Genomic DNA, 53,910 nt, shown 5'->3' on the forward strand with positions numbered 1-53,910 from the left:
AAACTATCGAGGCAGCCGAATGCAGCAACTACTTCGCAAACTCCGGATACGCATCCGTCAAAACGTGAAAGACTCTAATGAATCCGGCAGGCTGATGAAACGCGGGAAGACCTCTCATGCTTATCGCCGTGCTCGCATCCACCATGACCGTTGCCACATTGATAGCGACCGCTTTCGGACTCTACGAGGAAGCGCGGATGAGCCGTGCTCGCGCTGAAACTGATCGTTTGCGCCCGTTTGGAACGGCGCGTCGGTTCTCCGTCAAGTTGCGTGACCAATAGGGCCGACGCCGCCAGGCATGCTCACTCCGCTTCAGCTGGCTATGTGCATTTTTCGGGCCGGAATCCTGCTTTCTCCGGCGGTATTCGCGGTGCTGGTGCTCTTGTGGCTTTACTATCGATAGGCGGGCTTGTGGAACGCCGGTCCGCTCTATTCCACCAGCACATGCGCCTCGCGCGCGGCGACAACAAAGGCCTCCCTGGCATTGTCTGCCGCGACGTCGCCGCGGATCGCCCGGCGGCACGCGCGCAGCGCCGCGCCATGCGGGGCGCTACCGGCATCGCGCCATTGGCCCGTCAGCAGTTCGACAGCTTGCTCGGCGTTGGATATGTGGCGGATCGAGCCGGAAACGCCCACGGCGACTTCGACCGGCCTCGAAAACCATCCTTGGATCATCGCTAACCTCCCGGAATATGTCGGGGAACGATACCGTAGAGGAGAACGATATATTTTACCGTAGAGTTGCCCCGCGAACCGTCAACTTAATGTGAAGCCGTCTCACCAATGCGGCACGCGCGGCTCATCGTCCAAGCGGCCTTCGCGAAAGCTCCATCAGTTCCGCCTCGTCGGTGATGCCTGCCATGTAATTGGCGAGGATGCGCGAGGCGCGCGCCTCCTTCTGCTCGGCGGTCTCGCCCTCGACATTGCCGTTTTCGTAGACACGGCCAAGCATGGCCGTCTCGTCGGGGGTGAACGTGTTGCGTACGACGGACATGGCTTCCTCCTACAGCCCGGTCTCCTTTGCCCGGCTAATATTAGCACGCTTCGAGATCGGGAGTGAGTCGCGGCAACATCGTGGCCGAGGTCTCTCGACCGGTCACGCCGGCTGTGATGCTTGCATGCCCGCGGTTGGACATTGCTTTGCCGGCCTCGTTATATTCTTGCCGAATGAGCGCTTCGCTGATACGCATTAGCAGCGTGGAATTTTTCCGAGTCTGCATTGACTTGCGCCCAGAAAAGCACCGCGCGTTCTGTCCGAGACCAACAACCCCGACGTGGTGGCAACCGGGTTACGAAGGGGTTCTGGTTGAAAAGAAGCAGGGCAGGTCCCGTGTCCAAATCGGGGCATGCCCACCAACGCTCTGGAACTCTGAAGCCATTGCCCCCATGGCCTTCGGAAGAGCATGAACCATGGGGAAATCGATGGTCACCAAGAAACTTACCGCCAACGCAGAAAGCGCGGCAGCCTTTCTCGCGGTGATGGGCAACGAGAAGCGTCTGCTCATCATGAACTACTTGGCCGAGGGCGAACTCTCTGTCGGCGTGCTCGCTGACAAGGTCGAACTCAGCCAATCGGCGCTGTCGCAACACCTGGCCAAACTGCGCAGGTTTGGCCTGGTCGAAACCCGCCGCGATCGTCAGATGGTCTATTATTCCTGCAAGTCTTCGGCAGCGCGCGAACTCCTGGCGCTGCTCGATGGCCTGCTGGCCATGGACAAGCCGCTTGCCGGACCGGCAAGGCAGGCGTTTGTCGAGAGGATGCGGCGGCCGCAAGCCGCCTGAACTGACTGCTACGCACGGACGAGGCCGGGGGGCCTTCGTCTGGCGCGGCGCCTCGATGGCGTGGACGAGAATAGACGGCAATGCGACACGCAAATCGCTGGTTTGCGTTTTGCCGGGTGTCGAAGTCTTACGAATTCTTAATTTAGCGGCCACAAGTCTGCCGGGAAAGCGTCCGAAACGGGAAGACCTGTCAAACGGAGCCCTTCGGAATGGCCCTCGCCATGACCTACACGTCCACCCAGAAGTTCCTTCACTGGACACTATTCGCGCTCGTCGTCCTGCTCTATGCCCTGACCTATGGCGACGCATTCTATCCCCGCGGGGATCCCGCGGTCGCATTCTTCTGGCGGTTGCACATTTCATTTGGCCTTCTCCTGGCCGCGCTCGTGTTCTGGCGGGTGGTGCTGCGCGGCCTCAGGGGCGCGCCTGGCCTTCCGTCGGAAATGCCCGCTGTCGAGCAGGCAGCGGCGAAGATCGGGCATTTCATTCTCTATGCCCTGCTCATCGCCATCCCCGTCCTCGGGATCCTGTTGACCTGGTTCCGGGGCGACACGTTGAGCTTCTTCGGCCTGCTTACGATTCCCGCACCCTTCGCCCCGGACAGGGTGACCTCACGCACTATTCGCGAGCTTCATTCGCTCTGCGCGAACGGCATATTGATCATGGCCGGCTTGCACGCCATGGCTGCGCTTTATCACCACTTCATTCGCCGGGACACGGTGCTGACCAGAATGTTGCCGCGGAATCGGTAGTCAGCCGGTTTCCGCTCCATCACTTTTGATTGAAGGCGCCGTGACGGCGCGATCGCGGACGCTCGCAAGACTATGATAACGTGCCTCTTTTTGTTGGTGTCGCCTGATCCTGCCGGGCCGAAGATTACAGATTTGTAAGTCGCCGGGGCGGGCGCTGTTGGCTAAATTTCGAGTCGATCCACACCCCCGGATCATGACGGTGCCGAGCTTCCACTTCGGCTCCGTAAGAGGCTCGCCGCTCCCGGCGGGCCTCTTTCGTTCTGCGGTCACGGCATGCCTTGTGCCGTCGCGGTACTCCATCGCCTTGCCGATCTGGACTCTCGATTCCCGGTCACCTATCGTCTCGATCCGTTCACATTGCGCAATGTCCATGCCGGGCTCCCGATCTACGGGCAGCGCGGCATTTTTTGATTTTTCGGTGCTGACGATGTTCGATCCAGAAAAGGCCAGGGCCGCTTCACACCTGCTGGTGAACCACTGGGACAACGGCACCCGCTTCGATGCGATACCCGAGCTCCTGCGGCCACGCACCCGCTCCGAAGGCTATGCCGTCCAGTCGCATGTGATGGATCGCTCCGCGGCTCCGCTTTTCGGTTGGAAGATCGCCGCAACCAGCCTTGCCGGGCAAAGGCACATCAATGTCGACGGTCCGATGGCCGGGCGCCTGCTGGCGGAGAAGGCGGTCGACGTCGGCGGAACCGTTTCGCTGGCGACCAGCAGGATGCGCGTGGCCGAAATCGAATTCGCCTTTCGTTTCGGCCGCGAGCTGCAGCCGCGCGCCGAGCCCTATGAGATCGCCGAGGTGATGGATGCGGTGGCGGCATTGCATCCGGCGATCGAAATACCGGACTCGCGATACGACGATTTCTGCGCGGTCGGCGCGGCGCAGCTCATCGCGGACAACGCCTGCGCCAATCTGTTTGTCATTGGCGAGGCCGTGGAAGACGGTTGGCGCGATGTGGATCTGGCGAAGCACCCGGTGGTCGCCTTCGTCGCCGGGAAGTCGCGCCATGACGGATCGGGGGCGGCCGTGCTGGGTGACCCCCGGATTGCCCTTCAATGGATCGTCAACGAATTGTCGGGCCTCGGCATCGCGCTACAGCCGGAGCAGGTGGTGATAACCGGCACCTGCGTTAAGCCGATAGAAGTCGAGCCCGGCGATGAAGTCACCGGCGATTTGGGCAGGTTCGGCCGCGTCTCGGTCAGGTTTGACTGATCAGGCCGTTTAGCGTGCGGTTCGCTGCCTTGCGACGACGCTGCGCACGGCGAGCACCAGCACGGTGATGATGATCAGAATCACCGAAAGTGCCGCGATCGCCGGATCGATGTTGTCGCGCAGGCCCATCCACATCAGCCGCGGCAAGGTGATGGCGTTCACCGAGGTGATGAACAGCGTCACGCCGATCTCCTCCCAGGAGAGCACGAAGGACAGCAGTGCCGCGGTGACGATGCCGAACTTGATGTTGGGCATGATGACGCGCGTCGCGCGTTCCCAAACGCTCGCGCCAAGGCCGCGCGCGGCAAGGTCGATACGGCGGTCGAGCTGGCTGAGCGACACCAGGATCAGCACCGTGGCGAAAGGCACCGTCATCACCGAATGCGCCATCGCCACACCCAGCCAGGTGTCGTAGCCGAAGAAGGAGGTGAGGCCGGAGACCGAGGTGAGCAGGAAATAGAGCGTGACGGCCGAGACCACCGGCGGCACCACCATCGGCAACAGCACGAAGCCGACGAGCGCGGCGGTGAAGCGCGGCTGGAACATCCACACGCCGAGGCTGAAGGTGAGGGCAAGCGCGGTGGAAAGGATGCTGCTGACGACGCCGATCCTGAGCGAGAGTAGGATCGATTCCAGCCAGCGCGGATCCTCGATCAGCGAGCGGTAATGGCGCAGCGACAATTCACCCGTCGGCATGGTCAGCATGCGGCTCGGCGTCAGCGACACTGGGATGACGGCAAGCAGCGGCATCAGCAGGAACAGCGCCACCAGCACGGCGAGGATGAGCGAGACGGGGCCGGGGCGATAAGTCGGCATCGCGCTACACCAGTTGCTTCGGTTTGACGTAGCGGAACAGGAGCGCCATCAGCGCGCCGACGAACACCACCAGAACGACGCTGATCGCCGCGCCAAGCCCCCAGTCCGGACTCTGGAAGATGCGCAGATAGATCAGCTCCGCGATCATCACGCTGCGGCCCCCGCCAAGGATCGCCGGCGTGACAAAGAAGCCGAGCGAGAAAACGAAGGTGATCAGCGCCGAGCCGATGATGCCGGAGCGCGTCATCGGCACGAACACCGTCCAGAACGTGCGCATGCGGCTGGAGCCCAGGCCGCGCGCCGCGAGCAACACCCGCTCGTCAAGGCTGCGCATGGCGGACGCCAGCGGGAACACCGCGAAGGGTATCAGGAAATGCGACATGCCGACGATGACGCCGAACTCGTTGCGCACCAGGGTCAGCGGCTCCGAGATGAAGCCGATCGATTGCAACCAGGTGTTGATCAGGCCGCGGTTGGAGAGCAGCGCCACCCAGCCGAAGGCGCGCGTCAGCACCGAGATCCAGAACGGCACCAGGATGCAGAATTCGGCAAGCACGCGCTGCGTCGGGCTGCCGCGCACCCAGACGACGGTGATCGCATAGGCGGCGGTGACCGAGACGACGGTGACGATCGCCGCGATGCGCAGCGTGCGGATGAACACCGACTGCACGAGATCATCGGTAAGCAGGGCGTGATATTGCTCCAGCCCTGGCGTTGGAAGCGTAAAACTCCACTTCACCACACCGAGGAACGGCCAGGCATAGGCAAGGATAAGGAACAGGAGCAGCGGCGCCATCAGCAGCGCCGCGCCCATCCTGTCGGAGAGGATGCCTCTCATCGGGGTTGAGGATCTCGGCCGGTCAAGCCGAGATGATCTTGGTGTATTCGTCGAGTGCGGCGCCGTAATTCCTGGCGTACCACTCCATGTCGAGCGGGATCTGCTTCTTCATGTTTTCCGGATCGACGGGGTTGATGCGCTTCTTGTCGGCCGAGATCAGCGCGTCGGCCGCAGGGTTCGCCGGGCCTTGGCCGAGCTTGTCGAACATGACGAGCTGCTTCTGTGGATCCTGCGCGCTGGCGATGAACTTCATCGCCGCGTCCTTGCCGCCGGGGTTGTTCTTCAGCACCGCGAGCGCGCCGGGCGAAATCAGGCCCTGGTCCCAGATGAACTTGATCTGGCCGCCCGAATCCTGCTCGATCAGCGAGGCGCGGGTCGACCACACGATCGCCATCGAGGCCTCGCCGTTGAGCAGAACGCTCTGGCTTTCGGCGCCGCCGCCCCAATAGGAGACGACGTTTTCCTTGAAGGCGGCGATCTTGTCATGCGCGCGCTTCAGGTCGAGCGGATAGAGCGAGGCCGGCGCCACGCCGTCGGCCAGAAGTGCCGCTTCCCAGCTCGACACGCCCCATTTGTAGAGCGAGCGCTTGCCGGGGAACTTCTTGACGTCGAAGAAGTCGGCCATTCCGGTCGGCGCATTGGAGCCGAACTTCTGCGAGTCGTAGGCGATCACATAGGAGAAGAAGTAGGTCGAAGCGGCATATTCCCAGCCGAAGCCCGGCCGCATCTTGCTCTTGTCGACGACCTTGTAGTCGATCGGCTCAAGCATGCCCTGGCCGCCGAGCGTGATCGCCGAGAACGGATCGACGTCGACCAGGTCCCAGGTCGGCGCGCCGCTCTTGTACTGCGCCGCGATCGCGCCCTCGGTCGGGCCCGAGCCGTCCATCTTGACCGGGATGCCGGTGTCCTTGGTGAAGGCCTGGCCATAGGCTGCGTCGTAAGCCGTGATCGCATCGCCGCCCCAGTTCACCAGCACCAGCCCCTTGGTCTCGGCGAAAGCGCCGGTCGAGCGCAGAAGCATCGGAGTGCCGGCAAGCACGAGGCCCGCGAGCTGCGCGAATTGCCGGCGCGAGATCTCGCCGCGCTTCGCCCGCTCCGCGAGGTTTTCCATGGCTTGTTTCTTCGTATCGGTCGTCATGTCAGTTCCCCTTGTTGTCGTTGATTTGAACCGGAAGCCGGCGCGGCGATTTAGGCCGCGGCGGCGCTCTCTATTGTCCTCCGTCCGGAAGGAGGAAACCTTTTTCCGCCGGCCAGGTCAGCCAGACGGAATTGCCTTTGCTCAAGGCCGCGGCGGCGACCTCGTTCGGCACCGAGACGGTGACCTTGGCGCCCTGGCGCGTGGTGAGGTCTAGCTTGGTCGCGGCACCGAGATAGGTCGAGGCGACGGCGGTCGCCGCGATGCCGTTCTCGTTGACCGATGCTTCCGGCGCGATCGACATGTCCTCGGGTCGGATGGCGAGGATGGCGTCGCCCTTTATCGTCTCGGCCTTGCAGCGCATGTTGACGGCGCGGTCCTCGCAGAGCCCGGTCGCGCCATTGTCGGCGGGGCGCACGCCCTTCACCGGCAGCATGTTGATCTCGCCCAGGAACTCGGCGACGAAGCGGTTGGCCGGGCGGTCATAGACCTCGTCCGGCCTGCCGACCTGCAAGAGCTTGCCGTGGTTGAAGATGGCGACGCGCGACGACAGCGCCAGCGCCTCGCTCTGGTCGTGGGTGACGAAGACGAAGGTGGTGCCGGTCTCCTGGTGCAGCCGCTTCATCTCGGCCTGCATCTGGCCGCGCAGGCTCTTGTCGAGCGCAGAGAACGGCTCGTCGAGGAGCAGCACGCCCGGCTCGAACACCAGCGCGCGGGCCAGCGCCACGCGCTGCTGCTGGCCGCCGGAAAGCTGCGCCGGCAGTTTCTTCTCATGGCCCTTGAGGCCGACGCGCTCGACCATCTCGCCGACACGTTGCTTGATTTCCGAGGCGGATTTCTTGCGCACCTTGAGCGGGAAGGCGATGTTCTGCTCCACGCTCATATGCGGGAACAGGGCATAGCCCTGGAAGACCATGCCGGCGGCGCGCTGTTCGGCCGGCCGGTTGGTTATGTCGACGCCGTCGCTGAAAAGCTTGCCTTCGCTCGGCTGCACGAAGCCGGCCAGGATCATCAGGAAGGTGGTCTTGCCGGAACCGGAGGGCCCGAGAAGCGTCAGGAACTCGCCGCGGCCGATATCGAGCGTAAGATTGTCCAGCGCCCGGAAGGAGCCGAAGCTCTTGCCGATCCCGTTCGCCTTGATTTCTGCGGCCCGGCCGGGTTGCTGCATCCTGGCTCTTCCTCAGTTCCCAATGAAATCGTAGGCATGGCTGCGGCTCACCGCAACCGAATAGTTTTCGCCTGATCGGCAAATTTGATTCACGTCCGAGAGAGGGAACGGCGCTGGAACTGCCAATCTCCTCCACGAGAGGGGAGATCAGCTAACCTCAATTCGCCTAAAGCCTGTTCTCCGACAACTTCGCCCTTAGCCAGTCGCTGAACGCATTCAGCACCGGATGCCCGGCCTTCGCATGCTCGTACACCAGATAATACGAACGAGGCGAGGGGACCGACGCCTCGAACGGCTTGACCAGCCGGCCTTCGCTCAGCGCCTGGCGGCCGGTCAGCTCGTCGCCGAGCGCAATCCCTTGGCCGGCGATCGCCGCCGAGAAGACGAGGTTCATGTCGGAAAAGAAGATGCCGCCTTCGGTATCGGGATTTTCCACCTTGGACAGCGCCAGCCAGCGCGCCCAGTCCTCGGTGTCGCTGAGATGGAGCAGGCTGGCGCGCAGCACGTCGGCGGGTTTGGAAAAGCCGCCGACCTTGTTGAGCAGTCTCGGGCTGCAGAGTGGCGTGAAGGAGACTTCGCAAAGCAGTTCCACCGCCCGGTTCGGCCAGTTGCCGACACCGAAAGTGATGAAGGCGTCGGCCTCGGGATTTGAGACGTCATCGAGTCGCCGCGGCGTCAGCACGGAGAGCGCCACGTCCGGATACATCTGCTGGAATTCGCCGATATGCGTGCACAGGAACATCGAGGCGAAGCCCGGCGGGCACGAGATGCCGAAGGAGCCGCCGACGCCGGCGCCGCTGTTTTGCGTTCCCGCGTCGCCGAGCACGGTCAGCGCCTTCCGGACATCGGCAGCGTAACGCTGGCCGCGTGGGGTGAGGGCCACACCCTTGCCGATGCGCTGCAAGAGATCGAAACCGAGATCGCGCTCGAGCAGTCGCAGCTGATGCGAGACAGCACTTCGGGTAAGGTGAAGCTCGTCGGCGGCGCGCCAAACGCTGCCGTGACGAGCAAAACTGTCGAGGGCGCGCAGCGCCTGCGTGGAAGGTATTCGCAAGAGGCCTCAGGTGAACCGAATTTGCACGAACCGGGAAAACATATCACTTTTTGATGGACCGCTTCACTGCTTTCTTTGAGCCATGGACAAACCGGTGACGACCTCGGCGCAAGAAACCGCGCTCGCCTGCATCGACAGTATCCAGCCGCTGCTGTCGGCCTGGACGCGCACAATCTTCGATTTCGGCGAGACCGCTTGGCGCGAGTACCAGTCGGCCGCCTGGTATGTGGATCGGCTGAAGCGCGAAGGCTTTTCCGTCGAGGAAGGTTCCGGTGGCATGCCGACGGCCTTCTGCGCCCATTGGACGAATGGCGACGGGCCCGTGATCGGCATGTATGGCGAGTATGACGCCGTGCCCGGCAACTGCCAGGATGCCGCGACGGTCAAACGCGCGCGGCCGGGCCTCGGCGTCGAGGCCGGCGGCCACACCGATCCGCATTCGGGCCTCGGCATCGGCAGCCTTGGTGGGCTTCTGGCCACCAAGGCGGCGATGCTGGAGCATGGCATCAAGGGCACGCTGCGTTTCACCGGCGAGCCGGCCGAGAAGGTGAGGGGCTCCAAGCCGATCCACGCCGCAAAAGGCTATTATGACGGCCTCGCCGGCATGATCTCCTTCCATCCCTTCTACATGCTGCCGCTCTGCAACACCGCGCGCTGGGACACGCATTGCGGCGCCGCCTATTCGATGATCTATCGCTTCGTCTGCGACCAACCGGAAAATTGGGTTCGCGCCAGCGACGGCGCGCCGATCCCGCAGGCGCATTCGGCGGTCCGGGCGCCCGGCGCCAACGATGCGCTGATGATGATGTACATGGCCTCCAAGGCGCTGCGCGATTCCATGCTGACGCATCAGGGCGGCTGGTCGATCAGCGAGGCGATCCTGACGGCGGGGCAGGCGACCGCCGACAACCTCCCGGCGGGGCTGGCCGAGATCCAATACATGATCCGCGTGCCGACCATTGCCATGGCCGAGCAGGTGACCGCCGTGCTCGACCGCAACGCGGAAGCGGCGGCCAAGATGAGCGGCTGCCGCTACGAGCGCCACTGGGTGTCGAAGTCGCGGCCGGGACTCGCCAACCACGCCATGGCCGACATCACCTATCAGTCACTCTCGACCGTCGGCGCGCCGCGCTGGGACGAGGCGGCGAGGGCCATCGCCCGCGAGGTCCAGGTCAACGCGGGCGGCGAGGCGACCGAGAATCCGTTCATCGACGAGCTGGAGCGGCTGATCGCGCCGCAGGAGGCCGAGGCGATCCTGCGCCGCGATCTGCCGCCGTCGCAAGTGAACTCGACCTCGGACGACTACACCGACATGAGCTGGCACGCGCCGACCTCGCGCTTCTATGTCGCCCGTCCGGCGCTGCGCTCGGCAAACGGCCACGCCTATCCTGCGTGGGTGATGAACGCGCTGGGCGGCATTCCGGCCACCATCGACCCGATGGTGACCTGCGCCGCCAAGACGGTCGCGCTGACGGCGCTGCGTCTGCTGGAAGACAAGGCCGCGCGCGATGCCGCGATGGACGAGTTCGTCAAACGAACCGGCGGCGGTATCGGCGGCTCGAACTGGATCGCGCCGCTTTGCGACTACGAACCGCCGATCAACTTCCGCTGGCCGGAATATGTCACCACGCCGCGCGGGCGCGACTGGTGGATCCCGGCCGCTTCCACCGCATGACTGATCAACAACAACACCAGCTCGAGGAGAACTCCATGACCGTCCATGACCGCATCGTCGCCGAGCCTTTCTCGCTGCAGCGCCGCAACCCCAATGGCGGCACCAAGCCGCTGACCGTCTGGGGTTTCGCCAACGAGACCGATGTGCTGACCGACGTGCTGCTCGGCTCGCCCAATTTCCTGCGCCACCTCTCGACCAGTTCGCTGTCGAGGAAGCATCTGCGCGAGGCGCCCTGCAACGTCCAGATCGCGCAGGCGCAGCACAAGGACCTCGTCGCGGCCTATGAGCATTTCGGCGTCAACATCCACTGGCACGAGCCGACGCCGGAACTGCCGATGCAGGTCTATTCGCGCGACTCCAGCGTCATGACGCCTTACGGCGCCTTCATCACCGCCATGGCCAACTGGTGGCGGCGCGGCGAGAACTACGCCGCCATCCGCACCTATGAAAAGCTCGGCATCCCGATCTACGACATGGTGACGGCCGGCACCTTCGAGGGTGGCGACTTCAACGTGATCGAGGAGGGCGTGGTGCTGATCGGCTGCGGCGGCGCCCGCACGCAGGAAGAGGGCGCGCGCCAGGTGCAGGACTGGTTCGAGAAGGAAGGGTGGGAGACGCGTCTTGCCTTCATCGATGAATATTACGTCCATATCGACCTGATGGTGGTGCCGATCGCCGAAAAGCTCACCGCGGTCTGCCTCGCCTGCACCGAGCCCGGCATCGTCGACTGGTTGAAGGGCAAGGGCCACGAGATCATCGACGTGCCCTTCCAGGACACGATGGCGCTCGGCTGCAACTTCATGTCGCTCGGCAAGGACAGGGTGATCGCGCCGACTTCCAGCAGGACGCTGATCGAGAAGCTGAAGGCACAGGGCTTCGAGGTCGCGGCCGTCGACATGAGCGAGATTTCCAAGACCGGGGGCGGCATTCACTGCATGGCGCAGGCGCTGAAGCGCGTGCCGGCCTAAGGGGTTTTCGAAGTTCGGCAATCGCCCGCGATGAATGTCTATCCCTCTGGTCGCAGGCCGGGGGGATATTGGTCGCGCGGCCTGTCAGGAGATTGCATCGTTCCGGTTCCGGCCGCTCCGATCCTGGGCTAGGCTTCAGCCAACCGAAACAGGATTGCCGCAACGATGATCGTCCAGGCCTGCATCAACGGCGCCCGTCCCGCCGATTTCCACCCGGCATTGCCGCTCGACCCCGAGGCCATGGCGCGTGACGCCGCCGCGTCGATCGCTGCGGGCGCCGCCGAGCTGCACGTCCATGCACGTGGCGCCGACGGGCGAGAGAGCCTGGCGCCGGAGGCGATGGACAGGACGATCGCGGGGCTCCGCCGCGCCTGCCCGGGCACGCTGATCGGCGTCTCCACCGGCGCCTGGATCGAGAAGGACGACCTGCGCACGCTTGTCGCCATCTCCGGCTGGCGCGAACTGCCCGACTATGCCTCGGTCAATCTCAGCGAGACAGCGGCGCCTGTGGTCATGGAAAGCCTGCGCCAGCGCGGCATCGGCATCGAGGCCGGCCTGGCGTCGATCGGCGACGCCGAACGACTGGTCGGCCTCGATCATGGCGGCCGGGTGCTGCGCGTGCTGATCGAGATTTCGGAGCAGACGCCGGGCGAGGCCTTTGCGGTGGCGGACGGCATCGAGACGGTGCTGGAACGCGCCGGCATCCGCCGCTCCATCCTGCTGCACGGCGAGAATGCCACGGTTTGGCCCTTCGTCGAGCGTGCGGCGGCGCGCAAGTTTTCAACCCGAGTGGGATTGGAGGACGGCAAGGAATTGCCGGACGGCAGCGTGGCGGACGGCAATGCGGCGCTGGTGGCGGCTGCGGTCGCGATTTATCGTTCTTAGGGACAATGGTAAGGCTGGCAGGACAGAGGGGGGCCACCGTAGAGTGCGACGCCTCCCTGCACCCCGCGAAACCTCACTGCGTATCCGCGTTGGCCCTCAACTCCGCGCGTTTTTCATCCGACACCACGGCAAGGTCCAGCACCTTCTGCAGCCCCGCCGCGTGGCGGAAGGTTGGCTCGGTCTGCGCGCCGCTCTTCACCGCCTCGACGAAGCGCTGGTAGTTGGTCGGCACCGTGCCGGCATCGAGCTCCTCCCATTTGGCGTTCTCGACATTGCTGCCGACACACGCCTTCAGAGCCGAGCCCTCGAGATTGTGCACCACTTCGATGGCGCCTTTGTCGCCATGGATGCGCAGGCGCAGTTCGTTGATATGGCCGGTGGCCCAGCGGCTGGCATGCACCACGCCGAAGGCGCCGTTGGAGAAATCGAGCGTCATGGCGAAACTGTCGTTGGCGTCGAGTTGGTACTCGCCGATGCGGTTGCCCGGTGCCTTGTCGAAGGCGCGCAGCCGGCAGAACACATGGTCGATATCGAGCGCCGCGCCATAGCTGGCGAAATCGAGGATGTGGACGCCGACATCGCCGAGCACGCCGTTCGAGCCGTGGCCGCGCGACAGCCGCCACAGCCACTTCGGATCGGTGCGCCAGTCGCCCCAGAATTTCGACACCAGCCAACTCTGCAGGTAGGACGCCTCGACATGGCGCACCGTGCCGATCTCGCCGGCCTGCACCATCCGGCGCGCCTTCTGCAGCGCGGCCACGTTGCGATAGGTGAGGTTGACCATGTTGACGATGCCGGCGGCTTCCGCGGCATCGGCCATTTCGCTCGCCTTGCCGAAATCTTCCGCCAGCGGCTTTTCGCACAGAACCGGCTTGCCGGCGGCGACCAGCGCCAGGGTGGTCGGGTGGTGGATGCGGTCCGGCGTGACATTGGCGACCGCATCGAAATCGCCCCAGTCGAGCGCCGCCTCCAGCGAGGTGAAGCGCTTCGGAATCTTGAAGCCGTCTGCGTACTCGCCGACGCGCTTTTCATCGACATCGACGGCCGCCGCCAGTTCCACGCCCTCGATGGCGCCGAAGCGGCGGGCATGTTCCTGCGCCATCCAGCCGGTACCGAGTATCAAAAGCCGCATGTTCTGCTCCTTTGAGCGATTTGGTTCGATTCAATCATGCAGGGCGAATGTGACCCAGGCACTGTATCCGCGCAACCCAAGCGGAGCAGGGAAGCGCTTTTTTAGCGGAAGCCGGCCTCGCCATGCGCGTGCAGCTTGGGCCCGCGCTCCTCGATCGGCTCCAGCGCCTTCTCCACCGGCACGTTCGGCGCATCGAGGATGGCGGGGTTCGACCCCTGCGGGTTGTGTGCCCACTTCACCGCGTTGCGCAGTACTTTCTGGACCGTCGCATCGTGATAGGTTGGGTAGGTTTCGTGTCCGGGGCGGAAATAGAAGACATTCCCGGCACCGCGCCGGTAAGTCAGACCCGAGCGGAACACCTCGCCGCCCTGGAACCAGGAGATGAAGACTGTTTCCAGCGGCTCCGGCACGGCGAACTGCTCGCCATACATTTCCTCGTTTTCGAGCTCGAAGAATTCGCCGACGCCGTCGGCGATGGGATGACTGGGGCTCGTCACCCAAAGCCGCTCGCGCTCGCCGGCCTCGCGCCATTTCAGCGTGCATGGCGTGCCCATCAGCCGCTTGAATATCTTCGAGAAATGGCCGGAATGGAGCACGATCAGCCCCATGCCCTCCCAGACGCGGCGAGCGACGCGCTCGACCACCTCGTCGGCCACCGCGCCATGGTCCTTGTGGCCCCACCAGACGAGCACATCGGTTTCGGCGAGGCGGGATTCCGGCAGGCCGTGCTCGGGCTGCTCCAGCGTGGCAGTCGAGGCGGAGATCGCCTTGTCCGCATTCAGCGCCGTGGCGATGGTCGCGTGCATGCCTTCCGGATAGATGCCGGCGACCACCTCATTGGTCCGCTCATGGATGTTCTCGCCCCAGACGACAGCGCGAATTGTCATGGATAGCCTCGTGATTGGTAGGGAGCCGCCCCGCGCCATAGATAGCGCCTTCGCCCGGTATTGAAAGCGGTTTTCGATCTTTCGCTTCGCTGTGCATGCAGCCCGGCATGAAAGTCGCCTTACCGGCCAACGATATACGTCCTTATGCTTCGACGTTGATTCAACCCCCGCACGGCCAATTGGCAAGCGCCGCGCCTCGGCTACAATGTCAGCCATGGGCGAAGTGCTTGTAGGGACAGCGATCTTTGCTTGCCTGGCCGGGGCCTCGCTGGTCAGCTTGATGGTGCATAAGCGCTTCCCCGCTCACCACCTTCAGGACGACACCAGCGCGGTGGTGCGGCTTGCCGCGAACCTGTTCGTGGTGATGTCGTCGCTGATGCTCGGCCTGATGATCAACTCGGCCAAGAACACGTTTGAGTCCATCAACGGCAACGTACACACCTTCGCCACCGAGATTATTCTGCTCGACCGAACACTCCGGCATTACGGGCCGGAGGCGGACGGCGCCCGGCAGTCGCTCGCTGCCTATGTCCAGCGCGTCGTCGACACCTCCACCGCCGACAGCGACACAACCGTCGTCCCGAACAAGCTGTCGGAACTGCTGCTCTATCAGGTCGGAGACATCCTGGCGGGATTGACGCCCGCGGATGCCAGGCAGACCGCCGCTCAACAGGCCGCGACGCAGCAACTCCAGAAACTGATCGAGCAGCGCTGGATACTGGCCGAGCAATCCGAGGGCGCCATCCCTGCGCCGCTGATCGTGCTGCTCGTGGCATGGCTGACGCTTATTTTCGCCAGCTTCGGCTTCCGGGCCCCGCACAATGGCACCGTCGTCTTCACATGCCTCGTCTCCGCAGCGCTGGCGGCGGCGGCGGTCTATTTGATCATCGACATCGACAGTCCCTTCTCAGGCCCGATCCAGGTCTCGCCGACGCCCCTGCAAAGGGCGCTGGCGGAACTAACAACGCAATGAGTTCACCGGCTGGGTTGCCCCGCCAATTCAATCAGCAGCCTTGCCGCCACCTCGGCGCCGTCGGCGCGGATCTTGCCGGCCACTGCCGCAGCACGAGCGCTAGTTTCGGGCGCCAGCGCCACATCCAACGCGGCCGACAACGACTCCGCGCTCGGCACCGGACCGTCATGCGCGGCGCCTATCCCCAGTTCGGCCGCCCGCCGCGCCCAATAGGGCTGGTCGCCGATCTGCGGCACGATCGCCTGCGGCGCTCCCGCCCGCGCCGCGGCAACGGTCGTGCCGGCGCCGCCATGGTGGATGACGGCGGCGACGCGGCCGAACAGCGCCTGCTGGTTGACCTCGCCAGCAGCGAAGCAATCGTCGCGATCGTCGACGGGGCCGAGTTCCGCCCAGCCATGCGCGATGACCGTGCGAAGGCCCTTGGCGCGGATCGCCGCGATGGCGGCGGCGCCGGCTTCCCTGGCCACCGATATCGAGCCGAAGCCGAGATAGACAGGTGGCGGACCCGCATCGAGAAAGGCCTCCAGGCCATCGGGGAGGGGCCGCTCGTCCCGCAGGAGGAAGGCGCCGGTCTGCACCGCATCGATCAGGTCCGAGCCCGGCCATGGCCCGAGCGTCGGGTCGCAGGCGAGCAGGACCCTGTTGCCGTAGACATAGTCCCGGACATTTTCCACCGAGGGCAGCCCGAGCGATGCGCGCTGGCCGTTGATCGCCTCGCCGAAGAGGGCGTTCTTGGTTCGGATATCCATCTCCCACAGCGGCCGGTTGTCGGTCACGCCGGGCGGCAGCGGATGGCTCGGATATTCATGCGGCCGGTTGTGTGGCGACGGCAGCCAGATTGGGCAGAACGTGCCGAGCATGTAGCGCATGCCGTGTTGCTCCGCGACCATTCGCGCGGCGGCACAGGACGGGAAGAGCCCGAACGCCAGCACGGCGTCGCAGCCTTCGGCGGCTGCGCTAATCGCCTCATATTGCCTGGCTACGATCTCGGTCGCCTGGCCGGCAATGAGCTTGGCCCGCTCTTCGGGCGACGCCGATCGCGACCGATCGATCATTTCCTTCGCCCATTGGCGCACCGGCGCGAAGGCCGGCGCCATCGGCACGCCGGCGCGGGCCAGGAGGGCGGCAAATTCCGCGTCGCCAGGCGCGCTCACTTTGGCCTCGACGCTGTGCGCCTGCAACGCCGCGCCCAGCGCCGCCAGCGGTTCGACGTCGCCGCGCGAGCCGTAAGTCGATAACAAAATACGCATTCCGTGCTCCGCTATGGTTTTTCGGAGCCGGGTTGATACGCCATGGCCGGGGGCTTGCCGCAAGGCGGGGCTGCGCCATATCTACCTTCTGGGAAGGGTCGTTATTGCTTCCTCCGACGAGGTTGCGATCGTCATGGGTTTAAGCGAGGGCAAGCACCCGCGCGCGTCTGGCGCCAGGCCCTTCGGATCGGCAAGTGGGGATCGATAACAGCCGGCGACCAGCACGCCGGCCGGGCAGGGCCTAACCCTGGCGGCCTTCCTGGGCGACCTGGGTGGGGGAGCTTGTGAGGCGCGGGACGACGACGAGACGCTTAATCTTGCCCTTTTTATAGGCGGCAAGGAAGCGGTGATAGTCCTTGAAGACGACGCAGCCATTGGATTCCGCGCGGCCGCCGCGTAGCATGTAGGTGTGGGCAAGTAAGCCGTTGCGGCCGTATTTGTTGTTGCCGCTGGTCGGCGTGAGCCTGATTGCCTCGACCCCGTGAAAGCGCGATTCCCGTATCGAAAGATTGTAGGTGTCGGGCGGCGTCGGGCCGACATTCTTGCGGTTGACGAAGCGCGGCTGATCGACCATCGAGCCCAGTCCCGAATGCGCCTCCAGCTTCGAGCCGTCGGGCATGTAGACGGTCCTCGCCGAAATGTCGTAGACGGCGACGCCATTGCCCGTCGAGGGCCCGTTGAAGAGGTTGCGGAACGCGCTGCCGAGTCCACCACGCTCCGGCGTATCCGGCTTGGCATAGGCGAGCATCTCTGACGCCTGCGCCTTGCGCTTGCCCTGCTTCGAGCCGGCCGCAAGCGGCTTCGAGCCCATTACGCCCGGTAGGGCTTGGTCGCCGTTTCTCGGCGAGGCCACCGTCGGTGCGCCTTGCGCGGTTTCGGGAGCGGCCGGCTGCGGCTTGGCCTTGGCCGCCTGCGGTTTCGCGGCCTCGGGCTTCTGCGGCTTGGCCGCGCTCTGTTCGGTCGCCTCGGTGGCGCGCTCGAGCGTGGTGCGCGGGCGAAGGCCTGGCACGGCAATGGTGTCGGGCAGATCGTCCTGGGGCGGCAGCGAGGCGACCTGATATTCGCCGCCCTGGCCATTATCCGAGTTGTCGGCGGCATCAGGCGCGTCGCTGTTTTCGAGCGCGACGGCGGTTGGAACGTCGGCCGTGTCCTCCGGCGCCATGTTGGCAAGCGCCAGCGCCAAGTCGGAAGCGCCGGCGATTTCAGCCGGCTGCGAACCGAAGCGGGCTTCCGCCGGGGCGCCCGGCAGCGCGCCGCCGAAGCGGCTTGCCGAAGGCAGGCTGGCAAGCAGGAACGGCGCGTTCTCGGCGCGGGCAAAGGCTTCGGCAAGCTTCTGCGGCGAAAGCGCGGCCTTCTTCACCACGCCGTCGAAACGGTCGGCGGCTCCGGCGGCCGAAGCCACCACCACGACCTTCTCCTGCGCGACGCTGTCGGGCGACGGCAGCCTGAGGCGCGCCGTCTTGCCGTCGTGGCCTGCATTCTTCGGCTTTTCAGCAGCTTGGCCGTCATGTCTGAAGCTTGTCGCGAGGCTGAAATAGCCGGCGTCGCAGCCGCCGATGAGTGAGGCCGCCTGGTAGCCGCCATTGGCGGAAAGACGCGGCGCCCAGGCGTTGGCGATCAGCCGGCGCTGGTCGCCAAGCGCGATGTTGCGTGGCGAAAGCAAACCTTGCGGCAATCCGTTGGAAGCGGCGGTCAGCGAGGTGCTCACCGAATAGAGCCCCGCCAAGGTGGCGATGGACCATAGGGCGAGGGCGGCGCCGACAGCAGGCACCACGACCCAACGATGACCAGACTTTTTCGAAGTTACCTCCCCGTGAGGAGCGTCACCCCGGTTTTTCAAACGCAAAAACGCCATACGACCACTCTCAATCGGCATGCCGGTTTGCGGACCTGGCACCCGTCACGATCACAGTTCGCTGGTGCCCCCTGCACCTTCACGCGTCTGTTGCCGATTGATTCAAAAGATGGACAAAGATGGTTAACCAATCCCTCCACCAATCGCCGATTTGGCGACGGTCCATACGAAAAAAGAGCCCTCCATGGTCTGCGCCACGGTAGAAATGCTCTCCCTCACCCGACTTGCTGCCCGTTTTTCCGGCCTCTGTCAAGAAACCGTGAAGACCGGAACCGCAGCACTTCAGCCGGCTAGAGGCCGATTTGGGTCAAAATGCGACAACTTTAAGAATACCGAACAAGCCAGCTGCAAAACTTGTGGGCCAGTGCGGCGAGAGTCGGCGGCGATCGGCTTGGCGCCGGTAGTCGCGACGATCTCCCCAAAAAAGTCACCCCGCCGAGCGGGCGGGGTGACTTGGTGCGATTGCACCCGACTGCGCAACCACAAAATCCGCCGCTATGGAAGCGCGCAGCGCCAGCCGGAAGAATTGAGTTGAAGTCACTTTCGGCAGATGGACCCCCGTTGCTAACTTCAAGGCAACGTGGCGCTGGAGGATTATTCCTCCTTCAGGGCCAGCAAAGATGAATTGAAGGCTCTTGAAAGCAGAAATAAGACTTTGTGCTGGAAAGATTGCAGACCAAGTTCCAGGCATTTGGGTTCGCTGCCGCTATGATTGCCGTTGGCCGGGCGCCTCGTCAGGCGGACCCATGGTGGCGCACCATCTTCCACTCCCGCCAGATCAGCCACATGACGGCTGCATCGAAGACGGTCAGCACGAGCAGGCCGGGCGAGTGCGTGTAGGAGTAGCGATAGACCTGGTAGGCCATGAAGAGACCGAGCGCCACCAACGAGGCGGGGTAGGACCACAACTTGCCTCGCAGCAGGCCTATGACCAGAAGCAGCTTAATGAGGCCGTGACTGAGCAGGTAGAAGGCATAGAATTCCTTGCTGTCCAGCGAAAACTGGCTGGCCATCCGCGACAGATAGCCAGCTATGAAATCGTTCGGATCTTCGATCAGCTCTTCCTGGGTGAACATGTTGACCCAGGAAGCGATGGTTTCGGTGGTGACGAGGTAAAGCAGGACGCCGCCGGCGCACTCGATCAAGGCATGGGCACCTTTCAGCCATACGCTGACCTCAAAGAGCTGGTGAATGCGATGCTCGCCGGCGGGCTTCAACGGTCGACCTCACGACAGGCCAGGAAATCAGGATAGAAATCAAGATAGAATGGACGCTTCTCTCACGCATTGGATCAACGCCGCTGCCGGCGTCAGCCCGCTCCTTGATAGAACAATGATCGCCATCTCACAAATCGGCGTGCCGCTGATGGTGATTGCCGTCGCCCTGCAATGGTGGTCCAGGACCGACCGCGCCCATGTGCGCCATGCCTGCCTGTCCGCCGGCCTTTCCTTCCTCCTCGGGTTGGCGATCAACCAGGTGATCCTGCTGTTCGTCCACCGGATCAGGCCATATGATGCGGGCGTCACGCATCTCCTCATCGCGCCCAGCGCCGACTGGACGTTCCCGTCCGACCACGCGACCGCCAGCATGGCCATCGTCGCTGCGTTCGCCATGCAGGCGCTGCCGCGCCGCACGCTGGCCCTGCTCGTCATGGCCGTGCTGATCTGCTGGTCGCGGCTGCATATCGGCATCCACTATGCCGGTGACGTCGCCGGCGGCGCGGCTAGCGGGATTGCCGCCGCCCTGGCCGTGCGGCTTTGCTATCGCGAGAATTCGCGGCTGGACGCGTTCGCCACGAAAATTCTTTAGGGACGCCGGCTCCCATCGGCGGGCATCACAAAAGTGACGCGCTCGCCTCGCAATATGCTAGGCTGAATGCCGCCAAAACAGGGTTCATCGTTATGGATGCCAGCGAATTGCAGGCCATGGGCGATACGCTGATGCGCGTTGTCACCCCCGATATGAAACCGAAAGACCTGCTCAAGGCGGTGCGAAAACTGCATCCGGCTGCCAGGAAGAAGGATATTGCCCGCGCGGCCTTCCACGCCATCATCGCCAACGCCGACCAGGATCCCGGCAAGTCGCGCAATCTTCAGGCCTTCGCGCTTGCCGAGCGTACCCAGCAATCGGAATAAATTGCCGCGAATTGTAGCGTTGGGCTTGCCGGAAACTTAATAAGCGATTTCTAATTTAACGGCTCAGCCGGCAGTTAGCCAACCGGTAACGAGTTCATGACCAAGAACCTCGGCAATGCCAAACCCAGTGCTCCGGCCAAGGAGATGAACCCCTCGCTGCTCGGCAAGGCCGCGCCGGCGCTGTTTCCGCTGGTCGTCGCGGCGATCGGCTATCTGGTCGGCCGGCATTTCTTCGGCTTTTGACGCGGTCGGCTTGCGGCGCGTTATTTCGGGTCAATCCGATCGCAATTGGCCAATGACAATTCGGCCGTCTTGACTATGCCCTTTGGTCCTAGGGCCTAGGTCGTTCTTGTCCTTGGCCGGGCCCAGGCGCATGCTCACAACAGCCGGCGGCCTCGCAAACTCCGGTCAGGCCCGGCCGCCGAACCCAGTATCACCCCCCAAGGCTGCCGGGCCGCGCCGCCGTCATGTGGCCGCTGTCCCCCTTCACCGAATGCTCAGTCCTGCCAAGCGTCCTCCGCCACAAGGCGGGTAGGACTGGCAACGAGGCTGACGCCGTACATCAGGCGCTCACCGAAACTCCGCCGCTGGCGATGGACGACCCTGCCGAGGCCGGGCGCATCGATGCGCTCAACCGCTTGGACGTGATCGACACGCCGCGCGACGAGGCCTTCGACCGCATCACCATGCTGATCAGGAACATCTTCGACCTGCCTGTCGCCATCGTCTCGATGACCGACGGCCACAGGCAGTGATACAAGGCTTATGACGGGCTGGAGAACCGTGAGGTCAGCCGCGACCAGACCTTCTGCAAATACACGCTTCAGGACATGACGCCGCTCGTGGTGCCCGACGTGCGCGAGGAACCCTCGACGTGACCAGCTCGATCGGCGTACCGGAGACATTCGTTTTGCAGGTTCACTCGGACGCTTTCGAAGCCCGCTGCCGTATCGTCCTGCAGACGGAACGGCACATTGAAGTCGAGTTCCGTTGAGGCCGAGCGTGAAAAGGGCCTGCTCCACCACAAATCGTTTTATTCATCGGCCTCCGTAAATATATCGAATGCCGGCGAGTTATTTTGCACTAAAGACCAATAAGAACCGCTTTTCGGTAAATTCAGCCGCGCTAGATCGTATTGGGTCGGAAACAGGCGGTTCTTCGAGCGAAGAGCAGGGGACGTATATGGTGACAAGCGAGCCAGACAGTGTCCGCGTAAAAGCCGTCAATAACCAATGGATCGTGCGCGTCGTCGACGGCGGCAGGCTGACGCAGCAATTGTTCGACATTCACGCGCAGGCCGAGATCTTTGCCGAAGAGGAGCGGCTGCGATTGGGGCTGCCCGGGGAGCCTCCGGCGGAGGAGCCGGTCAGGCCGCTGGGAAGCGGGCGTGCTCGCTGACGGACCGCGGGGAATTGTTGTCCAATGAGGATCGAACGGCTCGTGGACAGCAGACGCCGGCGGTTGGCCCAACCGCGGCATTGAGAGGCCAGCGCGCAGACAGCAGGTCGCGCCGCCTATCCCAGATGCTCGACTCTCAGTTTCTGCTTCATCCGCTCAAGCGCCGGCTGGCCGCCGGCCGCCAGCTCATCCGCTAGCTGCGCGAGCTTGTCATCCGCCTTGCGATATTTGCTGCCCCAGGCGCCCAGCGTCGCCAGCACCGGCAAAAGGTCAATGCCGGCATCGGTCAGCCGATAGATCGCCTTCAAGCCGTGGCTCGGGTCGTCGCTGCGGGTGAGGACGCCTTCGTCGACCAGTGTCTGCAGCCGCTCGGCCAGCGTGCGGGACGAGATGCCTTCGTCGGATTGCAGGAACTCGCGAAAATGCCTTTTCCCGGCGAAGACCAGGTCGCGGATGATGAGCAACGTCCAGCGGTCGCCGAGCAGTTCGAGCGAGAGGTTGATCGGGCAGCCGGATCGGTCCTTGGTCGACATCAATATGGTTCCATTTTTAAATCACTTTACTATTGACATCGTTTCCGCTTTGCGTCAAATGGTTCCAAAAGTAAATCATTTGACAAGGAGATCGACATGAACCGGCAAGCCAACCGTACGATCGTAGTCGTCGGCGCAACCAGCGAAGTGGGCGCCGAGGTCTCGGCCAGGCTGACCGAGGCAGGGCACATGGTGCGCGGCGTCGCCCGCAGCCTCGGCGTTGCGCTTGACGACCAGGCGGCGCTGGACGCCGTTTTCTCGGGCGCCGACAGCGCTTACGTGACGATCCCCTTCGATGTCACCGCGCCCGATCTGCATACGTTCGAAGATGAGGTCGGCGCTAGGCTGGCATCGTCCATCGCCAAGGCGGGCCTGCACCGTGTCGTGCTGCTCGGCGGCCTCAATGCCCATCTCAGAATGGGTACCTCGCTTGGCGCCGCTCTGATGGAGGAGCGGCTTGCCGCACTAGGCCTGGAGGAACTCGTCTATCTGCGCGCCGCCTTCTTCATGGAGAATTTCGTCAAGGGCATGGGGTTCGTCGAGCAGGCGGCGGCCGGCGTCTTCGCCTCGCCCTTCCGCGGCGACCTGCCGATGCCGCTGATCGCCGCCAAGGACGTTGGCGAGCGCGCCGCCGCCCTGTTGAACGCCGAACATTTCCCGGCCCGGCGCGTTGTCGAATTGCACGGCGGCGGCGACTACACGCTCGAACAGGCCACCACGATTCTGGGCCGGGCGATGGGCAAGGATGTCACCTATCATGAGGCCTCGTTCGCCGATGCGCGGGCCGGCATGGTGGCCAATGGCATATCGGCAAGTTTTGCCGACGCGCTTGGCGCGACGGCGGCAAGCTTCAACAGAGGCGAGCGCTGGGCGCTGGAGGCACCGTCGGCCGAAAACGCCACGCCGACCAGCTTCGAAGCCTGGGCGCAGGCTTTCGCCCGTTCGCGCTGAGCAGCCTGAACCTTCACTGCAGAAATTCCTAGCGAGGAGACCCAAAATGAAAAAGCTCATCCTTCAGATGCAGATGTCGGTCGACGGCTTTGTCGGCGCCGACGAGGGGCATCGCTGGCAGCTCTGGGAATGGGGCGATGACAATGCCTGGGACGAAGAACTCAAGCAGGATTTCAACGCTGTCTTCCAAACAATCGACACCATCCTGTTGAGCCGCAAGATGGCTGAGGAGGGGTATCTGACCCATTGGGGCAATGCGGCGAAGAAATATCCGAGGGACCCTTTCTATGCCTTCGCGCAGCGCATCGTCGAGGCTGAGAAGGTTGTGGCGAGCGACAAGCTCGAAACATCGCGCTGGGAACGCACGCGCGTCGTCAGTGGCGACCTGCCGCGCGAGGTCGATGCGCTGAAGCAAGGCAAGGGCGGCGACATCGCCGTGTTCGGCGGCGCGGGCTTTGCCGCCGCGCTGATCGCCGCCGGCCTGGTCGACGAGTACCATCTCTTCATCAATCCGGCGGTTCTGGGCAGCGGCCGCCGCATCTTCGAGAAGGGCGGTTTTGGCAGGCTGAAGCTCCTCGGCTCGAAGCCCTATGCCAGCGGCATGGTGGTGAGCCGCTACGCGCCGGCACAATGAGGAGCGACACCGAGGTCGCGCCGGCTTGAATCAATCCGTCAGTGCGTCTTCTCAACCCCCTGTTTGGCCGTGCCTTTCCCGCATCGGCTGCGAGCCGCCTGCGCTGACCAACCGCAGGTGCGCGCCTGGCCGGCCGCTCCGTGGCCAGGCCGCCTGGTCGTTGCCCGCGGCGACGAACCAGCGCGCCTCGCGCGATGTCAGGCCGATAAGCACCCGGCCGGCATATTCGGCCGGCGCGCCATTGCCCGCATCGAACACCGCCCAACTGCCGCCGGGCGGCTCCTGCACCGCGACGAACCTCATCGGAGCCTCCATCTGTGAAGATGGTGTGCAATATAGCAGGCGCGACTTGGCGTTCCTATGATGTGGCTCACATTGGCACACTTTTGCGGTGGATAGCACGGCTCCGGCTGCAAGCAGGCCGTGTGCCCCACCAGTCTCCTTGGCTGCCGGTCGCCCTATTGCCCAGCCTGGTCGGCGTCGGTCAGCGTTCCGAGGAAGGCGACGATGTCGTCGATCTCGGCGTCGCTCAGCGCCGCCTTGTCGCCCGGCTTTTTGCCGTTGAAGGGTGGGTCGGTGTTAAGGTTCGGCCAGTAAGCCTTTGGCAGGTCGTCGAATTTGTCGACCGTGCCGTCCGCCTTCTTCGGATACCAGCGTCCGGGATCCGTATCGCGGCTGGCGTAGAAGGCGACCGCCTCGCGCAGCGAGTGGAAATAGCCGTTGTGGAAGAAGCTCTTTCGCAAGGCCACGTTGCGCAGGGTCGGCGTCTTGAACAGGCCGCAATATTCGCCATGGCTCCTGAAATCGGTGCGCAGCGGTCCGCACAGGCCGAGGTCGACATAATTGGGATCGGCATTGGCGGGGATCGCCGGATTGCGCGGCACGGCGATCGCGATCAGGCCGTAGTCGGTGAACTGCGGCGGCTCGCCGTCATTGGCGGGCTCACTGAGATGGCAGCTCGCGCAATTGCCCTTCGCTTCGTCCTCGAACAGCATGCGGCCGCGCAATTCCTGCGCCGAGAGCTGCGCCTTGCCGGCGAGGAAAGCATCGTAGCGGCTGGAATAGGGATAGAAATCGGCGCTGCTCTGCTCGAATGTGCCGAGCGCTTCGACCGCGGCGTCGAAGGCATCCCGCGGGTGCTCGAACACATCGGCGCCGAACGCCGCCTCGAAGGCGTCGGCATAGGGCGCCTTGCGCAGCGCAGCGACTACCTCAGCCTCGTCCTTGTTGCCCATCTCGAAGGGCGACAGCAGCGGGATCCTCGCCTGGTCCTTACCGTGGTCGGCGCGGCCGTCCCAGGTCAGGCCGCCGGTCGGGCCATTGTCAACGCTCTCGTCGCCTTCGTCCTCGGAGTCGTGGAAATGCTCTGTGAAGGCAGGTGCCGCCTGCAGGTAGCGCAGCGACGGCACGGCGCGAACGCCGGGTCGGTCGAGCTTGGCTCCGCCCATCTCGACGGGTGCCGCCGAGGCCGGTCCGAAGGCGTGGTTGGGATCGTGGCAGGACGAGCAGGCCTGCTTGCCCGAGGCCGACAGCGCAGGGTCAAGGAACATCTGCCGTCCAAGCGCCGTCAGCGCGTCGGCGCGGGCGAAGGCTTCCTGACGCGACATCGGCCCGGGGTGGACACCGGACGGTCCCGCGGTGCTCGCAGGCGCGGTCAAGCCGACGATCGAGGCCGCCAGAAGGGCGATCGCGTGATTTTTCCGTCCCATCGTCTGCGGCGACATCCCCGGTTTTCTTCGCCCGATTTCGTTCGCGACGTAAGGATCGAGTGCAACGGATTGATGACTGGCTTTCTTGCTCACGAAACCGTGTTCGGACGCTGCGGAACTGTCACATGGGTGACAAGGCGCCGAAGTAGCTCGGCATTGATGCAGTTGCGTTCCTGCATTGCCGTCCTCCAGCCACTCCCAAGCCACGAGGCATTTCCCGATGACCCGATCCTTTCTCTCCCCCCGGTCCTTTCTCTCGCTTTGCCTCGCCTCCACGGCGCTGGCATCGCTCTCCGCTGCTGCCCACGCGGCTCCTCCCGGCTACGACAAGATCGACACCGTCGTCGTCATCTACGCCGAGAACCGCAGCTTCGATAACCTCTATGGCGGCTTCCCCGGCGCCAATGGCCTGGCCAACGTGTCGCCCGATCAGGCGCGTCAGCTCGACCGCGACGGCAAGCCGCTTTCCGAACTGCCGCCGGCCTGGGGCGGACTGACCGGCAAGGGCGTGACGCCCGCGGTAACCGAAGCCCAGACCGCGCATCTCCCCAATGCCGTCTTCGCCATCGACGATCCCAAGGGCTTCAACGAGAACACCGGCGTCGTCACCCATGATCTCTGGCACCGTTTCTACCAGGAGCAGATGCAGATCGACGGGGGCCGGAACGACAAGTTCGTCGCCTGGGCCGATTCCGGCTCGTTGGTGATGGGTCATTATGACGGCTCCATCCTGCCGATGTGGAATATCGCCAAGAAATACGTGCTGGCGGACAATTTCTTCCAGGGCGCCTTTGGCGGCTCTTTCCTCAACCACTTCATGCTCGCCTGCGCCTGCGCGCCCTTCTATCCGAATGCCGACACCAGCCCGGCAAAGGGCCAGATCGCCGTCGTCGAGCCGGACGGCGTGACGCTGAAGGCAGCGGACAACGCGCCGCTCTCGGCGCTGGGCGGCGTGCCGAAATTCGTCAATGACGGCGCCATTACCCCCGACTTCTATGCCGTCAACACCATGCAGCCGCCCTACCAGCCGAGCAACAACAAGCCGGCCGAAGGCGGTGACGCAGCGCTCGCCGACCCGGCGCAGCCGAACACGCTGCCGCCACAGCACGAGATCACCATCGGCGACCTCCTGACGCTCAAGGGCATTTCCTGGGCCTGGTATGCAGGTGCCTGGCAGGCGGCGCTCGACGGCAAGAACGCGACGCCCGTGCCCAACTTCCAGTTTCATCACCAGCCCTTCAACTATTTCGCCGCTTATGCGCCGGGCACGCCCGCTCGGGCCGAGCACCTCAAGGACGGCGGCCTCGGCGGCACCGAATTCATCAAGGCGATCGACGACGGCAAGCTGCCGGCGGTTTCCTTCTACAAGCCGCAGGGCAACCTCAACGAACATGCCGGCTATGCCGACGTGACCTCGGGCGACCAGCATCTGGCCGACCTCGTCGCGCATCTGGAGAAGAGCCCACAATGGGCCCATATGCTGGTCGTCATCACCTATGATGAGAATGGTGGCTTCTGGGATCACGTCACGCCGCCCAAGGCCGACCGCTGGGGCCCGGGCAACCGCATCCCGGCCTTCATCATCTCGCCCTATGCGAAGATGGGCATGGTCGACCACGCGCAGTACGACACCACCTCGATCCTGCGCTTCATCACCGCCCGCTACGACCTGCCGGTGCTGCCCGGCATCGTCGCCCGCGACAAGGCGCTGCGCAACAACGACCAACCGCCGATGGGGGATCTGACGGCGGCGCTCGATCTGACGAAGTAGCGTTTCAGAACTGGGTTCCTCTCTCCGCCAGATGCGGTGAGAGGTGTCCGCGAAGCGGACGGAGAGGGGGCCTTCGTAGGGCGCTCCCCCTCTTCGTCTCGGCTTCACCGAGCCACCTCTCCCCCATTTTATGAGGGCGAGGAAACGCCAATCGCCCACGGCCTGCCTCGGCGATTGCCTCAGTGAATTCCCGTCCGCTATCAATGTCTCCGAATTGGAGACCACGCGATGGCAGACCTGAAAGTCAGAACCCGAAACGCCGGCGCGCTCGCCGTCCTGCCGCCGGGCGGCCTGCCGGTGGTCACGACACCGACCGGCGGCACGGTCGATGTGGTCACGCAGGTCAGCGCGCCCGGCTTCAGTCCGCTCGATCTGCTCTATGCCTCCTTAGCCGCCTGCATGGTGCTCAGCGCCCGCATCGCCGCCACCCGTCTCGGCGTCGCCGACCGGCTCGGCGAGGTGAGGGCGGATGTGAACGGCGACAAGGCGAAGGACGAGCCGTCGCGGCTGGAAACCTTCAATATTCGCCTGACGATCGCCGGCGACCTCGATGCCGCGACGAAAGAGCGGATCCTGGCGGACGCCGAGGATATCTGCACCGTCTCAAACACGCTGCGCGGCGCGCCGGCACTTCACGCGACGCTCGAGTGAGGCCGATGGCGCATCTTTCGCCGATCGACTACGCGACCGCTTCCGCCGACATCCGCGCCGAGCACGACCGCGAGCTCGCGCTGCGCGGCCGTATGACCAACATGAAGCGCATCCTGCTTCACTCGCCGGCCGCCCACCGCATCTACGCCGAATGGTTCACGCTGCGCGATCTGCTGAAGCCAACGCTCGACGACCGCGCCATCTGGCTGTTCTCGAAGACGATCGCGGAGGCGATGCGGGCAGAAATCCCGGTTACTTTCTTCCGCCGCGCGCTGATCGACAACGGCCTCGATCCCGAGGCGATCGGGCCTACTGGCGACGAGGCGTTGCTGACAAAGTTCGGCAAGGCGGTCGCCGCCGATGCCAATGCCGTTCCCGATGAAGTCTGGGCAGCGCTCAAGGCGCGCTATGACGAGGCCCTCCTGGTCAATCTCGTTGCCTTCGCCGGCATCATGGTGGCGACATGTGTGTTTACCAATGCGGTGAAGGTGGACCTCGATCCGGAGCTGGAGGCGTATCGCCAGCAGTGAAGCTGCTGATCTCCCCCGCAAGGACGGAGATTGGCAGCTCGAGCGCCTCGCCACTTTGCCATGAATCGGGTGGTTTGGCCCCGTCGCTCGCCCCATCTTCGGCAAGCAAGCGATGGAGCCAACCCATGACCATCCATTCCGTGAACACCAAACGCGCCAGCCGCTCAACCGAAGCCCGCGTCGTCGCGCAGGATTGGCGCGTCCTGGTCACCGAGCTCAACGTCAATGGCTGCGCCGTCATGCCGGACCTGCTCGCGCCCGAGGAATGCGCCGACCTAGCTGCGCTCTATCCGCATGAAGAACATTTCCGCAGCCATGTGGTGATGGCCCGCCACGGCTTCGGCAAGGGCGAGTATCGCTATTTCCGCTATCCGCTGCCTGACCTGATCGAGGGCCTGCGCTCGGCCCTTTATCCGCGACTTGCCACGGTCGCCAATGACTGGAACGAGAAGATGGGCGTGGCGCAGCGTTATCCGGCCGAACACGCCGCCTTCCTGAAGCGCTGCCACGACGAAGGCCAGGTGAGGCCGACGCCGCTCCTGCTGCAATACAGCCCCGGCGACTTCAACTGCCTGCATCAGGACCTCTACGGCGCGCTCGCCTTTCCGCTGCAGGTGGCGGTCCTGTTGTCCGAGCCGGGTGAGGATTTCACCGGCGGCGAATTCGTGCTCACCGAGCAGCGCCCGCGCATGCAAAGCCGCGCCGAGGTGGTGCCGCTGAAGCGCGGCGATGCGGTGATCTTTGCGGTTCACAACCGGCCGGTGCAAGGCACGAAGGGGTACTATCGCGTCAACCTGCGCCATGGCGTGAGCCGCTTGCGGTCAGGGCGGCGGCATACGGTCGGGATCATCTTCCATGACGCGAGGTGAGTAGGCAGTAGGCAGTAGGTTACGTCGAGGCCGAGAAGCGATAAGGGGTTCCTTTATCCCGCGCATTCGCTTATTGGCCCTACTCCCTACTCCCTACTCCCTACTCCCTACTCCCTACGAGCCCATGATCCGTCTCGAAAGTATCGGCAAGCAGAACGGCCGACAGATCGTCTTCATCGAAGCCTCGGCCGCCTTGCAGAAGGGCGAGAAGGTCGGACTGGTCGGCCCGAACGGCGCCGGCAAGACGACCTTGTTCCGGATGATCATCGGCCAGGAGCAGCCGGACGAGGGCCAGGTCTCGGTGGATCGCGGCGTCACCATCGGCTATTTCAGCCAAGATGTCGGCGACATGGGCGGTTTGAGCGCTGTCGCCGAGGTCATGGAAGGCGCAGGGCCGGTCAGCGCGGTGGCCGCCGAGATGCGCGAGCTCGAACACGCCATGGGCGATCCCGACCGCGCCGACGAGATGGATGAGATCATCGAGCGCTACGGTGAACTGCAGCACCGCTTCGAGGAACTCGACGGCTATGCGCTGGACGGCCGCGCCCGCGAGGTGCTCGACGGCCTCGGCTTCAGCCAGGAGATGATGGACGGCGACGTTTCGAAACTCTCCGGCGGCTGGAAGATGCGCGTCGCGCTCGCCCGTATCCTCCTGATGCGGCCCGACGTCATGCTGCTCGACGAGCCGTCGAACCATCTCGACCTCGAAAGCCTGATCTGGCTGGAGAAATTCCTCAAGGACTATGACGGCGCGCTGCTCATGACCTCGCACGACCGCGAGTTCATGAACCGCATCGTCAACAAGATCATCGAGATCGACGCCGGCGCGCTGACCTCCTATTCAGGCAATTACGAATTCTACCAGGAGCAGCGCGCGCTGGCCGACAAGCAGTTGCAGGCGCAGTTCGAGCGCCAGCAGGCGATGCTGGCCAAGGAGATCGCCTTCATCGAGCGTTTCAAGGCGCGCGCTTCCCATGCCGCCCAGGTGCAGAGCAGGGTGAAGAAGCTCGACAAGATCGACCGCGTCGAACCGCCGAAGCGCCGCCAGACGGTTGCCTTCGAATTCCAGCCGGCGCCGCGATGCGGCGAGGACGTGGCGACGCTGAAGGGCATCCACAAGGCTTATGGCAGCCGCAATATCTATTCGGGCCTCGACTTTCAGATCCGCCGCCGCGAGCGCTGGTGCGTGATGGGCGTCAACGGCGCCGGCAAGTCGACGCTTCTGAAGCTGGTCGCCGGCGCCTCCGAGCCGGACGAGGGCTCCGTCGCGCGCGGCCCGAGCGTCAAGATGGGCTATTTCGCCCAGCATGCCATGGAGCTGCTCGATGGCGAGCGCACCGTCTTCCAGACGCTGGAGGACTCGTTTCCGCAGGCCGGCCAGGCGCCGCTGCGCGCGCTTGCCGGCTGCTTCGGCTTTTCCGGCGACGAGATCGAGAAGAAGTGCCGCGTGCTCTCGGGCGGCGAGAAGGCGCGGCTGGTGATGGCGCTGATGCTGTTCGACCCGCCCAACCTGCTAGTGCTCGACGAGCCGACCAACCATCTCGACATCACCACCAAGCAAATGCTGATCGAGGCGCTGTCGCAATATGAAGGCACCATGCTCTTCGTCTCGCACGACCGCCATTTCCTGGCGGCACTCTCCAACCGTGTGCTGGAACTGACGCCAGACGGCATCCACACCTATGGCGGCGGCTATACCGAATATGTCGCGCGCACCGGCCAGGAAGCGCCGGGGCTGAGAGGGTAGGCGGCAGGGCCGGCCCTCGGCCGACAGCGCTTCATCTGGCGTCAGAGCGCGTCGTAGACGGCGTCGATCAGGGCTTTGCGGCGCAGGTCCACATCGTCGAAACCCACCATGCGGTTGGTGACATAGCCGAACCCAACGCCGGCGCCTGGGTCGGCAAAGCCGATGGCGCCGCCCCAGCCGGTATGGCCGAATGTCTGCGGCGATGCGCGGTCGGCATAGACAGGATCCTCGATCTGATAGCCGGCGGCGAAGGCAGCCGGCAGCGCGAAGCTGTCGTCCATGCCGCGAAAGCGCGGCCTCGTGGCTTCTTCGATCGTCGCGCGGCCGATCAGGGGCTTGCCCTCGAAGCTCCCGCCCGCCGCCATCATGCCGTAGATACGCGCCAGCGCGTGCGCGGTGGACTGGCCGTTGCCGCCCGGCACCTCGGCGGCGCGCCAGGCGCGGTCGTTGGGCGCCAATGCGCGGGGCGTTGGGTTGTCGCATGCGTGGGGAAAGGGAGAGGCGCGCACGAAGTCGACCCAATCGGACGTCTTCGGACCCTCTATCATCTCGGCTGCGCGGGAATCCTCGAGCTCCGGCAGGCCCACATGGAAATCGGCACCAAGCGGGACTCCGATCTCTTCCGCGATGAAGCCGCCGATGCTGCGTCCGTCGACGCGCCGCAGCACCTCGCCGGCAAGATGGCCGTAGGTGAGGGCGTGATAGACGCAGCGGCTGCCGGGCTCCCATAGCGGCGACATGGCGGCAAGCGCGTCGGCATAGGGCGCCCAGGCGAGCAGGCCGGCCTCATCCATCGGCACGGCGAGACCGTTCAGCCCGGACTGGTGCGACATCACCTGGTCGAGCGTGATGCGTTCCTTGCCGCCGGCCGCGAATTCCGGCCAATAGCGCGCCACCGGTGCGGCATAATCCAGCTTGCCGCGCTCCACCAGCATCGCGATCGCCAGCGCCACGACGCCCTTGGTCGAAGACCAGACGTTGACCAGCGTGTCACGCCGCCACGGGCAGGTGCGCGCGGCATCCGCATGGCCGCCCCAGAGGTCGACGACGGTCCTGCCGCGGATCACGACCGAGACGCCGCCGCCATGCTCGAGGCCTTGAGCGAAACACCAGGCGAACGCATCGCGCACTCCGGCAAAACGCGGATCGCAGACGCCGTCTATGGTCATGCGCGAACTCCCACCAAAAGCGCCTCAGCCGAACAGCTTGGTCACGAAGCCGCTGAACCAGGCAAGCTGGGCTGCGTGGTGGGCCGCCATCAACCTGTCCTGTTCGTCCCGGCCCTGCGCGCCGAGCGTTCCGTAGGGCGCGCCTTGCCGTTCCTGCCAGCGGCGAAAGCCGGCCGGACCCTGCTCGGCATGGAATTGCAAAGCGTAGGTCTTCTCGCCGATCCGGAACGCCTGATTGGGGAACGTGTCGCTCGAGGCGAGATGCACGGCGCCGGCCGGAACGGCGAAAGTATGAAAGTGGTTTTGCGGCAGGTAGAGCGGCCGATCGAGGAAGTCGCCGGCCTCGGCCGTCGGCGTGATCTCGAAATAGCCGAACTCCCTGATGCCGCTTTCCACCGGCCCGACATCGGCGCCGAGATGCCAGGCGATCTGCTGCGCGCCTTGGCAGATGCCGAGCAGCGGCAGGTCGTTGTCCAGGCAGTGCTCGATCAGCGCGGCTTCGTCGTTTAGGAACGGGTGTATGTCGGTGTCGAAGACGTTGAACGGACCGCCATAGATCACCGCCCCATCGACGGACCCGAGGTCGATCGGATCGCCCTTGAACGGCATCGCGGTCGTGATCGCATGGCCGTACGCCTCAAGCGTCGTCTGGACATGATCGTCCCCCGGTTCTTCCGAGTGCCTGACCAGAACGATGCGCTTCATAGGAGCTCCTGCCGTTCGTTTCGCGAGCCTACGGTAACGCTTGGTACATCATCGGCAATGTGCCAACTTCCGGTGGTGTTTGGCGCCGACGCCTTTCCGTTCGTCATTCTCGGGCTTGACCCGAGAATCCATGCCGCGACACCTGTCGTAGAGCTCAGCGGTGCAGAATTCTGTAACCGCTGCAACGCCTTAGCGTCATGGCATGGATCCTAGGGTCTGCGCTCGTCGCTGCGCTCCTTGCTTCGCCCCAGGATGACGAGGCACGGGCGGCGCATCTCGGTAGGGGCCTCATCACCCCTTCGCGAGCCCGCGATCGATCAGCCGCGCCAGGCGCGCCGAGAAGGCCTTGGCGTCGGCCGGCTTGTCGCCGTCGAGCACGCGCGCTTCGTCGTAGAGCAGATGCGCGGCGTCTTCCTTGAACGCCTTCTCGTCGTCGCCGAGCTTTGCCAGCGCCGCCACGCGCTCGTGGCGCGGGTTGATCTCGAGGATCGGTTTGGCGGCCTTCTCGAGCCGGCCGGCGGCGTTGAGCAGACGTTCGAACTGGCGGTCCGGGCCATGCTCCGGCGCGACCAGGCAGACGGCGCTTTCGGTCAGCCGGTCGGAGGCCTTCACGTCCGACACCTCCTCGCCAAGCGTGGTCTTCACGAAGGCAAGGAACGTCGCGATGTCGGATGACGTCTCGGTGTCCGGTTTTGCTGCGTCCTCGGGCAGCGCGACATCGGCAAGCTCGGCCGCGCCCTGCGTCACCGACTTGAACGGCTTGCCGTCGAACTCCGGCGCCATCGTTACCCAGAAACTGTCGACCGGGTCGGTGAGCAATAGCACCTCGATACCGCGTGCGCGAAACCCTTCCAACTGCGGCGAGGCCTCCAGCCGGGCGCGGTCGTCGCCGGCCATGAAGAAGATCGCCTTCTGGCCTTCCTTCATCGCTCCAACATAGTCGGCAAGGCTGCGCCAGCCTTCGCCAGACGCGGTCGAGCGGAAGCGGGCAAGCTTCAGCAATTGCTCGCGCCGTTCGTAATCCTCATAAAGACCTTCCTTGAGGACGACTCCGAAATTCTCCCAGATTTTCGCGTAGGCTTCGGCATCGTTGTCGGCGAGCTTTAGGAGGTCGCCGACAACGCGGTTGGTCACGCCCTTGCGGATCGAGGCGAGCAGGGGGCTTTCCTGGATCATCTCGCGCGAAACATTGAGCGGCAGGTCGGCGGAATCGACGAGGCCGCGCACGAAGCGCAGGTAGCGCGGCAGCACATCGGTATCGTCGGTGATGAAGACGCGCCGTACATAGAGCTTCATGCCGCCCTTGCGGTCCTGGTCGAACAGGTCGAACGGCCGCGATCCGGGCACGAAGGCGAGCACGCTGTATTCCTGCCGGCCCTCGGCGCGGAAATGGATGGTCGAGGCGGGCTCGTCATACTGTCCGGCGATGCTGCGGTAAAAGTCGGTGTATTCCTCCGGCTTGATCTCGCTTTTCTGCCGAACCCAGAGCGCCGTGCCGTCTGCGATGTCGCGCGGCTCGGCGCCGGGCTTCTCGACAAGCGTGATCGGCACCGGCACATGGCCCGACTGCGACTTCGCCAGGCCCTCGAGCCGGTAGGGCGTGGTGTAGGAAGAGGCGTCCTCCATCAGATGCAGCACCACGCGGGTGCCGCGCCTGGGCGCCGCCTCGAGCGGCACCGGCGCGATTTCATAGGTGCCCTTGCCGTCGGACGACCAGCGGAAGGCCTCGTCGCTGCCGGCCTGGCGGCTGATGACGCCGACCCGGTCGGCGACCATGAAGGCGGAATAGAAGCCGACGCCGAACTGGCCGATGAGCTGCGTGTCTTCCGCCGCCTTGCCGGCCTCTACGCGCTCCAGGAAGGCGCGTGTGCCGGAGCGCGCGATGGTGCCCAGCGCCTCCGCCATCTCGTCGCGGCTCATGCCGATGCCGTTGTCCTCGACGACAAGCTCTCTGTTGTCCGGATCGGCGGCGATGGTGATGCGCGGCTTGGCATCGTCGCCCAGAAGCTCGGGCCGGCTTACCGCCTCGAAGCGCAGCTTCTCGCAGGCGTCGGCCGCGTTGGAGATCAGCTCGCGCAGGAAGACGTCACGGTCCGAATAGACCGAATGCACCATCATGTGCAGCAGCCGCGAGACGTCCGCCTCGAATGTCCTGGTTTCCGTATTCTGATCCGTCATCTCGACTTTCCCAAATCTCCACTCTGCCTGACGCGCCAGAAGCGTTCAGGATTTCATCCCACGATTGTTCAATTGTGCCGCGGCCCGGGCGGGGCCGGCTTCGGCAAGACAATATCGGGATGCGAGGGGAAGGCAACAAGAGGCGGCGAGAGGTATGTGGAAAGCCAACTCCATCGAACGCTTTGCGATCGCGAGGCAGGGGAATTCGGTTTTTAGTGCTCGTTTGTGGCTTTGAAAGTCTTCCTATCAGTCATGTGAATGATGACAAGCAGCTCGCTGTCTTTCCCTTTTGCTGCGCATGCTTCCAGCGCCTGCCCAGAGAGAAAACTAACATATGTTAGGAGCGGAAGAGGGATCACCTAGGGCGGAACCGCATAAGGTTGGGACCGGCGATAACCTTAATTCTGGTTTCCTTTGCACAGGCTTCCCGAACGGAAGGTAAAGGGATAGATTAGCAATTCGTTAAGTACGCCAGGGGCGAGCGTAAAGGTGTGTCGTCGTAAGGGATGTGCAGTGATGAATTTCAAGTCTCTGATCAAGCGGGCCGAGGACGTCGATAAGGAATTTCAGGAACTCCAATCGGATCTGGCGGAAGCATTCGAGGACGTTCTTAAGGATGATGAACAGCCCCCGTCAGAGGACGGTGCCGTTGCCGGCCACGAACTGGTGGCGAGCGACGAGAATCCGCCGCCCGAAGAGCAACCCGACGCAACTCCGTCGCGGCTGACGCCGCATACCCAGACGCGGCTCGCTGCGTTGGAGGCGGTCGCAGGGCTTTTCCGGGATGGCCAGGGCCATCTGCAGGAGATCGAGGCGAAACTCGCCGAGATCGCCACCGCGCATCATATGACGCGCGAAGTCCTCAACGTCTTCCATCGCGATGTGCTGCGCTCGAACGAGCTGGAGCTGGCAAATCTCGCTCTCACCGCGGAACACAAAACGCTTTCAGAACAATTGCTTGACGCCGCCCGCAGGCAGCGCGAACGCGACGGCGCGGCCGAGGTGTGGCAGCAGCGCGAGGCGAGCCTCGTCCAGGACCGGGAGCAACTGCGCTCAGCGCTTGCGGCCGTGCGCCTGGAGCTGGTGGAGATGGGCAATGAGAGCACCAGGCGCGAGGCGGAGTTCGGCGAGATCGCCAAGGCTCTGGCGGCCAAAACGGTAGAACTCGACAGACGCGGCGCCGAGAACAAGCTGCTGCGCGAAAAGCAGGTCGGCCTCTCGGTCGATCTGGAGCAGGCGCAAAAGCGCGAGGCGGAGGCCCGGCACAAGTTCGACGAGTTCGCGGCAACCCACGCCAGCCAAACCGCCCATATTGCCGAGCTGATGGCTCAACTCGGCAATCACGAAAAGGAAGAAACCCGGCTGCAGAAGACGCTGGAGGCAACGCAGGCCAAGCTTGCCGAAACAGCCGAGATGGCGCGGATCGCCGAAAGCGACAGTGCCGCCGAATTGACGCGCGGCCAGGCGGAAATCCGCGGTTTGCGTTCCGAGATACAGGAACTGCAGTCGCGTCTGGATCAGGTCTCGATCGACAATGGCGAAGCCACGGCCGAGATCGCCAGGCTCAAGGCGCAGTTGAGCGATGCCGTCACCGAACGCCAGATCGCAGAGGAAAGGCTCGCCGTTCTCAAGGACGAGAGCGAAGCCGACAAGAAGAACCTGTCCGCGGTCAGCACCAATCTCTCACAGCTTTCGCTGCAGCAGGCGTCCGAGCAGATCCAACTCGATATCCAGAAGCAGGAATGCGAGGATCTGCACGCGGAGGTCGAAGCGCTCAATGCCCGCATCCGGGAATTGCTGCCTTACGAGCGGCTGCATCGGGTGACCGACGCAAGGTCGCGCAAGGATGCCCCGCCCCAGGCCAATGGGATTATCGCGGAAACGGCGCGCCCCGCCGCGCGGCGTGTTCCCCGACGCAACATGCGGGCGAACGGAGGCTGAGGCTTCGAGCGGTTCGGCTTCGATAGCGCCGACCCGCTCTATCTCCTTGGTTTGACGCAATTCCACATGGAAAGCCGCTGTGCTTTCCTGGAATTGCCCTGGCGGACTATTTCCCGGCCATGCCGTCGGCTAGGTCCTGCGCCTGCTTGAGCAGGGCCGGGAAGGACGGATCGCCGGGCAGGCGCTGGGCCATGCAGGCGCGGTAATCGGCGTCGCCCTTTTCCCAGGCGGCGTTGGCGGGATCGGAAGCCTGCGGGTCGTCCTGGTCCGAGCCCTGGTCGGCTTGCTGGGCTTTCTGCGCGGCGGCGTCGGCGGCTGCCCACAGCGAATCGCAGGCCGCGATCTTCGGCACGGCGGGCGAGGCGGGCGCTTCCGCAATCAGCACGCGATCGCCCTTCACGACCGCCACGACGACATGCTGGTCGTAGATCGGTCCGACATCCTGGGTCCAGCCACCGAGCCGGGCGACCACCGCATCGGCGCCGTCGGGCTTCTTCAGCGAAAAGTCGAGCGTGCCGGAGAATGCCGCGTCGCTGCCGATGGCCTGGGTGTAGAAACTGTCGAGCTTCAATGCCGCGCCAATGTCGGCGGGCAGCTTGAAATCCGCTTCCGCTTCGGCCGATTTGGACTTGAGCCAGCGATCGGTCAGCCCGCGCGTCGAGGCCACGATGCTTGGGCCGTCGTCGCTCTGCGCATATCGCAGCCCGTCCAGCATGCCGTAGCCGATATCGGAGGCGTTGAGGCTTTGAACGTTAATAGTGCCGGCCGCCGGAAAATCCTTGACCGAAAGCGGGCCGAGAATGGCGGCGAGACGCTGCTGCAGATCGGCCAGCGCCTTCTCGTTCTGGGCATCGATGGTTTCGATTGCGGTGTTCGCGCTTTCCTGCGCGGTGATGTCGGCAATCGCCTTGTCGCGCGCCGCGACGTAATCGTCTTCCGGCGAGGCGGCGAGCGCCGTGCTGCCCGCCAGTGCAAAGAGAAGCGTTAAGACCAACCGCATGCTGCACCCCAAGGTAAGCGATCAAGAGCCCTTGCGAGCCATCGCCCGACTTGGCGGCTTTTGCGTGGCGGAAATCGTGGCAGCGGCAAATCTTTATTCCGCTTTGCGCTTCTCCACCTCGGCCTTCCGCAGCAGGAACCGCTGGATCTTGCCGCTTGGCGTCTTCGGCAGTTCGCTGACGAACTCGACTTCGCGCGGATAGGAATGCGCCGACAGCCGCTTCTTCACATGCTGGGCAAGTTCTTCGGCGAGCGCCTCGCTACCCTTGAAGGCGGGCGCCAGCACCACGAAGGCCTTGACGATCTCGGTGCGTTGCGGATCGGGCACGCCGACCACCGCCGCCTCGTTCACCGCCGGATGTTCTATCAGCGCGCTTTCGACATCGAACGGCCCGATGCGGTAGCCGGACGAGGTGATGACGTCGTCGGCCCGGCCGATGAAGGAGACTGAGCCGTCCGGCTCATATTCCACCGTGTCGCCGGTGCGGTAATAGCCGCCAATGATCGCCGGCGTCTCTGCCTCGTGGTAGCCGCCGAACCAGCGCAGCGGCGATCTGGCGATATCGACCGCGAGCACGCCGGGCTGGTTAGGGCCGAGCTCGTTGCCTTCGTCATCCAGCACCACCATGCGGTAGCCCGGCATGGCGAAACCGGCCGAGCCCGCGCGAACAAGATGCTTAAGCCCGTGATGGTTGTTGACCATCATGCCGTTCTCGGTCTGGCCGTAATGGTCGTGGATCGGCGCCGCGAGGTTGGCGTCGAACCAGCGGATCACTTCCGGGTTGAGCGGTTCGCCGGCGCTGCTCACCACGCGCAGCCTGCCCTTGACGCGGGAGGCGGCTTCGGGGCCTTCCGCCATCAGCAGGCGATAAGCCGTCGGCGAGCCGGTAAGGCTGGTGATACCCAGGCGCTCGATGATGTCGTAAGTCGATTTGGCGTTGAAGGCGCCTTCGTAGAAGGTGGTGGCGATGCCGAGTTGCAACGGCCCCGTGATGGCGTAGTAGAGCCCATAGGCCCAGCCGGGATCGGCGATGTTCCAGAAGATGTCGTCGGGCGTGAGCCCGATCGCGTCGCGCATATAGGCGCTGAAGGCAGTGAGCGCGCTAAGCGGCACCGGCACGCCCTTCGGGTGCCCGGTGGTGCCGGAGGTCGACATCATCATGAACAGGTCCGGGCCCTTACGCATCACGGGCTCGCAGTCGGAGGAGGCGGTCGCGAGCGCCGCACGGAAATCGATGTCGTCGGCGGGCAGCGTGTCGCCGCGGCCAAGGATGGTGGCGACGCGCGGACGGTTCTCCACTTCGTCGAGCTTGGCGCGGTTGGCGGGATTGGTCACCACCAGCTTCGCCTTGCTGTAATTCAGGCGATGCTCGACCGCCTTCGGCCCGAAAGCAGTGAACAAGGGCTGGTAGACTGCGCCCACGCGCCATGCGCCGAGGATCAACGCCACCAGCTCGGGTATGCGCGGCAGCATGCCCGCGACGACATCGCCGGGCCGTACGCCAAGCTCCTTCAGCATTGTGCCGACGCGGCCGGACATGTCGGCGAGGTCGTCGAAGGAATATTCGCGCAATTCCCCGCCGACCGAGATCGCGCGGAGCGCCAGCCGGCTCTCGCCCGTGTAGCGACCGCAGCATTCGACATAGGCGTTGATGCCGGTGGCCGGGTCGCCATGAAGGCGCGCGATCTCGTCCTCGATGCGGAATTGCGCAACGGCATCCTCATAGCGCGGCAGCGCTTGCGTCTTGGTCATGGCAATCCTCCCTCGGCGGCGGATCATCTCCCCATTATCGCCGCTGGGCGAGATTGCATGAAAAGGGGGCGCGGGTCGATTGCGGCGAAAGTCGAGAGTGAGGCAGGCGACGACGGTTGCGCGGAGGAACGCCAGCTTTCGCCGCTCAAGCCCTTGCGACCAGCAAGTTAGTGGCCAGCTAGCCTTGCGGCAGTTGAATTCCCTGCGCTTCCATGTGCCGCTTCCAGCGGCCGCGCAGCTCAGCCGGCCGGCAGCCGATGCGCTCGTCGAGAAAAGTCGCGGCGGATATCCGGTCGGTGCGGAAATGGCGGAAATCCTGGCGCAGCTCGCACCAGGCGGCGAGCAGCCGCACCGTTTCGGCATAGCCGATCATGGTCGGCCAGACGACGCGCTCGCTCTCTTCGCCCTGTTCGCTGCGGTAGCGGATTCGGATCTTGTGGCCGTTGCGGATGGAGGCCCGCGCCTGCGAAATATCCAGCCCGTCGGGCAGGCTCGCGCGGCTGAGCGGCGCGCCGACGGTTGGATTGCTGACGAAAGGGCGCAGCCGCTCGGGCACGACGGTGGCGATTTTGGCGATCAGGTCGCGCGCCGCGCCCGCCAGCGCCGCATCGCCCTTGTCGGCCACCCATTGCGCGCCGAGCACTGCCGCCTCCAGTTCGTCCGGCGTCAGCATCAGCGGCGGCATGTCGTAATCGCGGTCGAGCACATAGCCTAGGCCGGCCTCGCCCTGGATCGGCACGCGCTGCCCGATGAGGTCGGCGATGTCGCGATAGACCGAGCGGCGCGAGATTTCGAGCTCTTCGGCGATCTGGCCGGCGGTGATCGGCCGGCTCGATCGCCGCAGGATCTGGATGATCTGGAACAGTCTCTCGGCGCGGCGCAAGGCATATCTCCTGTTGCCACTATGGTGGCAGCAGGCCTGGTCCACAAGTCGGGGCAGGGTGCCTGAACGGGCGCGTCCAGCCGCGAGGATTTCTTCGTCGGCCAGTCCACGGAGAAGACCAGATGAATTTCGTTTCGACCCGCATCATCACCGCCGACGTCAAGCGGCTCGTCGCCTTCTACGAGACGGTCACGGGCATCAAGCTCACGCTCTATACCGAGGATTTCGCCGAGCTCGTCACCGCGGCCGGCGCGTTGGCGATCGGCAGCACGCGCACGCTTCAGCTCTTCGGCGGCGACCACGTGGCAAGCCCGGCATCAAATCGCACTGCGATCATCGAGTTCCGCGTCGCCGACGTCGACGAACAGTACGGCAGGCTTTCCGAGAGCCTGGGCGGCGCGCTTGTACAGGCGCCCACCACCATGCCATGGGGCAACCGCTCGCTGCTGTTTCGCGGTCCCGACGGCAATCTGGTGAATTTCTTCACCCCGGTGACGGCGGAGGCGATAGCGAAGTTTGAAAGGTGAGGGAAGGATCGCAGCGTGTCGTCATCGTCATCCTGGGGTCAAGCCCGAGGATGACGAAGCGTTGGCGGTGCCGCCGAAGAGTGGCCCGCGATCACGCCAACCATTGACCCTATGATCCATACAGCCGATACCCCGCGCAAATCTGTCTCGGGACTTCAATGACCACCGACCTCAAACAACCGGCTCCCGCCGCCTGGCAGGACGATATCCGCGCCGGCGTGCGCCATGTCCGCGACCTCGCGTCCCTGCCGCTCTCGCCGGCCGAGCGCGCCGCCGCGCAGGAAGCCGCGGCCGCGCACAAGGTGCGCGTGCCAAAACCCTATCTCGACCTGATCGACTGGAACGACCCCAACGATCCGATCCGCGCCCAGGTGATACCGTCGCCCGACGAACTGGTCGCCGCCGAAGGCGAGCTCGACGATCCGATCGGCGACCATGGCTTCAGCCCGGTGCCCAGGCTGACGCACCGCCATGCCGACCGCGTGCTTCTGTTCCCCACCTATCAATGCGCGGTCTATTGCCGCTTCTGCTTCAGGAAAGAGTCGCTGACCTCGATCGGCCGCGGCTACACAAACGAGGCGCTGGAGCCGGCGCTGGCCTACATCGCCGGGCACAAGGAAATCCGCGAGGTGATCCTGACCGGCGGCGATCCGCTGTCGCTGCCGGACAAGGCGCTGGCCGAAATCCGCGCCCGCCTGGAGGCGGTCCCGCATCTAAGGCTGCTGCGTATCCACACCCGCGTGCCCGTGGCGCTGCCGTCGCGCATCACGTCCGGCCTGGTCAAGGCATTGCAAGGCCGGCTGATGGTAACGGTGGTGACCCACTTCAACCATGCGCGCGAGATCACCGATGCGGCCGAAGCCGCTTGCCGCACGATGCGGCAGGCTGGCTTCGTGCTGCTCAACCAGAGCGTTCTCCTGAAAGGCGTCAACGACAAAGTCGAGGTGCTGGAGCAGCTCTGCCGCGAACTGATGTACCGGCTGGGCGTAAAACCCTATTACCTGCACCACGGCGACCTCGCGCGCGGCATGGCGCACCGCCGCACCACGATTGCCGAAGGCCAGGCGCTGGTCGCCGAACTGCGCCTGCGCCTCTCCGGCATCTGCAACCCGACCTATGTCATCGACCTGCCGAACGGCGGCGGCAAGGTGGCGCTGGCGGCGAGCCATATCGAGGGCCGCGACGGCGATACCTGGCGGATCACGGGCCAGGACGGCAAGGTGCGGGAGTATAAGGAAGTGGTTGTCTAGACTGCCCCGATCTGCGTTGCCGGCGACTGCGCGTGCGCCCGACTTTGGCCCCATTGCGCAGCACAAGGAACTCCATCCCGCGCCCTGCATTCTATGAGCGGGGGCTGAAGGAGCGATGCGTGAAGGCTTTGTTGGGAATTGCCGGCGGCTTCGTGCTGACCCTGGCCGTGTTCGCCAGCGGGCTTGCCTTCGCCACCTGGCTGCTCGCCGCCAAGCCGGTGCGGCAGGCAACGCCCGCGATCGGCGTTTCCGAGCTCTGGACGAAGGACGCCCAGCCGGTCGATCGGCAGGAACAGAACCTTCAACGCATTCCCGCCCGACAGGTAGTGGCTGCGCCCGCCAAGGCTGGCGAGCCGGCCAAGGCGGATAGCGGAACGCAGACGACGGCGCTTGGCGGGGCCACGGCGCCTGCCGCGGCGCCGCCACTGCAACCATTGCCCGACGTCTCTGGCCCGGGCCAGCCCGCGCCCGATGCCGACGTGGCCCAACAGCCGGCGACAATCGATCGGCAGGCGCAGCAGCAATTGCCCGTCGCCCATCTGCAATGGTGCGCCACCCGCTATCGCAGCTACCGCCCGGCGGAAAACAGCTACCGCTCCTACAGCGGCGAGCTGCGCCCCTGCGTCTCACCCTATTACGATCCTGGCGACGACCGCACCGCCTCGACGGGCGCAGGCCAGAATGAGCAGACAGCAGCGAGCGCTCGTCAGAACGCCATGCCTGACGACCGGACGAGCGACGATCAGATGAGCGACGACCAGGCCGAGATGGAAGGCTACGCCCCGTCGGCCGACGGCTACGCCACCACCTATGGCGGCCCGCCGGAAGAGATTTCGCCCGAGGCAGAGGCCGCCCGGGAACAGGCATCGGGTCGCCCAGTATCGGGCGACCACATAGACTATTGCTTCAGCCGCTACCGCTCCTACGATCCGCAGGACAACTCCTACCAGCCCTTCGACGGCGGTCCGCGCCGCCAGTGCGAGTAGGGGAAGAGTCGCACTCCGAAAGGCTAGGGCCGCCAACCTCACCCTACGACCTTCCCCGGATTCATCACGTTACCCGGATCGATCATCTCCTTGATCGCCTTCGCCAATTCCCGCTTCACCGGATCCGCGTGCCGCTCATAGGCGTCGCGCTTCTCCAGCCCGACCCCGTGCTCGGCCGAGAACGAGCCGCCGGCCTCGTGCAGACCCTCGTAAAGCACGTCCTCGATCGCCGCGTGCCGGTCATGCGAGACCGGCCCGTCGCAATTGATCGAGATGTGCAGATTGCCGTCGGCGAGATGGCCGTAGACGTATGGTGCGTAAGAGGCGTCGAGCGTCTTCAGCCCCGCCTCGATGCGCGCCACATACTGATCCAGCGCGCCGCCAGACACGGACACATCGAAGGAGGGCGCCTTGGGATGCGCGCGCTCGATCTGCTCCGTCTCCTCGCGCAGCCGCCATATCGCGGCGGCTTGCGCCTCGGAGCTCGCCACCAGCCCGTCGATGATGCCGGCCTCTTCCCAGACCGCCGCCAATCCGTCCTCAAGCACTTGTCGCGCCGCCTCGATGCTGTCGGCGCCGAGCCCGAGCACCAGAAGGCAGGGCGCGTCGAGCGGCAGGCTGCCTGGCGCATAGTTCAGCGCCCGCTGCATGAGCGAAGCGAAATTGCGCCACAGGATCTCGGCGCCGGTGAGCCGGGCGCTGGTCGAGCCCAGAAAATGCCGCACGATGCGCTGCGCGCTGGCGGCATCCGGCACGCCGACGAGCGCGGTGGCGCTGGCGCCGGCAACCGGATCGAGCCGCACCGCCACGCGGGTGACGATGCCCAGCGTGCCCTCCGCGCCGATGAAGAGATGTTTCAAATCATAGCCGGCGCTGGTCTTGAGCACCCGGGTGAGATCGCAAAACACCCGCCCGTCCGGCAGCACGGCTTCCAGACCGAGCACGCGGTGGCGCATCGTGCCATTGCGAAACGCCATGACGCCGCCGGCATTGGTGGAAACCATGCCGCCGATCGTGGCGCTGCCGCGCGCGGCAAGGTCGATGCCCGGATCCAGCCCATGCCGGGCTGCCGCCTCCCGCAGCGCGCCGAGCGTCACGCCCGCCTGCACGATCGCCACGCGCGCGAACGGGTCGATCTCCTCGATCCGGTTCAGCCCGCCAAGGTCGCAGATTACCTGCCCCTCGGACGTCGTCGCCCCGCCCGCCAGCCCCGTGCGCCCGCCCTGCGGGACAAGGCTGATGCCGTGCTTCGCGCAGAATTTCATCAGCGCCGCGACACCCTCGACATCGCGCGGCCGCACCAGCGCCGAGGCGCCGAAATTGCGGGCATCGAAGCCAGGATCGTGCGATGCGAGCTCGGCGGCGCCCCAGATGGTCGAGGTGGCGCAGGGGATGCGAAGGGAGGTGATGAGGGCGTTGTCGTCGCTCACGCTGGCTGGCTCCATCCAGGAATCCTTATCCTATAGATGCAGCAAAGCATGTGAGTCACCCGCCTTGGCGGGATCAGGATGTCCTGTGAGCGTCTTCCCGCCGTTTGACGTCTTGGATGTTCAGTTCGACAACCAGCTTTTCGGCGCGGCGTGTCCTGATGCCCACCATGATCTTCTGCTCGACCTCGGCAGGTTGGCCGGTGAAGATGTCGAAGACGGTCCAGCTGTTTGGTCGGTCCATTCGAAGCGCGTAACGGTTTGCCATGCTCACATTCCTTTTCGTTTGCGCCTCAGGCGACGGGCCGGCCTTGTCAGGCCTTCACCATGACAAATACCGACACCGCCAAGGCGACGATCCACAATGTCACATACAGCTTCAAGGCGAGCGGCCCGTATGAAGAGAGACTCGCCAGCCCACGTGTCGCCGCATGCTCCAGGCGCTTGGATCTGACTGGCTCCGCCACGCCAGCGGCCGGCGCCTTGGCGCCGAGTTTGCCGAAGGCGGGAGGCGTCGGTTCAGGCATGGAGACGACCTCGAATATCAAGGTGCTGGCGGGTGCCGGGAACGGCGCGCCGGATAACGCGGCTGTTTGGGCGAGCGGATTTCAAGGGTGCTTCTTCCTGTGTCGGCAAGGGCGAGGATGCCTGTCTTTATAGACGGCCTGGCGGGCGATAGATAGGAATGCCGAAATCGACAGCTGGATTCCGTAAAAATATCGGGTGGAATAATTACGAGGCTCGGAAAATAGCAGAGCGGATGAGAACAATTTCTGTTTGTTTTTCAGTCTCCAAGCGACGCTTTTTTATTTAACCAAGAAAAATAAAGAGCGTCCGCCATCTTGTTCGCAGCGTAATTGGGGTGCATACATAAAATTCGTTGATTTGGTCGAGGTGGCTTTCGTCGCAGTGAAGCCTCGCCATCCGCCTCCGAATTTTCGATAGCGAATGCACTGCGCCGCTCCCGGCGCGGCAACTCGCTTCGTTTGAACCCTGAAATGATGCCGGCGTTGACCACGGATGTACTGGCAGCATCGGACATCGTTTCGGCGGTTCGGCTGGAATTGAAGCGGAAGGCGCATGCGCGCGTTTCCGCAGGAAGCCGCAAGTGACCACTCGCACCACGCCGACCGTCGTTCGCTTCAATGCGGCGTTTATGCTGCCGGGCTTCGATGCGCCGCAGCCGCCCGGCGACTACCCCGTCGATCTCGACGAGGAATCCCTCGAAGGGGCTTCGCGCAGCGCATGGCGCCGCGTGGCCGCCTTCGTTCATCTGCCGGCGATCTCCGCAAAAGGGTCCACGCGGCAAATGGTACCGATCGAACCGGCCACGCTCGAGGCCGCCCTCGTCGAGGACCGGAGACAATCATGACAACGCTCTTGCAACGCAACGCACGCCCCATCCAGCACGGGGCTCCCCCTCGTCTTTTTGACATCGGACAAGCGGTCCGGCTGAAGGGCGGTGTTGGCACCGGTCCGAAGACTGACGAAATCTATCGTGTCACCGGCACACTGCCGCCAAAGGGAAGCTCCCCACAATACCGCATCCGCAGCGACGGCGAACCGCATGAGCGCGTGGTGACCGAGGACAGTTTGGAGCGCGTCGAGACGCCGGCATCGGACAATGGCATTGCCCTCATCGAAAGGACGTTCGGACATGGCCAGGGCACATAAGCGTTCCAACCGCGAGGCCAGGAAGCCGAAGCAGGAAAGTCTGTTTGGCAACCAGATCGAGTGCGCCGTCATCAATGCCCAGGCGAAGGCCAAGGACTGATGGCGCGGCGGACCCCGATGAAGGTCGTGATCGAATTTTATCGCACGCGTGTCGCCGACGACGCGCGTGCCGTCATCGGCCGTGAGACGGCGCTGGCGGCCGATCTCGATAACGCCATCGCGATCGCTCGGCTCTTGGCGAGGACGCTGAATATGCCGCAATGGCCGGACGCCGTCACGATCTCCGAAGCCGATGGCGCAGCCCTCTATTCGGAGATCATTGCCGCGCAGGGAGGCGGGGAAGGACGGATATGAACAGAACCATCTCCAACGACGAAATCGAGCGGGTTCAAAATGCCGTATTCGGGGGCTCGCGATATAACGGCGGCATCTTGGGCCATGACTTCAGCGACCTTCAATATGGGCGCCGCGTCGAATTTGATCATTCCTGGACCGTCTACCACGTCTTCACGGGAATTCCCGCCTATGTCGACGGCGTTCCGATGGTCGGTCTTACCCATGCGCATGCGACGAGAAAGATGTTGGATCTCAATCGTCGCAATGCCGAGGGCCGAAAGGAATGGAATGGGATCCGGTTGGCTCTTGAGCATACCGAAATGCGGGCAGATCAAACATGACGCTTGCCTTTCCAAATCCCAGCCGAAGTTTCGACGAGACGCGGAACGCCGTATGCTTCATTGGGCATGACGGTATGTTCCAGGTCCGCTTTTTCGTCGAAGTAGAGGCATTAGGCACATTTGGCGACCATCCTGGCGGCAGAGAAACTGCCGAGAACGCGTACCTTTCGGCATTCGACGCGTTGCGCAGTTCCATCCAAGACGCCGCAAGCAAAGCTTATGCGCGCGAGCGACGGAACTCCTACACCTTGACCTCCACCGGTTTCCGATAGGCGGGGAGGCGATATCGAAAGAACGAGCATGCAGGCAAGCGATGCGGCGGCTGGCAGTCCTCACCCCCTGGCTGTCGTCTTACGTGAAAGGACAACGCCGATGCGTTCGATGAAAACCCCCGAGGCGCCGCCGGTTGCGATCAAGCCGGTCGTGAGGCACTCGGATATCATGTCAGTGCGGCTGACGATCAGGAAGGACGAGGCAGCACGGCGCAAACTCGCGGACACCGACGGGACAATCAGGCGGGCGCGCGAGATCGCAGACCGCAATCGGCTGATTTGATATTCCGCCACCTTTCGTTTGGGCCTTCTATCCTGTGACCGGTTGCGACCCCAGGCGTACCCAAATCCAAGCCGTACAATGATCCAGCGGGAGAAATGCCATGGCGATGAAGCCCAACTATCGATACGAGCGCAGCAAGCGCGATCAGGCGAAAGCGGCAAAGAAAGAGGCGAAGCTCGCTGCCAAAGAGGTGAAAGGCAAGGTAGTGGAGCAGGAAAACGAGCGCGAGCGGAATACTGACAACGGATGATGCCGCGTCAGGCCAGCCTTGGGACTGCGATGACAAAGCGAGAGTCCGACCACTTCGAAATCGATGTCGAATGCCCTCGGTGCCACCACCAGGCCAAAACACGCGTCGGCTGGATTCGCACTCACACCCAGATGGAGTGCGAAAATTGCGGCGACATCATCGATATTGAAAGCAGGAATTTCAGGTCGCGCGAGGAGTCTTAGGAGGTTACCAGAATAGCGGCCTCGCGGGCGGCGACTATGAACGCCTTTCGCGCGAATGAGGCCGGACGGCGCCCACTATTCGTATCCGCGCAGGCCTGAATGGCCGCTCGATGCTTTTCGCTGCGTTTGCCGCGCCATCTTCTGAGCAGGAAGTCCAGGCAGGCGGCCGCGTCGCCGATTGTCTCCTGCCCCCCGGCCGGATCAGCGATGATCGTTACCGGCTGGTCGAATTTTTCATTTGCCATCACTGCGCTTAGGCCGGGGCGCGCAACATAGCAACCACTGTTTGTTGTGGGACTGTCGGAGGGAATGGGAGATAGGGTCGAGTGGTACGACGTCAGGCAGTTGGTGCGGAACCAGCTGCAAGCAAAGCTCCGTTCGCGTGATGCAGCCAAGGACAGTCTCCTGGACAGCCCGACCCACTTAGCAAGAGGTCAAGCCGGACTGTCCTCGCCGCACCAGCGAGATCGTACTCTGCGCCTTTGTTTCCTGTCTGGCCAGTGGAACCGTTACAAATGAGAGCCATTGAATACCAAGGGGATGCCTTATGGCGAACGATAACGGCCAGCCTACATTTGACGACATCGTCAAAAGGCTGATGCATCAGACGGGCATCACCGAAGCTCAGGCGCTCGAACTCATCCGTTTTGTCGGTTTGAATTGGCCGTCCCTCGTTAGAGAGGCGAAGGCGCTTAAAGTCGGGAAATCGTAGCCGTGTCCGTCGCCGGCCGGCACAATTCGCTTCCCTAATTACCGCTCGTCCAGATCGAGCACCCGACCTTCTGCCCGCTCGCCGCATCCCGCACGGTCTTCGCAAACACCCGCCGCGGGCCGGTCCTGCTGGATGCGACATCCTTGCTCGCGAGATAGGTCGGGTCGCCGACTTCCCAGTGGTAGCGGGTGTTGGCCGGGGCGCGTTCCAGGTGAATTTCGAGCGGTAGGCCACCTTGCCAGGCGTGGTGTCGGCGAACCGGCAGTCGATGGTCGCCGGCATCATGCCCTTGGCGCTCATCGCGCTGACCACCTTGTCGGCGTCGTCGGTCGTCAGCCATTGGTCTATGCTGCTCGTCCGGCGTCCGTGCCAGTCGGCTGGTGCGTCATGCATCCTGCAAGCAACATCAACGCCGCCATGGCAGCACCCGTCTTGCCTGCTCGCGTGCTGCTTTCCCGATCGGCGCCCATGCCCGGCTCCTTCCTGAAAAGTGGAAAGTCTCGAGCAAGAGGATGGTCCGCGCACATCGCTTCGTACATCAGGCGCTTCACATGCTTGGCCGGTCGGGCTCAGCTCATTGGCGGCTCCACGGCCGGCGCTGTGACCGCGCTGCCACAGAACTTAGCCGCATCAGCTGTTAACGGCTCCGATCCCCAAAATTAACCTTTTGTTAACCATTGCCCCGGCACCCTTTAACCATTGAGTAAGGATTCGCTTGGACGTGACCTTCGCCGCCCCTTTGCACAACAAATCGATCCGCTTCCGCGCCCGTTCCTTCGTCGCTTTCACGTTGACGCCGGAGGCGCCGATCGCCGACTGGCTGGAAGGGCTGGATCACTGGATCGCCAACTCGCCGGGCTATTTCAACGGGCGCCCGGTGGTGCTGGATCTGAACGCCCTGCAGCCGGGACCGGAGGAGATCGTCGCCCTCGTCGGCGTGCTCGGCTCGCGCGGCATCCGCGTCTATGCCATCGAGCTGGACGGCGCCGAGCTCGGGCCTGATTTGCCGCCTCTGCTCGCCGGCGCCAAGGAGGCGACCGCCGAGGGACTGCTCGGCCGGGCAGCCCGCAAGGCGCGAGCGGAAGAACTCGAAATGACCGCCGCAGGGGAGCGGGTGCAGGCTATCCAGATGACCCAGTTGGCCACGGAGGTGGCGCAGGCGGAAGTTTCTCCTATCGAGATGTCCGGCGATGAACCGGTCGACCCCGAGCTGGCGAGGCTGGAAGCAGTCAGGATCGAGCCGGCCCAGGCAGAAGCGGAAAAGCCCGGGCAGGGCGCTGTTCCGGCGCCTTCGGCCGGCACTTTGATGATCAAGGCGCCGATCCGCTCCGGGCAGTCGGTCTTCCATCCGCATGGCGACGTGATCGTGCTGGGCTCGGTCGCGTCCGGCTCGGAAATTGTCGCCGGCGGCTCGATCCATGTCTATGGCACCTTGCGCGGCCGCGCGATCGCGGGTTCCGAAGGCAATATTTCGGCGCGCATCTTCTGCCGCAAGAACGAGGCCGAGCTGCTCGCCGTCGACGGCTGGTACACCACGGCCGAGGAGATGGAGGGCGTCTCGCGCGGCAAGGCCGTGCAGGCCTTCCTTGACAACGATGCGCTGTGCGTGGTGCCGCTCGGCTGAGTTTTCAGGCCGCAAGCTTCGGACCGGTTTCGCGTGCCAAAGTTATCAACGAGTCCGCCGTGCCGCGCACGGCCAGAGAATAAAAACCGCCAATGGAGGCTGGATATATGGGCAAGGTAGTCGTGGTCACATCGGGCAAGGGGGGCGTCGGCAAGACGACCTCGACGGCCGCGCTCGGCGCCGCCGTGGCCAAGACGGGCAAGAAGGTGGCGCTGGTCGATTTCGACGTCGGCCTGAGGAACCTCGACCTCATCATGGGCGCCGAGCGCCGCGTGGTGTTCGACCTCGTCAACGTCATCCAGGGCTCGGCGAAGCTGTCGCAGGCGCTGATCCGCGACAAGCGGCTGGAGACGCTCTATCTGCTGCCCGCCTCGCAGACGCGCGACAAGGACGCGCTGACCGAAGAGGGCGTGGCCGAAGTCATCGCCCGGCTGCGTTCTGTGTTCGACTACGTCTTCTGCGACAGCCCTGCCGGCATCGAGCGCGGCGCCCAGCTCGCCATGCGCTTCGCCGACGAGGCGGTCATCGTCACCAACCCGGAAGTGTCGTCGGTGCGCGACTCCGACCGCATCATCGGCCTGCTCGACGCCCGCACCATGAAGGCCGAGCAGGGCGAGCTGGTGCAAAAGCACGTGCTGGTCACGCGCTACGACGCGGCGCGCGCTTCGCGCGGCGAGATGCTGTCGATCGACGACGTGCTGGAGATCCTCTCCACGCCGCTGCTCGGCATCATCCCGGAAAGCCAGGATGTGCTGCGGGCCTCCAATCTCGGCTCGCCCGTCACGCTCTCGGAACCGCTCAATGGTGCCGCAAAGGCTTATCTCGAAGCGGCAAGACGCCTGGAAGGCGAGGACCTGCCGGTGGTCGTCCCCTTCGAACGCAAGGGCTTCCTCGACCGGCTTCTCGGAAGGAGGGCCGCATGAGCATCCTCGATCTCTTCAAGCGGCGCACCAGCGCGCCGGTAGCGCGCGAGCGGCTGCAGCTGCTGCTCGCCTATGAGCGCCAGAGCCGCGGCCAGCCGGATCTCGTCTCCATCCTGCGCGAGGAGATCATGGCGGTCATCGCAAGGCATGTGCAGATCGACCAGGACTACCTCCAGGTCTCGATGGATCGCGGCGCCACCATGTCGACGCTGGAGATCGACATCCAGATCCCCAACAAGAGCGCCGCGCCGCTCGCCATGGCGGGGTGAGTTGATGGGGTAGGCCGATCCGCGCAGCGGATCGGGGAGGGGGCGTGCCCTGACGCTCGTCATCCTCGGGCTTGACCCGAGGATCCATTCCGTGACCTTGCCACGGAGTTCGGCCGTGGAGAATTCTACAATCGTTGCAACGCTTTAGCGTAACGGCATGGATCCTCGAGTCTGCGAGCGTCGCTTCGCTCCTTGCTCCGCCCTGGGACGGCGAAGGCGACAAGCCTCGCTCCCCTTGCCCCATCGATCCGCTTCCCGCTGCCTCACGACAGCGTGGCGCCCGCGCCCTATCTCCATATCCAAACCAGGGATGGAGCCAGGGATTGACCGCAGCACAGGAAGCTAACCAACAGGCCCCTGTCGGCGCCATGCCGGTGCTTGGCCTGCTCGGCGCGATGCTTTCCGTGCAGGTCGGCGCCGCCTTTGCCAAGGGGCTGTTCCCGGTTCTGGGCCCGGAAGGCACGACCATGCTGAGGCTCGCCATTGGCGCGCTGATGCTGGCGGCGGTGCTGAGGCCCTGGAAAGTGCTGCCCTCGCGCAAAAACCTGCCCTGGCTCGCCGCTTACGGCATCACCGTCTGCGCCATGAACATGTTGTTCTATGCCGCGCTCCAGCGCATTCCGCTCGGCGTCTGCGTGGCGCTCGAATTCACCGGGCCGCTGTTCGTCGCCACGCTCGGCTCCAGGCGCCTGCTCGACCTTGTCTGGGTGGCGCTGGCCGTCGTCGGCATCGTGCTTTTGTCGCCCTTTGCCGGTATCAGCCGCGGGCTCGATCCGACAGGCGTGGCGCTGGCGCTGGCGGCCGGCGCCTGCTGGGGGCTCTACATCGTCTTCGCGCAGAAGGCCGGCGCCGAGCTCGGCGTGCGCACCTCCGCCTATGGCATGGCGATCGCCGCCGTGCTGGCGCTGCCCTTCGGCTTCAACGTCGCGCAGCCCTATCTCAGCGACCCGCACATCATGGCGGGCGCCGCCGTGGTCGGCCTGTTCTCCAGCGCGCTGCCCTTCTATCTGGAAATGCTGGTGCTCGTCCGTATGCCGGCCAAGGTCTACGGCATGCTGGTCTGCTTGGAGCCGGCGGGTGGCGCGCTGACCGGCTTTCTGTTTCTGCATGAGAAGCTCGACCTTTTGCAATGCGCTGGCGTCGCCGCCGTCATTGCCGCCGCTTTCGGCACGGCAGTTGCGGCACGGCGGCCGATGCCTTTGCCGGCCTGAATCCATCTTCCGAACACCTCGGCGGCGGCAATGTCCGACCGCATCCAGCGTTGAAATAAGACTTAGGTCCTATGAAAGATTTGCAATAGGTCCGAGTGGACAAGACAAGGGTCGTGGGCCACTTCCTTATGCCTTGCTGATTGGGGATGCTTATGCTGCGACATTGCCGGTGGGGTAGTTCGGCCGACGGGCTGAAGGGCTGGCATGGGGAGAACGGAATGCGCGCATCGCGCGGGGGCTGCAGGCTAGTCTTGCCAGCGCTGGCTGCGTTGGCGTTTGTCGTCACACCTCTCAGTTTCTCCACCGACGGTCTCGTCGTGACCAAGGCCTATGCCGGCAAAGGTGGCGGCGGCGGTGGTAACGGTGGCGGCGGTGGAAACGGGAACGGCGGCGGAAACGGCGGCAACAGCGGCGGCGGAAACAACGGTAACGGCAACGGGAACAGCGGAAACAGCAACGGCAATAGTGGCGGCAACAGCGACAATGGCAACAGCAGCGCGAGCGCGGCAAGCGCCGCCGATGTCGATAATCACGTCAACGCTGTAACCGGCGACAAGGTCGAGGCCACACGCAACAGAATCCAGGTCACGCACCGCAATGGAATGAAGGAGAGGATCGAGAACGGCCGGTTCAGGATGGAAGACAAGTACGGACGCACCATCGTCGACCGAAAAGCCACC

At 64.3% G+C, this 53,910-nt stretch carries 63 protein-coding genes (1 of these 63 only partly in view); 36 read left to right on the top strand and 27 right to left on the bottom strand.

The window, feature by feature from the left end; all coding sequences use genetic code 11:
* Positions 1-429: 429 nt before the first annotated feature.
* Together FJW10_RS13050 and FJW10_RS13055 are read right to left on the bottom strand one after the other, a co-directional pair.
* The gene (locus tag FJW10_RS13050; protein WP_140645004.1) at positions 430-675 is read right to left on the bottom strand and encodes a DUF982 domain-containing protein; all 246 of its coding nucleotides are present in this window, start codon (positions 673-675) and stop codon (positions 430-432) included.
* Positions 676-799: 124 nt separating this feature from the next.
* Positions 800-994 carry a hypothetical protein gene (locus FJW10_RS13055; protein WP_140645003.1) on the bottom strand — a complete coding sequence of 65 codons (195 nt, stop codon included), beginning with the start codon at positions 992-994 and terminating at the stop codon, positions 800-802.
* Between the two features lie 428 nt (positions 995-1,422).
* Between FJW10_RS13055 and FJW10_RS13060 the strand changes: the two genes are divergently transcribed.
* From FJW10_RS13060 to FJW10_RS13070, 3 genes are all read left to right on the top strand, one after another.
* The gene (locus FJW10_RS13060; RefSeq protein WP_040988334.1) at positions 1,423-1,782 is read left to right on the top strand and encodes a metalloregulator ArsR/SmtB family transcription factor; all 360 of its coding nucleotides are present in this window, start codon (positions 1,423-1,425) and stop codon (positions 1,780-1,782) included.
* Positions 1,783-1,991: 209 nt separating this feature from the next.
* On the top strand, positions 1,992-2,534 hold the full coding sequence (locus FJW10_RS13065; protein ID WP_140900411.1) for a cytochrome b: 543 nt from the start codon (positions 1,992-1,994) through the stop codon (positions 2,532-2,534).
* 427 nt (positions 2,535-2,961) lie between these two features.
* On the top strand, positions 2,962-3,750 hold the full coding sequence (locus tag FJW10_RS13070) for a fumarylacetoacetate hydrolase family protein (protein ID WP_140900590.1): 789 nt from the start codon (positions 2,962-2,964) through the stop codon (positions 3,748-3,750).
* Positions 3,751-3,759: 9 nt separating this feature from the next.
* Here FJW10_RS13070 and FJW10_RS13075 read toward each other — a convergent pair whose 3' ends face one another.
* From FJW10_RS13075 to FJW10_RS13095, 5 genes are all read right to left on the bottom strand, one after another.
* Positions 3,760-4,566, bottom strand: coding sequence for an ABC transporter permease (locus tag FJW10_RS13075; RefSeq protein ID WP_140900412.1), 807 nt, complete (start codon positions 4,564-4,566; stop codon positions 3,760-3,762).
* Positions 4,567-4,570: 4 nt separating this feature from the next.
* Positions 4,571-5,404 carry an ABC transporter permease gene (locus FJW10_RS13080; RefSeq protein WP_140644999.1) on the bottom strand — a complete coding sequence of 278 codons (834 nt, stop codon included), beginning with the start codon at positions 5,402-5,404 and terminating at the stop codon, positions 4,571-4,573.
* Between the two features lie 22 nt (positions 5,405-5,426).
* Complete coding sequence (locus FJW10_RS13085; protein ID WP_140900413.1) at positions 5,427-6,542, bottom strand: ABC transporter substrate-binding protein; 1,116 nt, start codon at positions 6,540-6,542, stop codon at positions 5,427-5,429.
* 70 nt (positions 6,543-6,612) lie between these two features.
* Complete coding sequence (locus FJW10_RS13090) at positions 6,613-7,707, bottom strand: ABC transporter ATP-binding protein (RefSeq protein WP_140900414.1); 1,095 nt, start codon at positions 7,705-7,707, stop codon at positions 6,613-6,615.
* A gap of 166 nt (positions 7,708-7,873) precedes the next feature.
* Positions 7,874-8,761, bottom strand: coding sequence for a LysR substrate-binding domain-containing protein (locus FJW10_RS13095; RefSeq protein ID WP_140831465.1), 888 nt, complete (start codon positions 8,759-8,761; stop codon positions 7,874-7,876).
* A gap of 82 nt (positions 8,762-8,843) precedes the next feature.
* Between FJW10_RS13095 and FJW10_RS13100 the strand changes: the two genes are divergently transcribed.
* The 3 genes from FJW10_RS13100 (at position 8,844) to FJW10_RS13110 (ending at position 12,289) form a co-directional block, all read left to right on the top strand.
* The gene (locus FJW10_RS13100; RefSeq protein WP_181177515.1) at positions 8,844-10,436 is read left to right on the top strand and encodes an amidohydrolase; all 1,593 of its coding nucleotides are present in this window, start codon (positions 8,844-8,846) and stop codon (positions 10,434-10,436) included.
* A gap of 35 nt (positions 10,437-10,471) precedes the next feature.
* Complete coding sequence (locus FJW10_RS13105; RefSeq protein WP_140900416.1) at positions 10,472-11,404, top strand: dimethylarginine dimethylaminohydrolase family protein; 933 nt, start codon at positions 10,472-10,474, stop codon at positions 11,402-11,404.
* Between the two features lie 165 nt (positions 11,405-11,569).
* On the top strand, positions 11,570-12,289 hold the full coding sequence (locus tag FJW10_RS13110) for a 3-keto-5-aminohexanoate cleavage protein (protein ID WP_140831471.1): 720 nt from the start codon (positions 11,570-11,572) through the stop codon (positions 12,287-12,289).
* A 73-nt stretch (positions 12,290-12,362) separates the two neighbouring features.
* On the opposite strand, the gene FJW10_RS13115 is transcribed toward FJW10_RS13110, so the two are convergent.
* A complete protein-coding gene (locus FJW10_RS13115; RefSeq protein WP_140900417.1) occupies positions 12,363-13,421 on the bottom strand; it encodes a Gfo/Idh/MocA family oxidoreductase in 1,059 nt (352 codons plus the stop codon).
* Between the two features lie 101 nt (positions 13,422-13,522).
* Positions 13,523-14,308 carry a ThuA domain-containing protein gene (locus FJW10_RS13120; RefSeq protein WP_140900418.1) on the bottom strand — a complete coding sequence of 262 codons (786 nt, stop codon included), beginning with the start codon at positions 14,306-14,308 and terminating at the stop codon, positions 13,523-13,525.
* 214 nt (positions 14,309-14,522) lie between these two features.
* Between FJW10_RS13120 and FJW10_RS13125 the strand changes: the two genes are divergently transcribed.
* Positions 14,523-15,281: a DUF4239 domain-containing protein gene (locus FJW10_RS13125; protein ID WP_140900419.1), complete on the top strand. Its 759-nt coding sequence runs from the start codon at positions 14,523-14,525 to the stop codon at positions 15,279-15,281.
* 2 nt (positions 15,282-15,283) lie between these two features.
* On the opposite strand, the gene FJW10_RS13130 is transcribed toward FJW10_RS13125, so the two are convergent.
* From FJW10_RS13130 to FJW10_RS13140, 3 genes are all read right to left on the bottom strand, one after another.
* Positions 15,284-16,531 (bottom strand): glycosyltransferase, encoded by a 1,248-nt coding sequence (locus FJW10_RS13130; protein ID WP_140900420.1) that lies wholly within the window; start codon positions 16,529-16,531, stop codon positions 15,284-15,286.
* A gap of 241 nt (positions 16,532-16,772) precedes the next feature.
* Positions 16,773-18,302: a tlde1 domain-containing protein gene (locus FJW10_RS13135; RefSeq protein WP_246674241.1), complete on the bottom strand. Its 1,530-nt coding sequence runs from the start codon at positions 18,300-18,302 to the stop codon at positions 16,773-16,775.
* 818 nt (positions 18,303-19,120) lie between these two features.
* Positions 19,121-19,603 carry a DUF2127 domain-containing protein gene (locus FJW10_RS13140; RefSeq protein ID WP_140900422.1) on the bottom strand — a complete coding sequence of 161 codons (483 nt, stop codon included), beginning with the start codon at positions 19,601-19,603 and terminating at the stop codon, positions 19,121-19,123.
* A gap of 115 nt (positions 19,604-19,718) precedes the next feature.
* On the opposite strand from FJW10_RS13140, the gene FJW10_RS13145 reads away from it, so the two are divergent.
* From FJW10_RS13145 to FJW10_RS13160, 5 genes are all read left to right on the top strand, one after another.
* Complete coding sequence (locus FJW10_RS13145; RefSeq protein ID WP_348639753.1) at positions 19,719-20,195, top strand: phosphatase PAP2 family protein; 477 nt, start codon at positions 19,719-19,721, stop codon at positions 20,193-20,195.
* Between the two features lie 92 nt (positions 20,196-20,287).
* On the top strand, positions 20,288-20,521 hold the full coding sequence (locus FJW10_RS13150) for a hypothetical protein (RefSeq protein ID WP_140831485.1): 234 nt from the start codon (positions 20,288-20,290) through the stop codon (positions 20,519-20,521).
* Positions 20,522-20,617: 96 nt separating this feature from the next.
* On the top strand, positions 20,618-20,764 hold the full coding sequence (locus FJW10_RS13155) for a hypothetical protein (RefSeq protein WP_140831487.1): 147 nt from the start codon (positions 20,618-20,620) through the stop codon (positions 20,762-20,764).
* 350 nt (positions 20,765-21,114) lie between these two features.
* Positions 21,115-21,276: a hypothetical protein gene (locus FJW10_RS30400; protein WP_181177516.1), complete on the top strand. Its 162-nt coding sequence runs from the start codon at positions 21,115-21,117 to the stop codon at positions 21,274-21,276.
* A gap of 427 nt (positions 21,277-21,703) precedes the next feature.
* Positions 21,704-21,919 (top strand): hypothetical protein, encoded by a 216-nt coding sequence (locus FJW10_RS13160; RefSeq protein WP_140831491.1) that lies wholly within the window; start codon positions 21,704-21,706, stop codon positions 21,917-21,919.
* A gap of 116 nt (positions 21,920-22,035) precedes the next feature.
* Here FJW10_RS13160 and FJW10_RS13165 read toward each other — a convergent pair whose 3' ends face one another.
* A complete protein-coding gene (locus tag FJW10_RS13165; RefSeq protein ID WP_140831493.1) occupies positions 22,036-22,452 on the bottom strand; it encodes a helix-turn-helix domain-containing protein in 417 nt (138 codons plus the stop codon).
* 96 nt (positions 22,453-22,548) lie between these two features.
* On the opposite strand from FJW10_RS13165, the gene FJW10_RS13170 reads away from it, so the two are divergent.
* The gene (locus FJW10_RS13170; RefSeq protein WP_140900424.1) at positions 22,549-23,403 is read left to right on the top strand and encodes an NmrA family NAD(P)-binding protein; all 855 of its coding nucleotides are present in this window, start codon (positions 22,549-22,551) and stop codon (positions 23,401-23,403) included.
* Positions 23,404-23,449: 46 nt separating this feature from the next.
* Positions 23,450-24,037: a dihydrofolate reductase family protein gene (locus FJW10_RS13175; RefSeq protein WP_140900425.1), complete on the top strand. Its 588-nt coding sequence runs from the start codon at positions 23,450-23,452 to the stop codon at positions 24,035-24,037.
* A gap of 51 nt (positions 24,038-24,088) precedes the next feature.
* On the opposite strand, the gene FJW10_RS13180 is transcribed toward FJW10_RS13175, so the two are convergent.
* Positions 24,089-24,340: a hypothetical protein gene (locus FJW10_RS13180; RefSeq protein WP_140900426.1), complete on the bottom strand. Its 252-nt coding sequence runs from the start codon at positions 24,338-24,340 to the stop codon at positions 24,089-24,091.
* A 155-nt stretch (positions 24,341-24,495) separates the two neighbouring features.
* The gene (locus tag FJW10_RS13185) at positions 24,496-25,761 is read right to left on the bottom strand and encodes a cytochrome-c peroxidase (protein ID WP_140900427.1); all 1,266 of its coding nucleotides are present in this window, start codon (positions 25,759-25,761) and stop codon (positions 24,496-24,498) included.
* Positions 25,762-25,966: 205 nt separating this feature from the next.
* On the opposite strand from FJW10_RS13185, the gene FJW10_RS13190 reads away from it, so the two are divergent.
* From FJW10_RS13190 to FJW10_RS13210, 5 genes are all read left to right on the top strand, one after another.
* Positions 25,967-27,517: an acid phosphatase gene (locus tag FJW10_RS13190; protein WP_140900428.1), complete on the top strand. Its 1,551-nt coding sequence runs from the start codon at positions 25,967-25,969 to the stop codon at positions 27,515-27,517.
* Positions 27,518-27,745: 228 nt separating this feature from the next.
* Complete coding sequence (locus tag FJW10_RS13195) at positions 27,746-28,168, top strand: OsmC family protein (RefSeq protein WP_140900429.1); 423 nt, start codon at positions 27,746-27,748, stop codon at positions 28,166-28,168.
* A 5-nt stretch (positions 28,169-28,173) separates the two neighbouring features.
* Entirely contained in the window at positions 28,174-28,698 is a 525-nt protein-coding gene (locus FJW10_RS13200) for a hypothetical protein (protein ID WP_140831507.1), read from the top strand.
* A gap of 125 nt (positions 28,699-28,823) precedes the next feature.
* A complete protein-coding gene (locus FJW10_RS13205) occupies positions 28,824-29,567 on the top strand; it encodes a 2OG-Fe(II) oxygenase (RefSeq protein ID WP_140900430.1) in 744 nt (247 codons plus the stop codon).
* A 124-nt stretch (positions 29,568-29,691) separates the two neighbouring features.
* Positions 29,692-31,314 (top strand): ABC-F family ATP-binding cassette domain-containing protein, encoded by a 1,623-nt coding sequence (locus tag FJW10_RS13210; protein WP_140900431.1) that lies wholly within the window; start codon positions 29,692-29,694, stop codon positions 31,312-31,314.
* 41 nt (positions 31,315-31,355) lie between these two features.
* Here FJW10_RS13210 and FJW10_RS13215 read toward each other — a convergent pair whose 3' ends face one another.
* From FJW10_RS13215 to htpG, 3 genes are all read right to left on the bottom strand, one after another.
* A complete protein-coding gene (locus FJW10_RS13215; protein ID WP_140900432.1) occupies positions 31,356-32,483 on the bottom strand; it encodes a serine hydrolase domain-containing protein in 1,128 nt (375 codons plus the stop codon).
* A 24-nt stretch (positions 32,484-32,507) separates the two neighbouring features.
* Entirely contained in the window at positions 32,508-33,188 is a 681-nt protein-coding gene (locus FJW10_RS13220; protein ID WP_140900433.1) for a glutamine amidotransferase, read from the bottom strand.
* 291 nt (positions 33,189-33,479) lie between these two features.
* Complete coding sequence (htpG, locus tag FJW10_RS13225) at positions 33,480-35,366, bottom strand: molecular chaperone HtpG (protein ID WP_140900434.1); 1,887 nt, start codon at positions 35,364-35,366, stop codon at positions 33,480-33,482.
* Positions 35,367-35,882: 516 nt separating this feature from the next.
* Between htpG and FJW10_RS13230 the strand changes: the two genes are divergently transcribed.
* Positions 35,883-37,307 carry a hypothetical protein gene (locus FJW10_RS13230; protein ID WP_140900435.1) on the top strand — a complete coding sequence of 475 codons (1,425 nt, stop codon included), beginning with the start codon at positions 35,883-35,885 and terminating at the stop codon, positions 37,305-37,307.
* Positions 37,308-37,413: 106 nt separating this feature from the next.
* Here the strand turns inward: FJW10_RS13230 and FJW10_RS13235 are convergent, their stop codons facing one another.
* From FJW10_RS13235 to FJW10_RS13245, 3 genes are all read right to left on the bottom strand, one after another.
* A complete protein-coding gene (locus FJW10_RS13235) occupies positions 37,414-38,307 on the bottom strand; it encodes a hypothetical protein (RefSeq protein ID WP_140900436.1) in 894 nt (297 codons plus the stop codon).
* Between the two features lie 93 nt (positions 38,308-38,400).
* Entirely contained in the window at positions 38,401-40,059 is a 1,659-nt protein-coding gene (locus FJW10_RS13240; protein ID WP_140900437.1) for an acyl-CoA synthetase, read from the bottom strand.
* A gap of 178 nt (positions 40,060-40,237) precedes the next feature.
* Positions 40,238-40,942: a YafY family protein gene (locus FJW10_RS13245; protein WP_140900438.1), complete on the bottom strand. Its 705-nt coding sequence runs from the start codon at positions 40,940-40,942 to the stop codon at positions 40,238-40,240.
* A gap of 122 nt (positions 40,943-41,064) precedes the next feature.
* Between FJW10_RS13245 and FJW10_RS13250 the strand changes: the two genes are divergently transcribed.
* The 3 genes from FJW10_RS13250 (at position 41,065) to FJW10_RS13260 (ending at position 43,705) form a co-directional block, all read left to right on the top strand.
* Positions 41,065-41,469, top strand: coding sequence for a VOC family protein (locus FJW10_RS13250; RefSeq protein ID WP_140900439.1), 405 nt, complete (start codon positions 41,065-41,067; stop codon positions 41,467-41,469).
* Positions 41,470-41,627: 158 nt separating this feature from the next.
* Positions 41,628-42,719 carry a KamA family radical SAM protein gene (locus FJW10_RS13255; protein WP_140900440.1) on the top strand — a complete coding sequence of 364 codons (1,092 nt, stop codon included), beginning with the start codon at positions 41,628-41,630 and terminating at the stop codon, positions 42,717-42,719.
* A gap of 119 nt (positions 42,720-42,838) precedes the next feature.
* Positions 42,839-43,705, top strand: a complete 867-nt coding sequence (locus FJW10_RS13260) for a BA14K family protein (protein WP_140900441.1) — start codon at positions 42,839-42,841, stop codon at positions 43,703-43,705.
* 38 nt (positions 43,706-43,743) lie between these two features.
* On the opposite strand, the gene FJW10_RS13265 is transcribed toward FJW10_RS13260, so the two are convergent.
* The 4 genes from FJW10_RS13265 to FJW10_RS13280 all read right to left on the bottom strand — a co-directional run bounded on the left by FJW10_RS13265 (position 43,744) and on the right by FJW10_RS13280 (position 46,240).
* Positions 43,744-45,135: an FAD-binding oxidoreductase gene (locus FJW10_RS13265; RefSeq protein WP_181177517.1), complete on the bottom strand. Its 1,392-nt coding sequence runs from the start codon at positions 45,133-45,135 to the stop codon at positions 43,744-43,746.
* 73 nt (positions 45,136-45,208) lie between these two features.
* Positions 45,209-45,400, bottom strand: coding sequence for a hypothetical protein (locus tag FJW10_RS13270; protein ID WP_140644967.1), 192 nt, complete (start codon positions 45,398-45,400; stop codon positions 45,209-45,211).
* A 46-nt stretch (positions 45,401-45,446) separates the two neighbouring features.
* On the bottom strand, positions 45,447-45,659 hold the full coding sequence (locus FJW10_RS13275) for a hypothetical protein (protein ID WP_140900443.1): 213 nt from the start codon (positions 45,657-45,659) through the stop codon (positions 45,447-45,449).
* A gap of 257 nt (positions 45,660-45,916) precedes the next feature.
* Positions 45,917-46,240, bottom strand: coding sequence for a hypothetical protein (locus FJW10_RS13280; protein ID WP_140831539.1), 324 nt, complete (start codon positions 46,238-46,240; stop codon positions 45,917-45,919).
* Here FJW10_RS13280 and FJW10_RS13285 point away from each other — a divergent pair, their 5' ends adjacent.
* The 7 genes from FJW10_RS13285 to FJW10_RS30405 all read left to right on the top strand — a co-directional run bounded on the left by FJW10_RS13285 (position 46,241) and on the right by FJW10_RS30405 (position 48,288).
* Entirely contained in the window at positions 46,241-46,504 is a 264-nt protein-coding gene (locus tag FJW10_RS13285; protein WP_140900444.1) for a hypothetical protein, read from the top strand.
* Positions 46,501-46,806, top strand: coding sequence for a hypothetical protein (locus FJW10_RS13290; protein ID WP_140684738.1), 306 nt, complete (start codon positions 46,501-46,503; stop codon positions 46,804-46,806). Before FJW10_RS13285 ends, FJW10_RS13290 begins: the two co-directional genes overlap by 4 nt.
* 117 nt (positions 46,807-46,923) lie before the next feature.
* Positions 46,924-47,160, top strand: coding sequence for a hypothetical protein (locus FJW10_RS13295; protein ID WP_140900445.1), 237 nt, complete (start codon positions 46,924-46,926; stop codon positions 47,158-47,160).
* Entirely contained in the window at positions 47,157-47,483 is a 327-nt protein-coding gene (locus FJW10_RS13300; protein WP_140900446.1) for a hypothetical protein, read from the top strand. Before FJW10_RS13295 ends, FJW10_RS13300 begins: the two co-directional genes overlap by 4 nt.
* Positions 47,480-47,755 carry a DUF1488 domain-containing protein gene (locus FJW10_RS13305; protein ID WP_140644962.1) on the top strand — a complete coding sequence of 92 codons (276 nt, stop codon included), beginning with the start codon at positions 47,480-47,482 and terminating at the stop codon, positions 47,753-47,755. Before FJW10_RS13300 ends, FJW10_RS13305 begins: the two co-directional genes overlap by 4 nt.
* A 100-nt stretch (positions 47,756-47,855) precedes the next feature.
* Entirely contained in the window at positions 47,856-48,038 is a 183-nt protein-coding gene (locus tag FJW10_RS13310; protein ID WP_140900447.1) for a hypothetical protein, read from the top strand.
* A gap of 100 nt (positions 48,039-48,138) precedes the next feature.
* The gene (locus FJW10_RS30405) at positions 48,139-48,288 is read left to right on the top strand and encodes a hypothetical protein (protein ID WP_181170404.1); all 150 of its coding nucleotides are present in this window, start codon (positions 48,139-48,141) and stop codon (positions 48,286-48,288) included.
* A 199-nt stretch (positions 48,289-48,487) separates the two neighbouring features.
* Here the strand turns inward: FJW10_RS30405 and FJW10_RS30765 are convergent, their stop codons facing one another.
* Positions 48,488-48,886, bottom strand: a complete 399-nt coding sequence (locus FJW10_RS30765) for a DUF982 domain-containing protein (protein WP_246674242.1) — start codon at positions 48,884-48,886, stop codon at positions 48,488-48,490.
* 152 nt (positions 48,887-49,038) lie between these two features.
* Here FJW10_RS30765 and FJW10_RS30410 point away from each other — a divergent pair, with 152 nt between their 5' ends.
* Complete coding sequence (locus FJW10_RS30410) at positions 49,039-49,203, top strand: hypothetical protein (RefSeq protein ID WP_181177518.1); 165 nt, start codon at positions 49,039-49,041, stop codon at positions 49,201-49,203.
* A 34-nt stretch (positions 49,204-49,237) separates the two neighbouring features.
* Here the strand turns inward: FJW10_RS30410 and FJW10_RS13320 are convergent, their stop codons facing one another.
* Complete coding sequence (locus tag FJW10_RS13320; protein WP_140900448.1) at positions 49,238-49,543, bottom strand: hypothetical protein; 306 nt, start codon at positions 49,541-49,543, stop codon at positions 49,238-49,240.
* Positions 49,544-49,924: 381 nt separating this feature from the next.
* On the opposite strand from FJW10_RS13320, the gene minC reads away from it, so the two are divergent.
* From minC to FJW10_RS30415, 5 genes are all read left to right on the top strand, one after another.
* Complete coding sequence (gene minC / locus FJW10_RS13325; protein WP_140831556.1) at positions 49,925-50,827, top strand: septum site-determining protein MinC; 903 nt, start codon at positions 49,925-49,927, stop codon at positions 50,825-50,827.
* A 107-nt stretch (positions 50,828-50,934) separates the two neighbouring features.
* Positions 50,935-51,750 carry a septum site-determining protein MinD gene (gene minD / locus FJW10_RS13330; RefSeq protein ID WP_140644956.1) on the top strand — a complete coding sequence of 272 codons (816 nt, stop codon included), beginning with the start codon at positions 50,935-50,937 and terminating at the stop codon, positions 51,748-51,750.
* Complete coding sequence (gene minE, locus FJW10_RS13335; RefSeq protein WP_140644955.1) at positions 51,747-52,019, top strand: cell division topological specificity factor MinE; 273 nt, start codon at positions 51,747-51,749, stop codon at positions 52,017-52,019. Before minD ends, minE begins: the two co-directional genes overlap by 4 nt.
* 323 nt (positions 52,020-52,342) lie before the next feature.
* Positions 52,343-53,230: a DMT family transporter gene (locus FJW10_RS13340; protein WP_246674243.1), complete on the top strand. Its 888-nt coding sequence runs from the start codon at positions 52,343-52,345 to the stop codon at positions 53,228-53,230.
* Between the two features lie 218 nt (positions 53,231-53,448).
* A protein-coding gene (locus tag FJW10_RS30415; protein WP_181177519.1) for a hypothetical protein crosses the window boundary here: on the top strand, positions 53,449-53,910 show its 5' portion. 33 nt of this gene lie beyond the right edge of the window; only the first 462 of its 495 coding nucleotides appear in the window; its start codon is at positions 53,449-53,451; its stop codon lies beyond the right edge, outside the window.

The organism is Mesorhizobium sp. B4-1-1, assembly GCF_006439375.1.
Classification (GTDB): Bacteria; Pseudomonadota; Alphaproteobacteria; order Rhizobiales; family Rhizobiaceae; genus Mesorhizobium.

Coding starts and splice junctions, on each gene's coding strand:
- FJW10_RS30400 (WP_181177516.1), top strand. CDS start 21,115: ATGGACGACCCTGCCGAGGCCGGGCGCATCGATGCGCTCAACCGCTTG.
- FJW10_RS13060 (WP_040988334.1), top strand. CDS start 1,423: ATGGTCACCAAGAAACTTACCGCCAACGCAGAAAGCGCGGCAGCCTTT.
- FJW10_RS13185 (WP_140900427.1), bottom strand. CDS start 25,761: ATGTCGCCGCAGACGATGGGACGGAAAAATCACGCGATCGCCCTTCTG.
- FJW10_RS13145 (WP_348639753.1), top strand. CDS start 19,719: ATGATCGCCATCTCACAAATCGGCGTGCCGCTGATGGTGATTGCCGTC.
- FJW10_RS13170 (WP_140900424.1), top strand. CDS start 22,549: ATGAACCGGCAAGCCAACCGTACGATCGTAGTCGTCGGCGCAACCAGC.
- FJW10_RS13230 (WP_140900435.1), top strand. CDS start 35,883: ATGAATTTCAAGTCTCTGATCAAGCGGGCCGAGGACGTCGATAAGGAA.
- FJW10_RS13055 (WP_140645003.1), bottom strand. CDS start 994: ATGTCCGTCGTACGCAACACGTTCACCCCCGACGAGACGGCCATGCTT.
- FJW10_RS13295 (WP_140900445.1), top strand. CDS start 46,924: ATGAAGGTCGTGATCGAATTTTATCGCACGCGTGTCGCCGACGACGCG.
- FJW10_RS13310 (WP_140900447.1), top strand. CDS start 47,856: ATGCGTTCGATGAAAACCCCCGAGGCGCCGCCGGTTGCGATCAAGCCG.
- FJW10_RS13070 (WP_140900590.1), top strand. CDS start 2,962: ATGTTCGATCCAGAAAAGGCCAGGGCCGCTTCACACCTGCTGGTGAAC.
- FJW10_RS13100 (WP_181177515.1), top strand. CDS start 8,844: ATGGACAAACCGGTGACGACCTCGGCGCAAGAAACCGCGCTCGCCTGC.
- FJW10_RS13300 (WP_140900446.1), top strand. CDS start 47,157: ATGAACAGAACCATCTCCAACGACGAAATCGAGCGGGTTCAAAATGCC.
- FJW10_RS30410 (WP_181177518.1), top strand. CDS start 49,039: ATGGCGAACGATAACGGCCAGCCTACATTTGACGACATCGTCAAAAGG.
- FJW10_RS13175 (WP_140900425.1), top strand. CDS start 23,450: ATGAAAAAGCTCATCCTTCAGATGCAGATGTCGGTCGACGGCTTTGTC.
- FJW10_RS13250 (WP_140900439.1), top strand. CDS start 41,065: ATGAATTTCGTTTCGACCCGCATCATCACCGCCGACGTCAAGCGGCTC.
- htpG (WP_140900434.1), bottom strand. CDS start 35,366: ATGACGGATCAGAATACGGAAACCAGGACATTCGAGGCGGACGTCTCG.
- FJW10_RS13200 (WP_140831507.1), top strand. CDS start 28,174: ATGGCGCATCTTTCGCCGATCGACTACGCGACCGCTTCCGCCGACATC.
- FJW10_RS13275 (WP_140900443.1), bottom strand. CDS start 45,659: ATGCCTGAACCGACGCCTCCCGCCTTCGGCAAACTCGGCGCCAAGGCG.
- FJW10_RS13125 (WP_140900419.1), top strand. CDS start 14,523: ATGGGCGAAGTGCTTGTAGGGACAGCGATCTTTGCTTGCCTGGCCGGG.
- FJW10_RS13130 (WP_140900420.1), bottom strand. CDS start 16,531: ATGCGTATTTTGTTATCGACTTACGGCTCGCGCGGCGACGTCGAACCG.
- FJW10_RS13075 (WP_140900412.1), bottom strand. CDS start 4,566: ATGCCGACTTATCGCCCCGGCCCCGTCTCGCTCATCCTCGCCGTGCTG.
- FJW10_RS13080 (WP_140644999.1), bottom strand. CDS start 5,404: ATGAGAGGCATCCTCTCCGACAGGATGGGCGCGGCGCTGCTGATGGCG.
- FJW10_RS13240 (WP_140900437.1), bottom strand. CDS start 40,059: ATGACCAAGACGCAAGCGCTGCCGCGCTATGAGGATGCCGTTGCGCAA.
- FJW10_RS13235 (WP_140900436.1), bottom strand. CDS start 38,307: ATGCGGTTGGTCTTAACGCTTCTCTTTGCACTGGCGGGCAGCACGGCG.
- FJW10_RS13120 (WP_140900418.1), bottom strand. CDS start 14,308: ATGACAATTCGCGCTGTCGTCTGGGGCGAGAACATCCATGAGCGGACC.
- FJW10_RS13090 (WP_140900414.1), bottom strand. CDS start 7,707: ATGCAGCAACCCGGCCGGGCCGCAGAAATCAAGGCGAACGGGATCGGC.
- FJW10_RS13155 (WP_140831487.1), top strand. CDS start 20,618: ATGACCAAGAACCTCGGCAATGCCAAACCCAGTGCTCCGGCCAAGGAG.
- FJW10_RS13190 (WP_140900428.1), top strand. CDS start 25,967: ATGACCCGATCCTTTCTCTCCCCCCGGTCCTTTCTCTCGCTTTGCCTC.
- FJW10_RS13110 (WP_140831471.1), top strand. CDS start 11,570: ATGATCGTCCAGGCCTGCATCAACGGCGCCCGTCCCGCCGATTTCCAC.
- FJW10_RS13220 (WP_140900433.1), bottom strand. CDS start 33,188: ATGAAGCGCATCGTTCTGGTCAGGCACTCGGAAGAACCGGGGGACGAT.
- FJW10_RS13160 (WP_140831491.1), top strand. CDS start 21,704: ATGGTGACAAGCGAGCCAGACAGTGTCCGCGTAAAAGCCGTCAATAAC.
- FJW10_RS13180 (WP_140900426.1), bottom strand. CDS start 24,340: ATGAGGTTCGTCGCGGTGCAGGAGCCGCCCGGCGGCAGTTGGGCGGTG.
- FJW10_RS13305 (WP_140644962.1), top strand. CDS start 47,480: ATGACGCTTGCCTTTCCAAATCCCAGCCGAAGTTTCGACGAGACGCGG.
- FJW10_RS13115 (WP_140900417.1), bottom strand. CDS start 13,421: ATGCGGCTTTTGATACTCGGTACCGGCTGGATGGCGCAGGAACATGCC.
- FJW10_RS13210 (WP_140900431.1), top strand. CDS start 29,692: ATGATCCGTCTCGAAAGTATCGGCAAGCAGAACGGCCGACAGATCGTC.
- FJW10_RS13150 (WP_140831485.1), top strand. CDS start 20,288: ATGGATGCCAGCGAATTGCAGGCCATGGGCGATACGCTGATGCGCGTT.
- FJW10_RS13320 (WP_140900448.1), bottom strand. CDS start 49,543: ATGGCTGACGACCGACGACGCCGACAAGGTGGTCAGCGCGATGAGCGC.
- FJW10_RS13165 (WP_140831493.1), bottom strand. CDS start 22,452: ATGTCGACCAAGGACCGATCCGGCTGCCCGATCAACCTCTCGCTCGAA.
- FJW10_RS13105 (WP_140900416.1), top strand. CDS start 10,472: ATGACCGTCCATGACCGCATCGTCGCCGAGCCTTTCTCGCTGCAGCGC.
- FJW10_RS13270 (WP_140644967.1), bottom strand. CDS start 45,400: ATGGCAAACCGTTACGCGCTTCGAATGGACCGACCAAACAGCTGGACC.
- FJW10_RS30405 (WP_181170404.1), top strand. CDS start 48,139: ATGGCGATGAAGCCCAACTATCGATACGAGCGCAGCAAGCGCGATCAG.
- FJW10_RS13205 (WP_140900430.1), top strand. CDS start 28,824: ATGACCATCCATTCCGTGAACACCAAACGCGCCAGCCGCTCAACCGAA.
- FJW10_RS13255 (WP_140900440.1), top strand. CDS start 41,628: ATGACCACCGACCTCAAACAACCGGCTCCCGCCGCCTGGCAGGACGAT.
- FJW10_RS13215 (WP_140900432.1), bottom strand. CDS start 32,483: ATGACCATAGACGGCGTCTGCGATCCGCGTTTTGCCGGAGTGCGCGAT.
- FJW10_RS13290 (WP_140684738.1), top strand. CDS start 46,501: ATGACAACGCTCTTGCAACGCAACGCACGCCCCATCCAGCACGGGGCT.
- FJW10_RS13195 (WP_140900429.1), top strand. CDS start 27,746: ATGGCAGACCTGAAAGTCAGAACCCGAAACGCCGGCGCGCTCGCCGTC.
- FJW10_RS13085 (WP_140900413.1), bottom strand. CDS start 6,542: ATGACGACCGATACGAAGAAACAAGCCATGGAAAACCTCGCGGAGCGG.
- FJW10_RS13050 (WP_140645004.1), bottom strand. CDS start 675: ATGATCCAAGGATGGTTTTCGAGGCCGGTCGAAGTCGCCGTGGGCGTT.
- FJW10_RS13065 (WP_140900411.1), top strand. CDS start 1,992: ATGGCCCTCGCCATGACCTACACGTCCACCCAGAAGTTCCTTCACTGG.
- minD (WP_140644956.1), top strand. CDS start 50,935: ATGGGCAAGGTAGTCGTGGTCACATCGGGCAAGGGGGGCGTCGGCAAG.
- minE (WP_140644955.1), top strand. CDS start 51,747: ATGAGCATCCTCGATCTCTTCAAGCGGCGCACCAGCGCGCCGGTAGCG.